Source organism: Sphaerotilus sulfidivorans, assembly GCF_013426975.1.
Classification (GTDB): domain Bacteria; phylum Pseudomonadota; class Gammaproteobacteria; order Burkholderiales; family Burkholderiaceae_C; genus Sphaerotilus; species Sphaerotilus sulfidivorans.
In genome coordinates, this window is record NZ_JACCPY010000031.1 from 1 (window position 1) to 45167 (window position 45167).

Genomic DNA, 45167 nt, shown 5'->3' on the forward strand with positions numbered 1-45167 from the left:
AACGAGGGTGGTGACCGAACCCTTGTCCGGATCCGCCGCAATCGCCTCGAAGCCGCCGCCGGTGATCTCGCCGACCGAGATGGTGATGCTTTCCGAGCCCTCGGCCAGTGCGTCGTCGATCGTGCTCTGGTCGAAGTCGACCGAACTCTGCCCGGCCGGAATGGTGACCGAGGTGACGGCGGTGTAGTCCGAACCGTCCGTGGCGGTGCCGGAGTAGGTGAGCTTGATGGTGACGTCAGTCGCGGCCGGCTGGCTCAGCGAGACGGTGAACTTGGCCGTCTCACCCTCGGTGACCGAGCCGGAAGCCGGGCCGGTGATCGAGACCAGACAGGTGTCCTCGGCGCCCGGCGTGCCGCCGCCCGGGCCGCCGACATCATCGGTAACGAGGGTGGTGACCGAACCCTTGTCCGGATCCGCCGCAATCGCCTCGAAGCCGCCGCCGGTGATCTCGCCGACCGAGATGGTGATGCTTTCCGAGCCCTCGGCCAGTGCGTCGTCGATCGTGCTCAGGTCGAAGTCGACCGAACTCTGTCCGGCCGGAATGGTGACCGAGGTGACGGCGGTGTAGTCCGAGCCGTCGGTGGCGGTGCCGGAGTAGGTGAGCTTGATGGTGACGTCGGTGGCTGCCGGCTGGCTCAGCGAGACGGTGAACTTGGCTGTCTCGCCCTCAGTGACCGAGCCGGAAGCCGGGCCGGTGATCGAGACCAGACAGGTGTCCTCAGCTCCAGGCGTGCCGCCGTCCTTGCCTCCGACATCATCGGTAACGAGGGTGATGACCGAACCCTTGGCCGGATCCGCCGCAATCGCCTCGAAGCCACCGCCGGTGATCTCGCCGACCGAGATGGTGATGCTTTCCGAGCCTTCGGCCAGCGCGTCGTCGATCGTGCTCAGATCAAATTCGACCGAACTCTGCCCGGCCGGAATGGTGACCGAGGTGACGGCGGTGTAGTCCGAGCCGTCGGTGGCGGTGCCGGAGTAGGTGAGCTTGACGGTGACGTCGGTGGCGGCAGGCTGGCTCAGCGAGACGGTGAACTTTGCGGTCTCGCCCTCGGTGATCGCGCCGGAAGCCGGGCCCACCAAGCCGACGAAAACCGTGCTGCTGGCCACGGGGTCATCTGCCGGCGTGTCCGTTTCAAGATCAGGCTCGTCCGAGGCGCTGGCGATGCTGATCTCTGTGTTCTCGATCTCGCCGAGGGTGCCGGCTTGCTCGTAGGCGAACTGGTATTCCTGCGGCGTGACCACCTCGATGATGCGGTCGACCACCACGCCGGGTTGCAGGCTGCCCTCGCTGCCGCCCAGGCCGGCGCCGGGGGCGATGTCGATCTCGCCGTTGTCCAGGCTGGCGATCAGCTGGTCGAGTCCGTCGCCCTTCCCGGGACGGGCATTGGTGGCCACGGCCGTGCCGCCGAGACTGATCTCGACGACGCCGTTCTGTGCCGTCAGCAGCACGTCGCCTTTCGTGACCACGTCGCCGAGCTGCAGCGTGCGGGCGCCGCCGTCGTCCTGGCGCATGACCGCATCGCCCCACAGCCCGACGACGATGCCGGCCGGCAGCCGGCTCGGCACGTAATGGATGTTCAGCTGCGGCATGTCGCGGACGGCGCTCGACGGGGCGGCAGAGCTGGACGGGGGCTGGGAGGCGGGCATGGGGAGCCTTTCGACGGTCGCGACATCACGGAGGCGCACGTGGAGTGCGCCTCGCCGATATCGGAGGCGTCAGACAGGCTCTTGAGTCGTCGTGCCGGCGCGCGAAAAGCCGGCCGGCAGGCGAGGCGGGCCGCGCTTCAGTCGGCTGGCACGAAGCGGTCGACCTCGTCGCTGATCAGGCCGTCGATGCCCAGCTCGATCAGCTCGCCGGCGCGGCCGGGGTCGTTGACGGTGTAGGCCAGCACGCGCAGGCCGTCGCGGTGCAGGCGTCCGATCAGCTCCGGCGTGATCGCCGATTGTTCGAGCACCATCGCGCTGCAGCCCAGGCGCTCGGCGATGTCGATGCAGTCGGGCCACAGCGTCTCGACCAGCAGTGCGCGCGGCAGCTCCGGCGCGGCCTCGCGCGCTGCGGCCAGCGCCTCGGGTCGGAAGGAACTCAGCAGCGGCCACACGGCCTGCTCGTCATGGACCGCCTCGCCCCACAGGCGTCGCACCGCCTGCGCGACCAGCCGGCCGGTGCGCTCCTCGTCACCCGGCGCGGGCTTGAGCTCGATGTTCAGCGCATGGCCGTTGCGCAGGATGAAGGCGGCGATGCCGTCGAGGCTCGGCAGCGGCTCGCCGGCGAAGATGCGTCCGTGCCAGCCGCCGGCATCCAGCAGCGACAGCTCGGCCCAGTCCAGCTCGAGGGCGGCGCCGGCCGCGTCGGTGGTGCGCTCGAGCGTGTCGTCGTGCAGCAGGAAGGGCAGGCCGTCGGCGCTGAGGCGCACGTCGCACTCGAAGGCACGCCAGCCCAGGCTGGCGCCCAGGCGCATCGCGGCCAGCGTGTTCTCCGGGGCGTGCCGGCCCGCACCCCGGTGCGCGAACCACAGCGGATAGGGCCAGGGTCGGGCCGGCGTGGCGGGCTCGGCTTCGTCGTCGGGCGTCAGGTCGTGATGCAGGCTGCTCATCGTGCTCCCCTCGTGCGTGCCTACCTGTGGACGGGCGGATGCCCCCTCCAAGATTGCGCCGCGGCGATGTCGGGGTCAAGACAGCTTTTCGTGGCAGGCCGGCCACGGGGCCTGCGGACGGGAAAGGACGTGCCGCGGCGGGCAAAACAGCTGCTGCGGTAGGATTGCCGGTCCTGCGCGCGCCTCGCGCTGCTGCCTTCGCGGCCCCATGAACGCACCGCTCCCTCCCAATCCGCTGCTCCAGTCCGTCGGCCAGGACCTCGATCCTGCCCATGCCGAACCTCGCCTGCGCGAGATTCCGTACAACTACACCTCCTTCTCGGACCGGGAAATCATCATCCGCCTGCTGGGCCCGCGCGCCTGGGAGCTGGCCGACCAGCTGCGTGGCGAGCGTCGCACCGGCCGCTCCGCGCGCATGCTCTACGAGGTGCTGGGCGACATCTGGGTGGTGCAGCGCAACCCCTATCTCGAAGACGATCTGATCGACAACCCGAAGCGGCGCGAGAACCTCATCGAGGCCTTGCACCACCGCCTCGCCGAGGTCGAGAAGCGCCGCACGCCGGGCGTCGACCCAGGCCGCGACGCGCTGGTCGGCGAGCTGATGGCGATGGCGCGCGGCGCGGTCGAGCGTTTCGCCGAGCGTTTCCGCCAGGTGTACGACCTGCGCCAGCGCACGAAGAAGGTGCTGGGCCGCCACACCCGCGCCGACAACCTGAAGTTCGACGGCCTGAGCCGCGTGGCCCATGTCACCGACGCCACCGACTGGCGCGTCGAGTACCCCTTCGTCGTGCTGACGCCCGACACCGAGGCCGAGATGGCCGCGCTGGTGGCCGGCTGCGTCGAGCTGGGCCTGACCATCATCCCGCGCGGAGGCGGCACCGGCTACACCGGCGGCGCCGTGCCGCTGACCTGGAAGAGCGCGGTGATCAACACCGAGAAGCTCGAGCAGATGACCGAGGTCGAGTTCGTCGACCTGCCGGGCCTGTCGCACAAGGTGCCGACGATCTGGACCGGCGCCGGCGTGGTCACGCAGCGCGTGGCCGATGCGGCCGAGCGCGGCGGCCATGTCTTCGCGGTCGATCCGACCTCGGCCGAGGCCTCGTGCATCGGCGGTAACATCGCGATGAACGCCGGCGGCAAGAAGGCGGTGCTGTGGGGCACGGCGCTGGACAACCTGGCCAGCTGGCGCATGGTCACGCCCGAGGCCAAGTGGCTGGAGGTCACCCGCCTGAACCACAACCTCGGCAAGATCCACGATGTCGAGGTGGCCAGCTTCGAGCTGAAGTACTTCGATGCCTCGGGCCGCACGCTCGAGCGCACCGAGCGGCTCGACATCCCGGGCCGCATCTTCCGCAAGGAAGGCCTGGGCAAGGATGTCACCGACAAGTTCCTCGCCGGCCTGCCCGGCATCCAGAAGGAAGGCTGCGACGGCCTGATCACCTCGGCGCGCTGGGTGGTGCACCGCATGCCGGCGCACACCCGCACCGTCTGCCTGGAGTTCTTCGGCAACCCGAAGGACTGCGTGCCCTCGATCGTCGAGATCAAGGACTTCATGTTCGGCGAGATGAAGAAGCCGGGCGGCGCGATCCTGGCCGGCCTTGAGCATCTCGACGACCGCTACCTGAAGGCGGTCGGCTACGCGACCAAGAGCAAGCGCGGCGGCACGCCGAAGATGGTGCTGATCGGCGACATCGTCGGCGACGACGAGGACGCGGTCGCGCGCGCCACCAGCGAGGTGGTGCGCCTGGCCAACGGCCGCTCGGGCGAGGGCTTCATCGCCATCTCGGCCGATGCGCGCAAGAAGTTCTGGCTCGACCGCAAGCGCACCGCCGCCATCTCGAAGCACACCAACGCGTTCAAGGTCAACGAGGACGTGGTGATTCCGCTCGAGCGCATGGGCGAGTACACGCTGGGCATCGAGCGCATCAACATCGAGCTGTCGCTGCGCAACAAGATCGCGCTGCTCGACCGGCTGGAGCAGTTCTTCCTGGCCGGCAACCTGCCGCTGGGCAAGACCGACGATGCCAGCGAGATCCCCAGCGCCGAGCTGCTGGGCGACCGGGTGCAGCGCGCACTGGCGCTGCTGCGCGAGCTGCGCGCGCAGTGGCAGCAGTGGCGGGACGGCCTCGATGTGGTGCAGCCCGATACCGGCCGCAGCTTCTTCGAGCAGATCCAGGACAACACGCTGCGCGCGTCGTGGAAGACGCAGATCCTGAAGGTCTTCCAGCAGCAGCTCTTCGCCGGCGCGGCCTTCGCGCCGCTGATTGAGGCCTGCAGGAAGATCCACAAGGAGGTGCTGCGCGGGCGCGTCTGGGTGGCGCTGCACATGCACGCCGGCGACGGCAATGTGCACACCAACATCCCGGTCAACTCCGACAACTACGAGATGCTGCAGACGGCGCACGAGGCGGTCGCACGCATCATGGTGCTGGCGCGCAGCCTCGACGGCGTGATCTCCGGCGAGCACGGCATCGGCATCACCAAGCTGGAGTTCCTGACCGACGCCGAGCTGGCCAACTTCGCCGCCTACAAGGCGAAGGTCGATCCGGAGGGCCGCTTCAACAAGGGCAAGCTGCTGCGCTCGCAGGACCGGGTCACCGACCTGGGCGCCGACACCCGCGCCGCCGACCTCAGCGAGGCCTACACGCCCAGCTTCGGCCTGATGACGCATGAGTCGCTGATCATGCAGCAGAGCGACATCGGCGACATCGCCGCGTCGGTCAAGGACTGCCTGCGCTGCGGCAAGTGCAAGCCGGTGTGCGCCACGCATGTGCCGCGCGCCAACCTGCTCTACAGCCCGCGCAACAAGATCCTGGGCACCTCGCTGCTGATCGAGGCCTTCCTGTACGAGGAGCAGACCCGCCGCGGCGTCAGCCTCAAGCACTGGGAGGAATTCGAGGACGTCGCCGACCACTGCACCGTCTGCCACAAGTGCTTCACGCCGTGCCCGGTCAAGATCGACTTCGGCGACGTGACGATGAACATGCGCAACCTGCTGCGCAAGATGGGCAAGAAGAGCTTCCGGCCGGGCAACGCCGCCGCGATGCTGATGCTCAACGCCACGAACCCGGAAACCATCAAGATCGCCCGCTCGGCGATGGTGGGCGTCGGCATGAAGGCGCAGCGCCTGGCGCATGACGTGCTCAAGCTGGCCTCGAAGAAGCAGACCAGCGCGCCGCCGGCGACGGTGGGTGCCGCTCCGATCAAGGAGCAGATCATCCACTTCGTCAACAAGAAGATGCCCGGCGGCCTGCCGAAGAAGACCGCACGCGCGCTGCTCGACATCGAGGATCGCGACTACGTGCCGATCATCCGCGACCCGAAGGCGACCACTGCCGAGACCGAGGCGGTGTTCTATTTCCCGGGATGCGGCTCGGAGCGGCTGTTCAGCCAGGTCGGCCTGGCCACGCAGGCGATGCTCTGGCATGCCGGCGTGCAGACGGTGCTGCCGCCGGGCTATCTGTGCTGCGGCTACCCGCAGCGCGGCTCCGGCCAGTTCGACAAGGCCGAGCAGATGATCACCGACAACCGGGTGCTGTTCCACCGGGTGGCCAACACGCTGAACTACCTCGACATCAAGACGGTGGTGGTCTCGTGCGGCACCTGCTACGACCAGTTGCAGGGCTACCAGTTCGACAAGATCTTCCCCGGCTGCCGCATCATCGACATCCACGAGTACCTGTTGGAAAAAGGCATCACGCTGCAGGGTAAAGGTAACTTCATGTACCACGATCCCTGCCACACGCCGATGAAGCTGCAGGATCCGATGAAGACGGTCAAGGCGCTGGTGGGCGACGGCGTGGTCAAGTCCGAGCGCTGCTGCGGCGAGTCGGGCACGCTGGGCGTGACCCGGCCCGACATCTCGACGCAGATCCGCTTCCGCAAGGAAGAAGAGATCCGCAAGGCGGAGTCGACGCTGCGTGCCCAGGGCACCCAGGGCGATCTGAAGATCCTGACCTCCTGCCCGAGCTGCCTGCAGGGCCTGTCGCGCTATGGCGACGATCTGCAGAACGGTCTGCTCGAGGCCGACTACATCGTCGTCGAGATGGCGCGCCAGATCCTGGGCGAGAACTGGATGCCGGACTATGTGGCGCGGGCCAACGCCGGCGGCATCGAGCGGGTGCTTGTCTGAGGCCTCGCTGATCCTTGTCATGGGACAAGGTGAGCGGCGTGGCTGCGCTGGCACGCCAGTGGGCCGGACAGGCCCGTCGTCGCGGATAATCGCCCGGATCCGCCGCCTTCTCCGCGGCTTCTTCCGGACGAATCCCCGATGACCCACCCGACCGCCGCCCCCCAGCCCACCGCCCTGACGCTGCACCAGCAGTCGCGCGTGCTGGAGATCGGCTTCGATGACGGCCAGCTCTTCCGTCTGCCCTTCGAGCTGCTGCGCGTCTATTCGCCCTCTGCCGAGGTGCGTGGCCATGGCCCCGGCCAGGAGGTGCTGCAGACCGGCAAGCGCGAGGTCGGCATCGTCGACCTGCAGCTGGTCGGCCACTACGCCATCCAGCCGGTCTTCAGCGACGGCCATGACAGCGGTCTCTACACCTGGGAGATGCTGCACGATCTGGGCATGCGCCAGCAGGCGCTGTGGCAGGACTATCTCGATCGCCTGGATGCGGCCGGCGTCGACCGCGATGCACCGATGCAGAGCGCCGCGCCCGCGGGTGGTGCCTGCGCCTCCCATGGCCACTGAGTTTCCGGTGCGTTCGGCCGGGCACGCAAGCTGCTCCATTTCCGCCCCGACATTTTCCTGCCCATGAGCGATACCCACTTCGGCTTCAAGACCGTCGACGAGCAGAACAAGGCACGCATGGTGCGCGGCGTGTTCGACTCGGTCGCGGCCCGCTACGACCTGATGAACGACCTGATGTCGGGCGGCATGCACCGGCTCTGGAAGGCCTACACCCTGGCGGTGTCGGGCGTCCGCGAAGGCCACCAGGTGCTCGACATCGCCGGAGGCACCGGTGACCTGAGCCGCGCCTTTGCGCGCAAGGTCGGCCGCAGCGGCTGCGTGGTGCACACCGACATCAACGAGGCGATGCTGAGCCGTGGCCGCGACCGCCTGGTCGACGAGGGCCTGTCCCTGCCGACGGTGCTGTGCGATGCCGAGAAGCTGCCCTTTCCCGAGGCGCGCTTCGACATCGTCTCGGTCGCCTTCGGCCTGCGCAACATGACGCACAAGGATGCGGCGCTGGCCGAGATGTGCCGGGTGCTCAAGCCGGGCGGCAAGCTGATGGTGCTGGAGTTCTCCAAGGTGGCCGCGCCGCTCGAGAAGGTCTATGACTGGTACTCCTTCAGCGTGCTGCCTAGGCTGGGCCGGATGGTGGCCGGCGACGCCGAGAGCTACCGCTATCTGGCCGAGTCGATCCGCATGCATCCCGGCCAGGCCGAGCTGAAGGCGATGATGAAGACCGCCGGCTTCGGCCATGTCGATGTGCACAACCTGACCGGCGGGGTGGTGGCCCTGCATGTCGGGCTGAAGTGCTGACCTCCGGCCGAGGGGGTGCCTGAAGTGCGCAAATCACATCTTTGCGTGACGGTATGTATCGGGCGCGGCTTGCGGAATTACTTCTTTTGCCATATCGGGGCATTCCTGCAAACTGAAGACACATGCTGATTTGTACGCATCTGTTGACGCAGTTGGTACAAGTCTTCACTCTCACGTCAATACGTCACACAATCGTGCTCCAGTCTCCCCTGCATGGGGGAATGAGGGCGCCTGTGCATCAGGTGTCAGGGAGCCAGGGTCGAAAATCAGGGGGTCAGCAATGATGGCTCCAGTCCTGCGCAAGTGACGCGAGACGCATTGCCAGTGTTTTGCCAAGGGGGCTGTCAGAATGTTTCGAGTTTTCCAGCACCGATCGTCGGGAACGCACTTCGTCGAGCTGTTCGCTGACGGTCTGCTGTGCTTCATCGCTGCGCTGCTGTCGGCGGCCACGCTGGCCAGTCCGCTGCCCGGCGTCAGTCCGCTGACCCAGATCATCACGCCGACCATCCTGCTGGTCGCCTTTTCCTTTGCGCTGGTGATGGCGCTGCTCTATTCCTTCGTCGGACTCTATCGGCACCGCAATCTCGGTCTGGTTCCGATGGTCCTGCGCATCGGTTTTGCGTTTCTCGTCGGGGGTTACATCACTTACCTGACGCTGAAATACATCAGCTATGACGGTTACGCCGGCAGCCTGGTCGGATATTCGCTGGTGTATCTGCTGGTCGGCCTGATGCTCTACCGGGGCGTGGCGTGGGTGGTCCGCCAGGCCGTGGGCACCCGCCGCGTGCTGATCGTCGGCACCGGCCCGGATGCCCGTCAGGTGTGCACCGACCTGCGCGCCGGCGGCCAGTGGGCCGGCTACGACGTGGTCGGCTTTTACCCGACCACCGAACAGACCGACCGCGCCGCGCTGCGTGGTGCCGCCCATGTGTTCGACGCCCGCCAGAAGCTGGTCGATCTGGTGCGCGAGCACCGCATCAACGAGATCATCGTGGCGGTGCGCGAGCAGCGCGGCGGCGGCGTGCCGATGAACGATCTGCTCGAGTGCCGCATCGGCGGCGTGCCGATCATGGATCTGGCCTACTTCTACGAGCGCACCAAGGCCGAGGTGCCGGTCGACAGCCTGAAGGCCAGCTGGCTGGTCTATGGCGACGGCTTCGTCCAGGGCCATGCCCGCGAGCTGACCAAGCGCCTGTTCGACATCGTCAGCTCCTCGGTGCTGCTGATCCTGGGCGCGCCGGTCATGCTGATGACCGCGCTGATGATCAAGCTCGACAGTCCTGGCCCGATCCTCTACATGCAGGAGCGTGTCGGCCTGGGCGGCAAGGGCTTCATGTGCATCAAGTTCCGCAGCATGCGCACCGACGCCGAGAAGGATGGCGTCGCTCGCTGGGCCTCCAAGAACGATTCGCGCATCACCCGCGTCGGCGCCTTCATCCGCAAGACCCGCATCGACGAGCTGCCTCAGCTCTTCAGCGTGCTGCGCGGCGAGATGAGCATGGTGGGCCCGCGTCCGGAGCGCCCGTCCTTCGTCGCCCAGCTGCGCGAGCAGATTCCCTACTACGACCTGCGCCACACGGTGAAGCCGGGCCTGACCGGCTGGGCCCAGGTCCGCTATGCCTACGGCGCCTCGCTCGAGGACGCCCGCAAGAAGCATCAGTTCGACCTGTACTACGTCAAGAACAACTCGCTGCTGCTGGATCTGCAGGTGCTGATCGAGACGGTGAGCGTGGTGCTGTTCCGCGAGGGGGCGCACTGAGCACATCGAACATGTCGTGCACGCCACAGTCGCCGGGCCTGGCCTGAGGGCCTGCGGGACGACAGAAGCTCCAGACCAGAGGACAGCGCACGGAATGCTTTCGTGCGCTGTTCGTGCTTCAAGGCGTGTTCATTTTTATCATTTTCATGATCTGCCCGATGCGCGTGAATGCGCGGGTCATGAATGCTGTTCATGATGATGAACTTGTAAGGAATTCTTGCGCTGCAGCGGTACGATCGGGTTGCGTGCCGCGCGGAGACCGCAGGGTGCTGGAATGATCAAGAGAGGATTTCGCATGAGGATCGAAACGAGCCGTCTGTCGCGTGCGGCCGCCTTGCTGCTGGCGTCGGTGATGGCGGTCGGCACCCTGTCGGGCTGCGGCAGCATCGGTCGCCATCCGCCGGCGCCGAAGTCGGCGGAGACGCCGGATCACCGCTACAAGATCGGTCCGCTGGACACGCTCAACATCGTCGTCTGGCGCAACCCCGAGCTGTCGGCGACCGTCACGGTGCGCCCGGATGGCCGCATCTCGACGCCGCTGGTCGAGGATCTGCAGGCCTCGGGCAAGAACCCGTACGACCTGTCGCGCGAGATCGAGAAGGAGCTGAGCAAGGTCATCCGCGACCCGGTGGTCACGGTGGTGGTCGGCTCCTTCCAGGGCGTCTACAGCGAGCAGATCCGCATCGTCGGCGAGGCCGCGCGTCCGCAGAGCGTCGCCTTCCGCCAGAACATGAGCCTGCTCGACGTGATGATCCAGTCCGGCGGACTGACCGACTTCGCCGACGGCAATGCCGCGGTGCTGGTGCGTGGCGCCGAGGGGGGCAAGCAGTACAGCATCCGCCTGAAGGATCTGCTCAAGCGCGGCGACATCTCGGCCAACGTCGATGTGAAGCCCGGCGACATCATCATCGTGCCGCAGAGCTGGTTCTGAGCACGCCTGCCAAGCACGTGGCCGTGTCCGTCGCGCCGCCCGCCTGCTGCGGGGGCCCGGACCGGTCAGAACTGACGATTACAGGTAGACAGCCGGTATGAACGATTTCACCCGACAGGCTGCGATCCTGGCCGCGAGCGTCTGGCGACACCGCTGGACCGCCGTGGCCGTGGCATGGCTGGTGGCCATCCTGGGCGCGCTGGTGGTCATGGTGGTGCCCGAGCGCCGCGAGGCCCGCGCCAGCATCTATGTCGACACCCAGACGGTGCTGCGGCCGATGATGGTCGGTCTGGCCTTCCAGCCCGACATCGACCAGCAGGTCCGCATGCTGGGCCGCACGCTGATCTCGCGCCCGAACGTCGAGCGTCTGGTCAACAACCCCACGATCGGTCTCGAGAAGGTCGATCCCTCGCAGGTCGACTCGCAGATCGAGACCCTGATGAAGACCATCAAGGTGGTCCAGACCGGGGGCAACAACCTCTACGCGATCAGCTACCGCGATGTCGATGGCGAGCGTGCCCGGCGTCTGGTCGAGGGGCTGGTGGCGCTGTTCATGGAGAGTGGCGTCGACTCCAAGCGCAAGGACTCCGCCGAGGCCAGCCGCTTCATCGACGAGCAGATCACCGCCTACGAATCCAAGCTGACCGAGGCCGAGAACCGGCTGAAGGAATTCAAGCTGAAGAACATGAACGTCGCCTCGACGCAGACGCAGGACTTCTTCGGCCGCATCCAGTCGATGACCGACGAGGTCAACCGCCTGAAGGTGCAGCTCAGCGCCGCCGAGCGCTCTCGCGACGCGATCCGGCGCGATCTTGAGTCCGAGGAGCCGCAGCTGCCGATGGGCGCCGCCTCGGCGGTCTCGCTGACGCCGGATCTCGACGAGCGCATTCGCACCCTGAAGCGCCAGCTCGACGACATGGAGCGTCGCTTCACCGACAACCATCCGGATGTGCGAACCACCCGCCGCATGATCGGCGAGCTCGAGCAGAGCCGCCGCGACGAGCTGGCCCGCCTGCAGGCCGAGAATCCGAAGCGCCGTGCCGCCGCGACCAACCCGGTCTACCAGCGCCTGCGCAACAACCTGTCGGATGCCGAGGCCAGCGTGGCGTCGCTGCGCGGCCAGCTCGAGGCCCAGGTCGCCCGCCTCGAGGAGATCCGCTCGCAGGCCAACCAGGTGCCGCAGGCCGAGGCCGAGCTGGCCCAGCTCAACCGCGACTACGAGATCATGCGTCGCAACTACGATCAGCTGGTGCAGCGCCGCGAGGCCGCCTCGCTGGGCGTGAAGATCGACCAGACCTCGTCGATGGCCGACTTCCGCCTGATCGAGCCGCCGCGCATCCTGCCCTCGCCGGTCTTCCCCGGCAAGCTGCAGATGGCCGCCGGCGTGATGCTGCTGGCCCTGCTGGCCGGCGGGGCGGTGGCCTATGCGATGACGCTGCTCAATCCGACCTTCTCGAGCGAGCGCGAGCTGCGCGAGTTCACCAAGCGTCCGGTGCTCGGCAGCCTGACCAAGATCGAGGATCCGCGCGATCGTGACCTGCAGCGCCAGGACCGCATGAAGCTGGCCGGCGTGATGGGCCTGTTCCTGCTGGCCAATGTCGGCTGGATGGCCTGGATCTCGACACGCACCGCGAGCTGAGGAGTCCCCAGATGAACACGATCGAGCAGGCCGCCAAGCGGCTCGCTGAACTCAAGCGTGCCGGCTACGACGTGCCGGTGCCCGATGTCCCGGGCACGGCGGCGGCGCAGCCGGCGCCTGCCGCGGCTGCGGTGCCGCCGGCAGCTCCGGTCGCACCGGCTGTGGTGGCTCCGGTCCCCGCGCCTGCCTCTGCACCTGCACCGGTGTCGGCCGCCACGCTGCCGACGGTGCGCAGTGCCCAGGTCGAGATGCTGCCCACCGCCGGCCGGCGCTCCCGCGAGGTCCGCCTGGATCTGGAGCGGCTCGAGCGCGAAGGCTACCTGGTGCCCTCGCAGGCCCGCTCGCAGCTGGCCGAGCAGATGCGCATCATCAAGCGCCCGCTGCTGGCCAACGCCCGCGGCGAGTCGGCGCAGCAGATCTCGCGCGCCAACCTGATCCAGGTGGTCAGCGCGATGCCGGGCGAAGGCAAGACCTTCTTCGCGGTCAACCTCGCGATGAGCATCGCGATGGAGGTCGACCTGTCGGTGCTGCTGGTCGATGCCGACGTGCTGCGCCCTTCGGTGCTGGCGCGCTGCGGCGTCGAGCCTTCGCGCGGCCTGATGGACGTGCTGAAGACGCCCTCGCTCGATCTGGCCGACGTGATGCTGCGCACCAATGTGCCCAAGCTGACCCTGCTGCCGGCCGGCACCGCCAACTCCCAGTCGACCGAGCTGCTGGCCAGCACGGCGATGGAGCGGCTGCTCGACGAGCTGGCCTCGCGCTTCCCGGATCGCATCATCGTCTTCGATGCGCCGCCGCTGATCCCGACCACCGAGTCGCGCGTGCTGGCCTCGCGGGTCGGCCAGGTGGTGATGGTGGTCGAGGCCGGCAAGACCACCCATGCGCAGGTGACCCAGGCCTATGCCGCGGTCGAGCAATGCCCGGTGGTGCTTTCGGTGCTGAACCGCGCCAGCGGCAACTCGGGCGAGGCTTATGGCTATTACTACGCCTCGTGAGCGGCTGAAGCTCCTTCGACCGGCGCCGGTCGCGCTGCTGGCGACCGCGCTGCTGGGCGTGGCCCTGCCGCTGCAGGCCCAGCCGGTCGATGCGGCGGCAGCCGCTGCCGCCGGGGGCGCTGGGGCGGTTCCTGCCTCGCGGGCCACCCAGATCACCACACCCGATCCGCTGCAGGGCCTGGCCGGGCCGGGCGCGGCGCCGATGCCGGCGGCCGCCTCCGCACCGGCGCGCGGCTGGCGCGTCGCGCCGGCGGTCAAGGCGGTGGTCAACGCGACCAACAATGTCGGGCTGCAGTCGAGCGACCGCGCCTACGGCATCGTCACGACGGTCACGCCGCAGCTGCAGCTGCTGGGCACCGGTCCGGACTACCGCCTGAACGGCAACCTCGCGGCCGATCTGGTCACCTATCTCGGCCGGATCGGCACCGACCGCATCTTTCCCCGCGGTCAGATCACGCTCAACACCCGGCTGGTCGACCGGCTGTTCTTCGTCGATGCCGAGCTGGGGGCCGACACCACCTCGTCGACCCCCTTCGACCTGATCGGCGATGGCACGACCGTCTACACCGGCAGCAATACCGTCACCCGCCAGCGCCTGAGTCCCTACATCGACCGGGAGCTGTCGCCGACCTCGCGGCTGGTCGCGCGCAGCGACAACACCTGGTCGCAGGGCAACGGCACCGGCACGGCGGCCGCGCAAGGGGCGGACGCCGATGCGCATGTGCGCACCGACACGGTCCGCTTCGACGAGCGCCCGCTTCCGGCGGGCATGCGGGCCGAATACAACCGCCAGGCCACCCGCTACCGCGACGGCGGCAGCGGTCTGGTGCTGGCGACCGGCCGGCTGTCGCTGCTGTATGCACCCGATCCGGTGCTGACGCTCGGCCTGACCGGCGGCACGGATTCGGCCAACTACGGCACCAACCAGGTCAGCGAGACGCTGCGTGGCGTGGCGCTGCGCTGGGCACCCTCGGAGCGCACCGTGTTCGACTCGCTGGTCGAGAAGCGCTTCTTCGGCACCGGCTGGAATGCCGCGCTGACCCACCGTTCGCCCTTCATGGCGCTGTCGGTGGCGGCGACGCGCCAGGCCTCGACCTTCGCGTCGCGGCTGGGCACGCTGCAGGCCGGCGGCGATGTCGCCTCGATGATCGATGCGATGCTGCAGACCCGCATTCTCGACGAGGCCACCCGCCAGGCGGCGGTGCAGGACCTGATCGCCAAGCGCGGCCTGAGCAGCTCGCTGGGCGGACCGGTCGACCTGTACTCGCGCACGGTGCAGATCCAGCAGGGCCTGAACGTGACGCTCGCGCTGGTGGGCGTGCGCCACACCGTGACGATGCGGATCTACCAGACGAAGCTCGAGGACTACCGCGGCGCCACCGAGGATGCCAACAGCGTGCTCGGCCTGGCCAGCGACTCCATCCAGCGCGGCATGACGATCAGCCTGGGGCGGCGTCTCGATCCGGACACCACCGCCACGGTCACGCTGACCCGTGCACGCGCCGAGGGCATCGGCGCGAACGCCTCGCTGGGCACCCGCAGCGGAACCATCCTCCGGCTCGGTCTCTCTCATGCCCTGTCACCCCGCACGACGGTCACCGGCGCACTGAGACACCAGAACGGCTCGACCTCCCTCGTCGGCAACGACGCCAGCGAGACCGGCCTGTCGGCCGGCGTGCTGCACCGCTTCTGACGGCCGGACGACGGCCAGCTCCACGATGTACGAATCCCACTTCGGTTTCAGCGGCCCGCCCTTCCAGCTCAACCCGGATCCGGCGTTCTACTTCAACAGCCGCGGCCACGGCCGCGCGCTGGCCTACCTGCAGTACGGCGTCGCGCAGGCCGAGGGCTTCGTCGTCATCACCGGCGAGATCGGCGCGGGCAAGACCACGCTGGTGCGCATGCTGCTCGACGGGCTGGACCGCCAGAAGGTGCTGCCGGCGCAGATCGTCAGCACCCAGCTGGAGTCGGGCGAGCTGCTGCAGTCGATCATCACCGCCTTCGGCATTCCGTCGCAGGCCAGCAGCTCCAAGGCGCACCTGATCGCGACGCTGGAGGCCTTCCTGACCGCGCTGGCGGCGCAGGGGCGCCATGCGCTGCTGATCGTCGACGAGGCGCAGAACCTCGACCCGCGCGCGGTCGAGGAACTGCGCATGCTGTCGAACTTCCAGCTCGGCAACCATGCGCTGCTGCAGAGCTTCCTGGTCGGCCAGCCGGAGCTGCGCCGCCTGCTCGAGTCGCCGACGATGGAGCAGCTGCGCCAGCGCGTGACCGCGTCCTGCCACCTCGGGCCGCTGACGCTCGCGGAGGCGCGCGACTATGTCGAGCACCGGCTGCGCCATGTCGGCTGGGACGGCCGCCGTCCGGCCTTCGCCGACTCCGCCTTCGACAGCCTGTTCCGCTGGTCCGGCGGCGTGCCGCGGCGCCTGAACCGCCTGGCCAACCGCTCGCTGCTGGCGGCCTTCCTCGACGGCGTCGACACCCTCGATGCCGATCTGGTCGAGCGCACCGCCGCCGAGCTGCGCAGCGAGATCGGCGAGGGCGACCTGACGCCGGTCGAACCGCTGGCGGCTCCGTCGGCGGGGGCCGTGCCTGCGCCGGCCCCCATTCCGGTCGCCGAACCGGTGGCGCCCCCGTCGGCACCGGTGCTGCAGTTCATCGCGCCGCCGGCTCCGGTTCCAGTGCCGAGCCCGACGCCGATGCCCGAGCCTGCACCGACAGCTGAGGCGCCCGCATCCGCCGCGATCGAGCTGGACGCGCGTGCACGTGACTCGCTCGAGCGCGAGCCGCTGCCCCGCATGGCGCTGCCGGCGGCCCGTCTGCAGGCGCTCACCTCCGCGATCCGCGCCGCACGCAGCCATGCCGACGGCCTGCTGGCGCGCCGCGCCAGCCGCGACGTCATGCTCTGCCTGGCCGACAGCACCAGCGCCGCGCTGAAGTTCGCCGCGCTGGCCGAGGCGATGGCCGAGATCGGACGTGCGCCGCGCATGGTGCTGGTCAGCCTGGGGCCGCTGCCGCTGGTCTGGCCGTGGCATGGCATGGGCCGGGTGCTGCCCGCGCTCGAGGTCGGCCTGGATCTCGAATGGGTGCCGGGCGACATCGAGCAGAGCCTGTCGCGCATGGTCGAGGGCCTGGGCCAGTTCATCGAGGAATTCGAGCCGATGGCGGTTCTGAGCCTGGGCTCGAGCGACGCGATGACCGCCTGCTGCCTGGCCGCGCACCAGCGTGGCCTGCCGCTGCTGCGGCTGGAGGCGGGCATTCGCGCCACCGGCCCGCAGGCCTGGAACGCGACGATGATCGAGCAGGCGTCCGACGTGCTGTTCGTGCCGGGCGAGGCCGCCCCGATGGGCCAGCTGCGCCGTCAGGGCCTGCAGCCGGACCGGCTGTTCTGCGTGCCCGACCGACTCGAGGCCGATGCGCTGGCGCGGCTGTGGCCGGAGGTGCCGGCGCCGTCCGGAGCCTGTCTGCGCAACGGCCTGCCGATGTATTTCGGGCCGACCTGGTCGGTCAACGGCGTCGAAGGCGAGTCCTTCATGCTGGTGGTGGTCTCGCTGCTGGGTCATCCGGCCGAGGCGGCGCGCCGTCTGGTCGATGCGCTGCTGGGCGCGGGCGGCTCGATGCGCCAGCTGTGGCTGATCGACGCGCCGACCCGCGAGGCCCTCCAGACGCTGCTGGCGCAGGACGCCACGCTCGACGGTCCGGTGCTGCTGATGCCCTCCAGCGGACCGCGCCCGGCCGGCCTGCGCGAGCGCATCGATGCGGCGCGGCTGCTGTGCTGCGAGATCGGCTCGCTGACCGAGCAGCTCGGCCTGCTGTGCGGTGCCAGTGCCACGCTGGTCGAGGAGGGCCATGTGCTGGCCGATGCGGCCGCGCAGCTGGGCATCTCGCTGGCCGGGGTCGATCTGTCGCGCGGCGTGCTGCTGGGGGCGATGCCGGACGGCCCCGCATCCGAGTCGCCGCTGGAGGCCGCCGCCTTGTCGGCCCTGCTGGGGCTGGATGGCCGCATCATGCAGCCGGCCGGACCGGTCGAGCCGGTGAGCGCCTCGGGTGCCTCGGTCGAGATCGCCAGCCATCTGCAGGCCTGGATCGACCGGCTGATGTCGGACCGCGACGGACCGCTGCAGCCGGCCGCCTGAGGCGGCCGGGCCTGCCGGCTCAGCTCAGCAGCGCCTGCGCGAACTCGCGGGCGCTGAAGGTCTGCAGATCCTCCAGCTTCTCTCCGACGCCGATGAAGTAGACCGGCACCGCCGGCTTGCCCTGCGCGACGCGCTCGCGCACCCACAGCGCGATGGCCGCCAGCACGCCGCCCTTGGCGGTGCCGTCGAGCTTGGTGACGATCAGGCCGGTCAGGCCGATCGCCTCGTCGAAGGCCTTGACCTGGGTGAAGGCGTTCTGGCCGGTGTTGCCGTCGACCACCAGCAGCACCTCGTGCGGCGCGCCCTCCATCGCGCGGCCCAGCGTGCGGCGGATCTTGCGCAGCTCGTCCATCAGGTGCAGCTGCGTGGCCAGCCGGCCGGCGGTGTCGGCGATGACCACGTCGCAGCCGCGCGCCTTGCCGGCCGAGACCGCGTCGAAGCAGACGGCGGCCGGATCGCCGCCTTCCTGGCTGACGATCTCGACGCGGTTGCGGTCCGCCCAGACCGCCAGCTGCTCGCGCGCGGCGGCGCGGAAGGTGTCGGCCGCCGCCAGCAGCACCTTGCCGTCCTGCTCGGCCAGATGGCGGGTGAGCTTGCCGATGCTGGTGGTCTTGCCCGCGCCGTTGACGCCGGCGACCATCATCACGGTAGGCTGGGTCGCGCCGATCTGCAGTGAGCCTTCCAGCGGCGCGAGCAGCTCGGCCAGCACCTCGGCCAGCAGCGCCTTCACGCCGGCCGGATCGGTGCAGCGTGTGTCCTTGACGCGCTTCTTCAGCTCCTCGAGCAGGTATTCGGTGGCGCCCACGCCGGCGTCGGCCATCAGCAGCGCGGCCTCGAGTTCCTCGTAGAGCGCGTCGTCGATCTTCGTGCCGGTGAAGACCTGGGCGATGCTGGAGCCGGTGCGCTGCAGCCCGGCCTTGAGCTTCTGCAGCCAGGAGCTGCGTGCGGCCGGGGCCGGTGCGGGCTCGGGCGCGGCGACAGGTGCCGGCAGGCTGGCCGATGCCGGTGCAGGTGAGGGCAGGGCAGCGGGCGACTCGGCGGTCGGGCTGTCCTGCGCAAGCTCCGGTGCGGGTTCCGGAGCCGGAGACGACGAGAAGAGCTTGCGACGGAGGAAACTGAACATGCGGGCGGAGGCCGGTTGAGGGGCCGGCAGGGAGTCGGGCGGGGCCGGTGCCGGCGCCGCGCGAGGCGGGCAGCAGACGGCCGCAGGATGATGGTCCGATTGTAGGCAGCCCGCCTGACTAGAATGCCGCCCGTGTCCAGAAATCATCCCGACCGCCGTGCGCCGGCCTCGCCGCACGCCCCCCGCGCTTCCCGTGCCGACAGTGGCGCGCCTGGCGAGATCCGTCTGATCGGCGGCCGCTGGAAGCGCACCCGGCTGCCGGTGCTGGCCGAGCCCGGTCTGCGCCCGACGCCCGACCGGGTGCGCGAGACGCTGTTCAACTGGCTCGGCCAGGATCTCTCGGGCTGGCGGGTGCTCGATGCCTTCGCCGGCACCGGCGCGCTCGGCTTCGAGGCGGCCTCGCGCGGCGCGGTCGAGGTGGTGCTGCTGGAGCAGGCGCCGCGTGCGGCCGCGCAGCTGCAGCAGGCCGCCGTGCGGCTCGGCGCGACGATGGTCGAGGTGCGGCGCACCGACGCGCTGGCCTGGATGGCGGGGGCGTCCGCCGGGCATTTCGATCTGGTGCTGCTCGATCCGCCCTTCGGCGCCGACCTGTTCGATCGCGCGCTGCAGGCCGCGCTGCGGCTGCTGGGCGAGGGCGGCTGGATCTATCTGGAGGCCGATCGGCCCTTCGACGAGTCCGCCTGCGCGGCCCTGGGGCTGACGCTGCACCGTCATGGCCGCGCCGGCATGGTGCATTATCATCTTCTGAAACTGCACCCCTGAAGCGTCCGCTCCGGAGCCCGTCTTGACCCCCGCGATCCAGCAACTCACCGCGATCTATCCCGGCACCTTCGACCCGATGACCCTGGGTCACCAGGACCTGATGCGTCGCGCCAGCCGGCTGTTCAGCCGGCTGATCGTGGCGGTCGCCGCCGGCCACCACAAGCGCACGATGTTCACGCTCGAGGAGCGCCTGGAGATCGCCCAGGAGCTGGCCCAGCCCTACGGCAATGTCGAGGTGGTCGCCTTCCGCGGCCTGCTGCGCAACTTCGTCGTCGAGAACGGCGGCAAGGTGGTGGTGCGCGGCCTGCGCGCGGTCAGCGACTTCGAGTACGAGTTCCAGATGGCGGGCATGAACCGCCAGCTCATGCCCGAGGTCGAGACGCTGTTCCTGACGCCGAGCGACCAGTACCAGTTCGTCAGCGGCACCTTCGTGCGCGAGATCGCGATGCTCGGCGGCGATGTGTCGAAGTTCGTCGCGCCGTCGGTGCTGGCGCGCCTGCAGCAGCGGGTCGCGGCCGGCCCGCGCGACTGAACCGACGGCAGGAGAGGCGACCATGGCGCTGACCATCACCAGCGAGTGCATCAACTGCGACGTCTGCGAGCCCGAGTGCCCCAACCAGGCCATCTCGATGGGCGAGGAGTTCTACGTCATCGACCCGGCACGCTGCACCGAGTGCGTCGGCCACTTCGGCGAGCCGCAATGCGTGCAGGTCTGCCCGGTCGAGTGCATTCCGGTCGATCCGGATCACACCGAGACGCGTGAACAGCTGCAGGCCAAGTACGAGCGCCTGCAGCTGCAGGCGCTGCCCCGCACCCCGATCAGCTGAAGTCCGCCGAAGTCGGCGGAATCCGCTGAGCACTTTGCAGTGCAGGGCGGTTCAGCCGCCTTCGGCCGGCGCCGCTGGCGGCCTGGGCGGGCGCGGTGGCTTCGGGCGCTGCGGCCCGGCATGCAGCAGCGCGGTGGCCTTGGGCATGTCGCCGGCAAGCAACAGGTCGAGCGCCTCCATCGAGCGGTCGATGCAGCCCTCGATCAGCTCGCGCTCCGACGCCGGCGGCTTGCGCAGCACATAGCCCGCGACCTCGGCGCGGTCGCCCGGATGTCCGATCCCGAGGCGCAGCCGCCAGAAGGCCGGCGAGCCGAGCTGGGCCTGGATGTCCTTCAGGCCGTTGTGGCCGGCGGCGCTGCCGCCCTGCTTGAGCTTCATCTGGCCGGGCAGCACGTCGAGCTCGTCGTGCACCACCAGGATTTCCTCCGGCGCGATGCGGAAGAAGCGCGCGAGCGGTGCCACCGACTTGCCCGACAGGTTCATGTAGGTCTGCGGCTCGATCAGCCAGATCGGGCCGGTCGGACGGTTCACCCGCGCGACCAGACCGTGATAGGCCTTGTCGGCGCTCAGATGCGCGCCCAGGCGCCGTGCCACGGTGTCGATCCACCAGAAGCCCGCGTTGTGGCGGGTCGCCTCGTATTCGGGGCCCGGATTGCCCAGGCCGACCAGCAGTCGGATCATGATGTTCTTCTTCCCACGCAAAAAAGCCCCGCAGGGCGGGGCTTCGTGTCGGAGCAACAGCAGGTTGCCGGGCAGGAATTACTTCTTGCCCTTGCCCTTCTTGCCCTTGTCGGCGGCCGGAGCGGCAGCGACGACGATGACTTCCTCGACGATCTCCACCGGGGTGGCGATGACCGGGTTCTTGCGGCCGTGCGTGCGGACCTTGATGCTCGGGTCGAGCACCAGATCGTCGACATGCAGCGACTTGCCCTTGGTCATGCCCTTCAGGTCGACCGTCAGGAATTCCGGCAGCTGCTCGGCCAGGCACTCGATGTCCAGCTCGGCCACGACGTGGTTGATCGTGCACTTCTCGAGCTTGACGGCCGGCGACTCGGCCTCGTTGATGAAGTGCAGCGGCACGCGCTTGTGGATGCGAGTGGTCGAGTCGACGCGCTGGAAGTCGACATGCAGCACCAGCGGCTTGTACGGGTGCATCTGCAGGTCACGCAGCACGACCTTGGTGGTCTCGCCGCCCAGTTCCATCTCGAGGACGGACGAGTGGAAGGCTTCCTTCTTCAGCGCGTGGTACAGCGCGTTGTGGTCCAGCTCGATCTGGGCCGGCTCCTTGACGCCGTAGACGATGCCCGGAACCTTGCCGGCATTACGCAGGCGGCGGCTCGCTCCGGTCCCCTGCACTTCGCGCGAGAATGCGACGAATTTCATGTGATTTCTCCAGAAAAAGGAAGGGTGCCCGCGACCAGGTCACCCGGGTGAGACGGATCAGAAGTTGTTGTTCTGTTCCGCGAAAAGATCGGTCACCGAGGCGCCGTCCGAGATGCGGCGGATCGTCTCGGCAAACAGGAAGGCCACCGACAGCTGGCGGATCTTCTTGCACTCGCGTGCCGGACCCTGCAGCGGAATGGTGTTGGTGATCACCACTTCATCCAGCTTGGAGCCGGCGATGCGCTCGACCGCCGGACCCGACAGGATCGGGTGCGTGCAGTAGGCGTAGACGCTGCGGGCGCCGCGGTCCTTCAGGACCTCGGCCGCCTTCACCAGCGTGCCGGCGGTGTCGATCATGTCGTCCATGATCACGCAGTTGCGCTTGTCGATGTCGCCGATGACATGCATCACTTCGGAGACATTCGCCTTCGGGCGGCGCTTGTCGATGATGGCCAGATCGCAGCCGAGCTGCTTGGCCAGGGCCCGCGCGCGCACCACGCCACCGACGTCGGGCGAGACGACCACGAGGTTCTCGTAGTCCTTGCCCTTCAGGTCGCTCAGCAGCATCGGCGAGGCGTAGATGTTGTCGACCGGGATGTCGAAGAAGCCCTGGATCTGGTCGGCGTGCAGATCCATCGTCAGCACGCGGTTGACGCCGGCGGCTTCCAGCATGTTGGCGACAACCTTGGCGCTGATCGGCACGCGGGTCGAGCGCGGACGGCGATCCTGGCGGGCATAGCCGTAGTAGGGAATGACCGCGGTGATGCGACGGGCCGAAGCGCGCTTGAGCGCATCGACCATCAGCAGCAGCTCCATCAGATGCTCGTTGGTCGGCGCGCAGGTCGGCTGGACGATGAAGACGTCGCGGGCGCGGACGTTCTGCTGGATCTCGACGGTGACTTCGCCGTCGGAGAAGTGGCCGACGGCGGCCTTGCCGAGTTCGAGGCCCAGATCGGCGGCGATCTCGCGGGCCAGGGCCGGGTTGGCGTTGCCAGTGAAGAGAAGGGTGTCGGAGAGCATGTGCGTGCTGCCCGCAGGGCGCGGACTTTTCAGGCCATCAAGAAACAAGCGCCTCGCCGTGTGACCGGCAGGCGCTTGATGTGGATGGTTTGGCAGGGGAGGAAGGACTCGAACCCTCGCATGTCGGAATCAAAATCCGATGCCTTGACCAACTTGGCGACTCCCCTACACTGGACTCGTCTGTCGACGCGCCCGAAAACTCTGTGCTTTTCAGTCTTTCACCCAATGCTGCATCGGATGCATTTCCAGACTTCTGCACGTTCTTGCTATCCAGGATTCATTCGGTGTCGCCAAACTCCGAAGAATCTTTTCTGTCAGCTCGCCGTGCTTCGCACTGCATTCTCTCAGGACTTCCGGATACTGCGCAAACACTGCGCTTCCTGATCCGCTCATCCTGCTGAGCCCTAAATTATGCTTCAGAATTTCTAGTCCGTCAACTACTTGCTTGCTGTACGCTTCGGCGCCGGCTTGCAGATCGTTTTTCCCGAACTCGGGCTCTGCGAGAAAGACTGCCATTGTGGCGGGTTTCGTGTCCCTGCGCAAGAGGGGGCTCGAAAAAATCACGGCGGTGGGAATCGCCACCGGGGGTTTGAGGACCAGATAGCTGGCTGGCGGCAGCTCGATCGGCGTCAGGATCTCGCCGATGCCCTCGACCCAGGCGTCGCGCCCGCCGATGAAGAAGGGCACGTCGGCCCCCAGTTTCACGCCCAGCTCCAGCAGCGCGCGGCGGTCCAGTCCCAGATTCCACAGCCGGTTCAGGCCGAGCAGCACGGTGGCCGCATCGGAGCTGCCGCCGCCCAGGCCGGCTCCCCAGGGCACCTGCTTGTCGATCGCGATGTGCACGCCCTCGCGGGTGCCGGTGGCCTGCTGCAGCAGGCGCGCCGCTCGTGTGCACAGATCGTCCTCGGGCAGGGCCGGGCCGAGATCCTCGCGGCTGACGACGCCATCCGAGCGCCGCTCCAGATGCAGGGTGTCGCACCAGTCGATCAGTCGGAACACCGACTGCAGCAGGTGATAGCCGTCGGCGCGTCGACCGATGACATGCAGGAAGAGATTGAGCTTGGCCGGGGCCGGCAGGTCGTACAGGGCGGACAGGGACATGCGCGCGAGGAGGCAGGAGAGAAGGTGCAGGCAGAGAGGAGCGGTGATGCCCGGTCAGGACGGCGTGTCGAGGCGGATCCGCACGGTCAGCGCGGGCTCGGGCAGGCGTCGCTCGGCCACCAGCAGGCCGTCGGCCAGCCGGCCGGTGCTCACCTTCCAGCCGAGCTGTCGAAAGCCCGGGCCATCCACCTCGGCCAGCGGCCGGCTGGCTTCGTCCGGCCAGGGGCGGCCTTCGAGCCAGTCGAACAGCGCGGCCAGCGGCAGGGCTTCACCGACCAGCGCCTCCATCATCGTGTCGAGATGGTCGAAGCGCTGGGTCTGTGCGCCGCTGTCGAGCTGCACCTCGCCCGGGCGCCACTGAGCCCGGCCCAGCGGCAGGCCGATCGGGCTGAACAGCGTCAGCTGGCCCTGCGCGGCCGAGCCCTCGAGCTCGAAGCCGGCGCTGAACGAGCGCGCGCTGTCGCCAGCCACCTGGACGGCGAGCCGGCCGACCCGTGCTCGACCGGCCTCGTCGGGCAGGGGCGCGGGCGGCTGCGTGGTCGCGCAGCCGCCGAGCAGTCCGGCGCCGGCCAGCATCAGCAGCGCGGCGGCATGACGACGCTTCACGGCCGCACCTTCAGCCGGCGCAGCGTTTCCTGCAGCACCTCGTTGTCGGCGTCGCGGGCCAGCGATTCGCGCCAGATGCGGCGAGCTTCCTCCTGGTGCCCCAGCGCCCAGAGCACTTCGCCCAGATGGGCGCCGATCTCGGTGTCGGGGCGGCGCTGGTAGGCCTCGCGCAGCAGGCGTTCGGCTTCCTCCCGGCGACCCAGGCGGAATTCGACCCAGCCGAGGCTGTCGGTGATGTAGGGATCGCCCGGCGCCATCTCCAGGGCCCGGCCGATCAGCTCGCGGGCCTCTGCCAGGCGCAGGTTGCGCTCGGCCAGGCTGTAGCCCAGTGCGTTGAAGGCATGCTGCTGGTCCGGCTTGAGCACCATGACCCGGCGCAGCAGCTGCTCCATCTCCTCATGACGACCGAGCTTCTCGGCCAGCATGGCCTGCTCGTAGAGCAGTTCGGTGTCCTCGGGAAAGCGCTGGCTGGCCTCGGCCAGCAGCTGGTGGGCGGCCGGCCACTGGCGCGCGTCGCGCAGCAGCTGCGCCTCGGTCAGCACCCGGGTGCGCTGCTCCTCGGCGCTGCCCTGCGGCAGGCGCTGCAGCAGCGCGCGGGCCTCGGCGATGCGGCCCTGGCGCATCAGCAGCGAGGCGCGTCGCGTCAGCACGGTGACCGAGTCCTGATCGGCCAGGCGCTCCAGCCAGGCCTGGGCGCCGGCATAGTCGCGCAGCTGCTCGCTGGCCTGGGCGAGCATCAGATGGGCCTGGGCACGCTCCTGGACGCGGTTGCGCCGGGCCGCCTGGGCGATCGGGTCGGGCAGATCCTCGTCGCTGTCTTCGGCCGCATCGGCCTGGCTGGCCGCATTGCCCGGAGCCGCGGCTTCGGTGAGCTGCAGATGGCGCAGCAGCGCGTCGCGCGCGGCACGCGGCTCGCCGCTCTCGAGCTCGAGCGCGCCCTGCAGCAGCCAGGCGCCGGCGTCGTCGGGCGTCTCGCGGGTCAGTCGGCGGGATTCGCTCAGGGCCTCGCCGTAGCGCTGGTCGGTCGACAGGCGCCGCACATAGGCGGCGCGCACGCCGGCGGCGGGTGCGGCCGAGGCCAGATGCGCGCGCACCAGCGCCTCGGCCTGAGGCTGGTCCTTCATCAGCTCGACGGCCAGCAGCGCGGCGCCCGGATCGGCCGGATCACGCTGCACCGCCTTCGTGACGAACTCGAGACTGCGGCTGCGGTCGCCGGCGGTCAGCCAGCCGGCGGCGGTGGCATTCAGCGCGCTGGCCGCGGTGGCGGCGCGCTGGCGCCACGGTGCCAGCGTCTCCTCGAGCATGCGGGCGGTGGCCTGCGGCTGCTCGCCGCCGAGCACCAGCCGGGGCAGGCTGCTGATCGCCGCCGGCCGCGCCGGCTCGGGCGTCAGCTCGATGAAGGCCTCGAGCGCGCGGCGCGCCTCGGTCTGGCGACCCAGCGCGACCAGCATCTGCGTCTCGATCTCTGCCGCCTGGCGCGACTGCGGCAGGGTCTGGCGCCATTGCTTGAGCGCAGCGGCTGCCTGTTCGCCGGCGCGTGCGCCCAGCGCGATGTCGACCGCGCGGCGGAACAGCGCCTCGTCGCGGCTGCGCCGGGCCGCCTCCATCATGACCTGGTAGGCCAGCGGGGCGTTGCCGTCGCGCAGTTCCAGCTCGCTGACCAGCAGCTGGTAGAAGAGCACGCCGTCCATCGCGGATCGCACCGGGGCCGGTGCGGCGGGGGCTGCCGCTGCGGGTGCCGCAGCGTCCTGAGCGAGGGCCGGCAAGCTCAGTCCGGTCAGGCCGAGCGTGCCCAGCAGCAGTGCCGCCGCCGACGCACGCAGGCGATGGCCCGCGCGGCTGGCGGGCGCCGGAGTCGGCGGAAGGACGAGGGGCGGCGCAGGCAGCAGGGGCATCGAGGCGGACTCCATGTTCAGGGCCATTCTAGGCCGCGGCGTTTGCCGGCCCGGCGACGCTTCGATAATTCCGCGCATGCCTGAACTGCCTGAAGTCGAAGTCACCCGTCTCGGTCTGGTCGATCGCCTCGAGGGCGCGTGGGTGCGCGAGGTCCGTCTGGGCAAGCCCCTGCGCTGGCCGCTGGGCATCGATCCGCTGGCGCTGGCGGGCGCGACGGTCGGCACGATGCAGCGGCGCGGCAAGTACCTGTGGCTGCCGCTGGGCGCCTGTGGCGGACTGCTGCTGCATCTGGGCATGTCGGGCTCGCTGCGCTTCGGTGCCGCGTCCGCGCTGCCGCCGGCCGGGCCGCATGATCATTTCGAGATGGAGACCGACCGCGGCCTGCTGCGCCTGACCGATCCGCGCCGCTTCGGCGCGGTGGTGTGGTCGAGTGCGCTCGACGCGGCGCCGGCGGCCACGCTGCTGGCGCGGCTCGGCGTCGAGCCGCTGCTGCCCGCCTTCAGCGCCAGCGTGCTGCAGCAGGGCCTGCGCGGGCGGCGCGTGCCGATCAAGCAGGCGCTGCTGGCCGGCGACATCGTCGTCGGCGTGGGCAACATCTACTGCTCGGAGGCGCTGTTCGCCGCCGGCATCGATCCGCGCCAGAGCGCCGGCACGCTCGACCGTGCGGCCTGCGAGCGGCTGGTCGGCACCATCCGCGAGGTGCTGCAGCGCGCGCTGGCCGCCGGCGGCTCGACGCTGCGCGACTTCCGCGACGTGCACGGCATGGGCGGCGCCTTCCAGCTGCAGGCGCAGGTCTACGGCCGCGAGGGCCAGCCCTGCCGGGTCTGCGCCACGCCGGTGCAGCGCATCGTGCAGGGCCAGCGCGCGACCTATCTGTGTCCGCACTGCCAGCGCCTGACGCCGTGAGGCCGTGACGCCCTTGGCGTTCCGGGCGCCGGATCCGCGAATTCCCTGAGCTACCATGACTGACTGTCCGCGCCCCGCGCGGTACCCCTTGTTCCAGTCCGTCCAGGCGCACCGCAATGAGCGAACATGACCGCGGCATGACCGCCTCCCCTTTGTCCGACGAACCGGTGCACGAAGCGGTGCATGAAGCGGTGCACGAGCCCTTCGTGCGCAGCCTCGATGCGCTGGGCCAGTGGCGCGCGACGCTGGAGGAGCGGGTGCGCGATCTGGCGCGCTTCCTGGGCGAGCAGGGCCTGCTCGACGAGAACGCCGGGGCGCTGCTGGACTCGCTGCGCCAGCGCCTGGCCGGCGAGAAGCTGGTGGTGGCCTTCGTCGCCGAGTTCTCGCGCGGCAAGTCCGAGCTGATCAACGCGATCTTCTTCGCCGATGCCGGCCGGCGCATCATGCCGGCCTCGCCGGGGCGCACCACGATGTGCCCGGTCGAGCTGGGCTGGGATCCGGAGGATGCGCCGGGGCTGGCGCTGCTGCCGATCGAGACCCGGCTGGAAGGCGCCTCGCTGACCGAGCTGCGGGCGCAGCCGCAGCTCTGGCGCCGCGTGCCGATCGATGCCGGTGATCCGGCCGCGCTGGCGCAGGCGCTCGACGCGGTGCGCGGCGTGCGTGCGGCCAGCCTCGACGAGGCCCGCCAGCTCGGCTTCTGGGACGACGAGCAGCCGGCCGACAACCCGCCGCTGCGGCCCGATGGCCAGGTCGAGATCCCGCTGTGGCGCCATGCGCTGATCAATGTGCCGCATCCGCTGCTCAAGCGCGGTCTGGTGGTGCTCGACACGCCGGGTCTGAACGCGATCGGCGCCGAGCCCGAGCTCACCGTCGGGCTGCTGCCCAATGCGCATGTGGTGGTCTTCGTGCTGGGGGCGGACACCGGCGTGACCCGCTCCGACCTCGAGATCTGGCGCGACCATCTGGCCTCGCAGGCGCTGACCCGCTATGTGGTGCTGAACAAGATCGATGCGCTGATCGATCCGCTGTCGCCGCCCGAGCACAGCCAGGCGCAGATCGCCCTGCAGTGCGAGCAGGTGGCGCGCACGCTGGAGATCGCGCCGGAGCGGGTCTTTCCGCTGTCGGCGCGCCAGGCGCTGGCCGGCCGGGTCTCGGGCGATGCGCAGGCGCTGGCCGACAGCCGGCTGCCGGCGCTGGAGCAGGCGCTGGCGCAGCAGCTGCTGCCCGAGCGCCGCACGGTGCTCGAGCGCATGACGCTCGAGGCGCTCGACGCGATCCGCGAGCAGATCCTGCGCGGTCTGCTCGACCTGCGCCGCCAGCTCGCCGAGCAGATCCAGGAGCTCGACGGCCTGCGGGGCAAGAACAGCGGCAAGGTCCGGCTGATGCTGCAGCGGGTGACGGCCGAGACGAACGAGTTCGAGCAGTGCACCGCCCAGATCCAGGCGCTGCGGCTGGTGCATGCCCGCGCGCTCAAGGCCGCGATGGCGCCGCTGGCCGGCGACGCGCTGCGCCGCCAGGTCGACGCGATGATCGGCTCGATCCGCGACTCCTTCCTGAAGCTGGGCGCGCGGCGCTCCTACACCCAGCTGTTCGCCGCGCTGCGCGGGGTGCTCGATTCGGCGCAGCAGCAGGGCAGCGATCTGCGCGATCTGCTGTCGGCCTCCTGCAACCGGCTCAACACCGAGTTCGGCTTCAGCCTGATGCTGCCGCCGGCGCCGGAGCTGGCGCGCTTCCGCGACGATCTGGCGCTGATCGAGCGCAACTACATCCAGTACCTTGGCCTGACGCAGGCGGTGCGGCTGGCGCAGCCGCGTTTCCTCGAGCAGTTCCGCCGCATGCTGATGTCGCGCCTGCGTGCGGTCTTCGAGGGGGCGGCCGGCGAGATCGAGCTGTGGAGCCGCACGGTGTCGGGCCAGATCGACGCGCAGCTGCGCGAGCGGCGCAAGTCCTTCAAGCGCCGACGCGAGTCGCTCGAGCGCATCCGCCTGGCGGCCGACCAGCTCGACACCCGGCTGGCCGAGCTGTCGGCGCAGGACCAGCGCCTGGCCACCACCGAGGTGCGGCTGCAGGCGCTCGACGACCGGGTGCGCCGCGCCGCCACCCGCCACGAGCTGGCGCTGCCCAGCGACTTCTCCCCGCTGTCGCGGCCGATGCCGCTGGCCCCGGCTGCGGCGCCCGTGCCTGCCGTGGTGACCGGCGATGCCTGAGCGGCTGTCCTCCCTGCTGGTGGACTGGCAGCGCAGCCACGGCCGCCATGCGCTGCCGTGGCAGAACACCCGCGATCCCTACCGCGTCTGGCTGTCGGAAATCATGCTGCAGCAGACCCAGGTCAGCACGGTGCTGGGCTACTACGAGCGTTTTCTGGCGCGGTTTCCCGATGTGCGCGCGCTGGCCGCGGCGCCGCAGGACGATGTGCTGGCGCTGTGGAGCGGGCTGGGCTACTACAGCCGCGCGCGCAACCTGCACCGCTGCGCGCAGCAGGTGGTCGAGCGCCACGGCGGCGACTTCCCGCGCAGCGCCGCCGCGCTGGCCGAGCTGCCGGGCATCGGCCGCTCGACCGCGGCGGCGGTCGCGTCCTTCTGCTTCGGCGAGCGGGTGGCGATTCTCGACGGCAATGTGCGCCGGGTGCTGTCGCGCGTGCTGGCCTTCGAGGGCGATCTGGCGCAGGCGGCGCAGGAGCGCGCGCTGTGGGACCGCGCCACCGCGCTGCTGCCCGAGGATGCGGCCGACATGCCCGCCTACACCCAGGGCCTGATGGATCTGGGCGCGACGCTGTGCATGCCGCGCCGCGCCGACTGCCTGCTGTGCCCGTGGCAGGCCCCGTGCCGGGCGCGCGCGCAGGGCCGGGAGCTGGACTTCCCGGTGCGCACCCGCAAGCTCAAGCGCGGCCGGCGCGAGAGCTGGTGCCTGTGGCTGCGCACGCCGCAGGCGGTGTGGCTGCAGCAGCGGCCCGACAGCGGCATCTGGGCCGGACTGTGGACGCCGCCGATGTTCGACGACGCGGCCGCGCTCGAGGCGGCGGTCGGTCGGCTCGGCGCGGGGCCGGCGCAGGCGCTGCCGTCCTTCGTGCATGTGCTGACGCATCTGGACTGGACGCTGCATCCGTGCCGGGTCGAGCTGGGCGCTGCGCTGCAGGCCTGCGAGCCGGGGCAGGAGCTGCCGCCGGCACCGCTGCCGGAGCTGGCGCCCGGACGCTGGTGGCGCCATGACGAGCTGGCGACGATCGGACTGCCCGCGCCGCTGCGCCGGCTGATTCAGCCACCGACTCAGCCGCCGACGATGCCGTGACGGCGCAGGAAGCCGTCGACCAGGCGCAGCCGCGCCAGCGGGTCGGGCAGCATCATCAGCTTGTGGCGGGTCGCCAGCGGGATCGGCAGGATCTCGCTCCAGCGGTTGGCCAGCCAGCCGGCGTCGTCGAGCCGGTGCGGCATGAAGAAGGGATGCTGGCCGCGCTGCGCCAGCGTCGCGATCGCGCGGCCGAGCGCGGTGGCGCAGGGCTGCAGCTCAGGGGGCAGTGGCGCCGGCGCGTCCTCGTCCTGCAGCACCGCATCGGCGCGCCACAGGCCGTCGCTGCCCTGGTGGGCCTGGCCGGCCAGCATGAAGCGGCGCGTGCCACGGCAGCGCACCTGCAGGATGCCGGTCTGCTCGCTGTCGCAGTCGACCACCTCGGCCAGGCAGCCCTCGGGCTCGAAGCGCACCGTCTCGCCGTCGCGGCGCACCTCGCCGCCCTGGATCAGCGCGACCACGCCGAAGGGCTCGCCGCTGCGCAGGCAGGCGGAGATCAGGTCGAGGTAGCGCACCTCGAACACCCGCAGCGGCAGCAGTCCGCCCGGAAACAGCACGGTGTCGAGCGGAAACAGCGGCAGCTGCGGCTGCAGGTCCGCGAACAGGCCCGGCGCTGACGGCGCCGGATCGGTGTCCTCCGACAGGAGGGGGTGTCCGGGGCGGGCGCCGCTGCTCATGATGGGCCTTTCTTGCTGCGTCAGTGCTGGGCGGCTTCTTTCGCCTCGAGCTCGCGATGTCGCACCAGCGTCGGGATGCGGTCGCGAAAGCGTGCCGCGAGCTGCTCGACCGAATAGACCGAGCGGTGCTGTCCGCCGGTGCAGCCGATCGCCACCGTCAGGTAGCTGCGCTGGTCCTGCTCGTAGGCCGGCAGCCAGCGGGCCAGGAAGCCCTCGATCTGCGCCAGCATCTCGGCCACCTCGGGCTGGGCCTGCAGGAACTCGATGACGCCGGCATCGCGGCCGTTGAGCGCCCGCAGCTCGCGCACGTAGTGGGGATTGGGCAGCACGCGCAGGTCGAACACCAGGTCGGCATCGCGCGGCACGCCGTGCTTGAACGCGAAGGACTCGAACACCAGCGTCAGCGACGAGTGCGCCGCGCCGACGAGCTGGCGGATCCACGAGCGCAGCTGCGTCGGGCGCAGGTCGCTGGTGTCGATCACGGTGCTGGCCTCGCGCAGGGGGCTGAGCATCTCGCGCTCGCGCTCGATCGCCTCGCCCAGCGCCGAGCGGGACTGGCCGCCCTGGCCGTCGTCCTCGCTGGAGAGCGGATGGCGCCGGCGCGTCTCGGAGAAGCGCCGCACCAGCGTCTCGGTGCGCGAGTCCAGGAAGATCATCAGCACCGGCGTGCCTTCGCGGCGCAGCGTGTCGATCATCGGCAGCAGCTTGGGCAGCGAGCTGGCGGTGCGCACGTCGGCGGCAATCGCCAGGCGGCGATGCGGGTTGCGGCCCTCCAGCCGGATCAGCTCGGGCAGCAGCTCCGGGGGCAGGTTGTCGACGCAGAAGTAGCCGGCGTCCTCCAGCGCATTGATCGCCACCGACTTGCCCGAGCCCGAGATGCCCGAGATGAGCACCACCGGTTGCGGTGTCGTGCCGGTGGTGGCGGCGGGCGCGGCGGGCGTGCCGTGCGGATCGGGATCGGGATCGAGTGCGGCTGCGGTCATGTCTCTGGCCTGTGGCTCTGGGCTGGGGTTGTCAGGGAACAGTGTCTTTTGCGGCCGGCAGCAAGGCCGCGGCCAGCATGTCCTGGGCGTGCGCCAGTCCGGCGCCGGAGCCGGACTGGCCGCCGATCATCCGGGCGATCTCGCCGACGCGCTGCGCGCCGGCCACCGGATGGATCTCGCTGCGGGTGCGGCCGTCCGCGCCGACCGCCTTGCTGACCACCAGATGGGTGTCGGCGCAGGCGGCGACCTGGGCCAGATGGGTCACCGCCAGCACCTGGCAGTCCTGTCCGAGCTGGCGCATCAGCCGCCCGACGGTGTCGCCGACCGCGCCGCCGACGCCGGAGTCGATCTCGTCGAAGATCAGCGTGCCTGCGCCCAGGCCGCGTGCCTGCCGGCTGCGGCCGGTGGTGACGGCGATGGCCAGCGCCAGCCGCGAGAGTTCGCCGCCGGAGGCGACCTTGGCCAGCGGCCGCGGCGTGCTGCCGGCGTGGCCGGCGACCAGGAACTCGATCGACTCCAGGCCATGCGCCTGCGGCTCGGCCAGCGTCTCCAGCGCGATCGCGAAGCGTCCGCCGGCCATGCCGAGCTGCTGCATCGCGGCGGTCACCGCCTCGGCCAGGCCGGGCGCGGCCGCCTGCCGGCGCGCCGAGACCTGGCGCGCCTGCGCGATGAAGGCCGCCCGCGCGGCCTCGGCCTGGCGCTGCAGCGTCTCGAGATCGGTGGCGGCATCCAGCTCGGCCAGCTCGGCCTGCCACTGCGCCAGCTGCGCGGCCAGATCCGGCGGCGGGCAGCGGAAGCGCCGCGCCAGCCCGATCCAGGCCGACAGGCGCGCATCCAGCTCGGCCAGGCGCTCGGGCTCGAGTTCGGTGCGGCGCAGCAGCGCCTGCAGGCTGCGCGCGGCATCGGCCAGCTGCGCCTGCGCGCCGGCCAGCACCTCGATGACCTCGGCCAGCGCCGGCTCGTAGCCGGCCACCGTCTCCAGCGCCTCGAGCGCGCGTGCGGCCTGGCTGCTGGCCGCCGCTTCGCCCTCATGGACTGCGTCGACCGACAGCTGCACCGCGTCCAGGATGGCCTGCGCATGGGCCAGGCGCTGGTGCTCTGCGTTGAGTTCGGGCCATTCGTCCGCGCCCGGCGCCAGACGCTCGACCTCGCCGATCTGCCAGACCAGGCGCTCGCGCTCGCGTTCGCGCTCGGCGCCCAGGCGCTCGGCGGCCTCCAGCCGTGCGAGCTGCTCGCGCCAGCGCTGCCAGGCCAGCAGCATCGGGCCGGTGTCGACCTCGGCATGGTCGTCGAGCCACTGGCGCACCGCCGCCGGCCGGGTCAGGCTCTGCCAGGCGTGCTGGCCGTGGATGTCGACCAGATGCTCGGCCGTCTCGCGCAGCTGCGCGACGGTGGCGGCGCTGCCGTTGATCCACGCGCGGCTCTTGCCCTGCGCGTCGATCGTGCGGCGCAGCAGCAGCGTCGCCGCACCGGCCTCGTCGGCCGCGGCCAGTCCGGCCTCGTCGAGCCAGGCGGCCAGCGCCGGCGGCACCGGCTCGAACTCGGCGGCGATCTCGGCGCGGCTCTCGCCCTCGCGGACCACGCCGGCGTCGCCCCGGCCGCCCAGCACGATCTGCAGCGCGTCGATCAGGATGGACTTGCCTGCGCCCGTCTCTCCGGTCAGCACCGCGAAGCCGGGGCCGAAGTCGACGTCGAGACGGCTGACGATGACGAAGTTGCTCAGGGACAGCCGGCGCAGCATCACTGGCCTCCGTCGCCGGGCAGTGCGCCCTCGTTCCAGTGCAGCTTGCGACGCAGCGTCGCGTAGTAGTTCCATCCGCGCGGATGAAGGAAGCGCACGCGGTGGTCGGAGCGCCGCACGGTGATGCGGTCGCCGATGAGCAGGCTGGCCAGCGATTGCATGTCGAAATTGACGGAAGGCTCGCGTGCCGAGACGATCTCGACGCTGATGCGCCCGTTGTCGGGCACGACGATGGGGCGGTTGGAGAGCATGTGCGGCGCGATCGGCACGATCAGCCAGCCGGCCACGCCCGGGTGCAGGATCGGGCCGCCGGCCGACAGCGCATAGGCGGTCGATCCGGTCGGCGAGGAGATGATCAGGCCGTCGGCGCGGAAGTTGGCGACGAACTGGTCGTCGACCTCCACGCGCAGCTCGACCATCGAGGTGGTGCCGCTGCGCAGCACCACGTCGTTCATCGCCACCGCCTCGTAGATCGACTCGCCGTCGCGCAGCACGCCGCCTTCGAGCATCGCGCGGTGCTCTTCCTCGTAGTCGCCGGCGACGATGGCCTTGAGCGCGTGCAGCACCTGCGCCACCGGAATGTCGGTGATGAAGCCCAGCCGGCCCTGGTTGACGCCGACCATCGGCACGCCGTAGCGCGCCAGCGTGCGCGCGATGCCCAGCATGGTGCCGTCGCCGCCGACGACGATGGCGATGTCGCAGGTCTGGCCGAGTTCGTCGGGCGTCAGCGCCGGATAGCCGGCCAGGCCGGTGTTGTGCGCGGTCTCGATCTCGACCGAGACCTCCAGGCCGCGCCGGGTCAGCAGGTGGGCGATCTCCTCGAGCAGCGGCCGCATGCCCCGGGCCTGGTACTTGCCGATGAGCGCGGCATGACGGAATCGGCTGATCATGGGCACAAATTACACCACAGCACTTTGACAGTCCGCGCCGCGCCCCCATCGTCATGAACGTCGGCGTTCCCTGCGCGCCTCCACCCTACAATCGGTTTCACCATGATGGATGACCGTTCGAAGCTGCTGCTGAAGACGCTGGTCGAGCGCTACATCGCCGACGGCCAGCCGGTGGGGTCGCGCACGCTGTCGAAGACCTCCGGGCTGGAGCTGTCGCCGGCGACGATCCGCAATGTCATGGCCGACCTGGAGGAGCTGGGCCTGATCGCCAGCCCGCACACCTCGGCCGGGCGCATCCCGACCGCGCGCGGCTACCGCGTCTTCGTCGACACCATGCTGACGGTGCGACCGGCGCAGCTCTCCTTCGAGGATTCCGCGATCGCGCCGCTGCAGCCCGACCAGCCCCAGCGCGTCATCGCCAGCGCGGCGCATCTGCTGTCCAACCTGTCGCACTTCGTCGGCGTGGTGACCGCGCCGCGCAAGGCCGGCGTGTTCCGCCACATCGAGTTCCTGCGTCTGGCCGAGCGCCGGGTGCTGCTGATCCTGGTCGCCGCCGACGGCGACGTGCAGAACCGGGTGCTGTTCACCGCGCAGGACTACAGCCCGTCGCAGCTGCTCGAGGCCTCCAACTACCTCAACGCGCACTACGCCGGCCTGACGATCGACGAGGTGCGTGAGCGGCTGCAGGGCGAGGTCGACCGCCTGCGCGTGGAGATCGCCACGCTGATGCAGGCCGCGGTGCAGGCCGGCAGCGAGGCCGCCAGCGACGAGGCCGCGCAGGTGGTGGTCTCCGGCGAGCGCAACCTGCTCGAGGTCAGCGACTTCGGCAACGATCTGGGCTCGCTGCGCAAGATGTTCGACCTGTTCGAGCAAAAGACGCAGCTCATGCGCCTGCTCGACGGCTCCAGCCGCGCCGAGGGCGTGCGCATCTACATCGGCGGCGAGAGCGGCGTGGTCCCGATCGAGGACCTGTCGGTGGTCTCGGCGCCCTACGAGGTCGACGGCCAGGTGGTGGGCACGCTGGGCGTCATCGGCCCGACCCGCATGGCCTACGACCGCATGATCCAGATCGTCGACATCACCGCGCGCATGGTCGGGCAGGCGCTGAGCCAGAAGTAATGCACACCGCCTGAAACCGCAAAGCGCTGCCGCAACCACTACAATCGCGCTCCCACGGGCCTCTAGCTCATGCCTGGTTAGAGCAGCGGACTCATAATCCGTTGGTGCCGAGTTCGACTCTCGGGGGGCCTACCAATCAAATCAAGGGGTTAGCGCGGTGTCGTGCTGACCCCTTGGTGTTTTTGGAGGATCTGCAGGCGTCCTGCCGGCACGAAGGAGCCAGCGCGCCGGCGCGCTGATTCACCAGTGACCGAATGAACCAAGACCTCAAGAAAACCCTCTGGGCGGCGGCCGACAAGCTGCGCTCGTCGATGGATGCGGCCGAGTACAAGCACATCGTGCTCGGCCTGATCTTCCTGAAGTACATCAGCGACGCCTTCGACGAGCGCCGCGACGAGCTGGCGCTTGCGTTCGCCGACGAATCCCACGACCTCTATCTGCCGGACGCCGATGACCGGGCGTATGCCGCCGAGGAGCGCGACTACTACACGATGGTCAACTGCTTCTGGGTGCCGGGGCCGGCACGCTGGGAGACGATCCGCGCCAACGCCAAGCAGTTCGACATTGGCACCCGCATCGACATGGCGCTGGATGCCATCGAGGCCGACAACCCGCGCCTGAAGGGCATCCTGGACAAGCGCTTCGGCCGCGCCCAGCTGGAGCCCGGCAAGCTGGGCGAGCTGATCGATCTGATCTCGACCATCGGCTTTGGCGCCGGGCAGCATGCCCGCGATGTGCTGGGCGAGGTCTACGAGTACTTCCTGGGCAAGTTCGCCCTGGCGGAAGGCAAGGGGGCCGGGCAGTACTACACGCCGGCCTCGATCGTGAAGGTGCTGGTCGAGGTGCTGGCGCCGCACAAGGGCAAGGTCTACGACCCGTGCTGCGGCTCGGGCGGCATGTTCGTGCAGAGCGAGAAGTTCATCGAGAGCCACGGCGGCCAGTTCGGCGACCTCTCCATCTACGGGCAGGAGGCCAACCCGACCACCTGGCGGCTGGTGGCGATGAACCTGGCCATCCGCGGCATGGACTGCAACCTGGGCAAGGAGCCGGCCGACACCTTCCACCGCGACCAGCACCCGGACCTGAAGGCCGACTACGTGCTGGCCAACCCGCCCTTCAACATCAGCGACTGGGGCGGCGAGCGGCTGCTTGACGACAAGCGCTGGGTGCACGGCACGCCGCCGGCGGGCAACGCCAACTACGGCTGGCTGCAGCACATCCTGCACCACCTGGGCCCGCGCGGTCAGGCCGGCGTGGTGCTGGCCAACGGCAGCATGTCGTCCAACCAGAACAGCGAGGGCGAGATCCGCCGCGCGATGGTCGAGGCCGACGTGGTCGAAGTGATGGTGGCGCTGCCGCCGCAGCTCTTCTTCAACACGCAGATTCCGGCCTGCCTGTGGTTCCTGGCCAAGGACAAGCGCCAGGGCGGTCGCGACCGGCGCGGCGAGGTGCTGTTCATCGACGCCCGCAAGCTCGGCCGCATGGATACGCGCGTGAACCGCGTGTTCGACGACGAGGACGTGCAGCGCATCGCCGCCACCGTGCACCGCTGGCGGGAAATCCCCCCCAACCCCCCTTTTGCAAAGGGGGGGGCCACGCCCGACGCTATTCCCCCCTTTGAAAAAGGGGGGTCAGGGGGGATTTCTGCCTACGCAGACATCCCCGGCTTCTGCCGCGCCGTGACGCTGGCCGAGATTGCCGAGCACGGCCATGTGCTGACCCCGGGCCGCTTTGTGGGCGCCGAGGCCACGGACGACGACGACGATGCGTTCAACGACAAGATGGAGCGGCTGACGGCGCAACTGGCCGAGCAGATGGCCAAGGGGGCGGAGCTGGATGCGGTGATTCTGGAGAAGCTCGGAGGGCTGGGATATGCAGTCTGAATGGGCAAAGCCTGAGGCTATCTCGGAGTTGTTAGCGCGGCATGGCGGGTCAATCAAGACCGGCCCATTCGGAACAACGCTAAAGGCCAGCGAGTACGCAAGCGTCGGCGTACCTCTCATTTCCGTACGGGAGATTGGACATGGCTCCTTTCACGTCGATGCCAAGACACCTCGGGTAGATGCCGCGACCTTGGCTCGGCTTCCCGAGTACATCCTTGAAGAGGGTGATATCGTTTTCGCCCGCAAAGGCGGTATCGAGCGATGTGCTTTGGTACGGAAGCAGCAGGCTGGGTGGTTTCTTGGCTCCGATGGGATTCGACTGCGGCCACCGAAAGTCTGTGATGCACGCTTCCTCGCCTACTCATTGCAGACGCAGGCAGTGAAGGACTGGCTGGTCCAGCATTCGACAGGTTCCACGATGGCCTCGTTGAATCAATCTACGATTGGGCGTCTTCCAGTTGCATTTCCGTCCGTTTCGACGCAGCGGGCGGTTGCTGACACGCTGGAATTTTTCGACGACCGCATCGACCTCCTGCGCCAAACCAACGCCACCCTCGAATCCATCGCTCAAGCCCTGTTCAAGAGCTGGTTCATCGACTTCGACCCGGTGCGCGCCAAGGCCGAAGGCCGCGAGCCCTTGGGGCTGGATGCGGCCACGGCGGCGCTGTTTCCGGCGGAGTTCGAGGAGTCGGCGCTGGGAGTGATTCCGAAGGGGTGGACGGTTCAGCCCATCGGCGACTTGGTCGAGACGGTTGGGGGCTCAACACCAGACACAAAGAACGAGGCCTTCTGGGAGCCTGCGGCCCACCACTGGACTTCACCCAAGGATCTATCGGGAGCTACCGCACCCGTATTGCTCGGTACGGAGCGGAAGGTCAGTGCTGCGGGTCTTGCCAAGATTTCATCGGGCTTGCTTCCTGTGGGAACGCTGCTCATGTCGTCGCGCGCGCCGATTGGTTATCTCAGCTTGACTCAGGTGCCGGTGGCCATCAACCAAGGCTACATCGCGATGCCTCCGGGTGGACGCCTGCCGCCGGAGTACATGTACTTCTGGTGCCAGCACAACATGGATGCCATCAAGGGCCGTGCCAATGGCTCGACGTTCATGGAAATCAGCAAGAAGGCCTTCAGACCAATTCCGTCGTTGCTGCCTGCACTCGAGGTGATCGCGCGGTTCACTGATTTCGCTGCAATGACGTTCGAACGTATCACCATGAATGAGCGCCAAGCATTGGCGCTGGTCGAGCTTCGCAACACGCTCTTGCCCCGCCTCATCTCCGGCAAGCTGCGCCTGCCGGAGGCGCAGGAACAACTGGCGGACGTCCTCGCATGAAAGCCGCGCTCGGCAAGCTGGAGCGCATCCCGCTGCGCAAGGCATGGGCGCAACTTCAAGTCGCTGTTCAAGGCGTTGTGTTGATGGTTTGAAATGATTAATCAGGGGGCGACATTGAATTTCGATATAGAACAATATCTCTTGCCTAGGCCGAATCATCACGGCTGGGATCCGAGCGGGCTCATTGAGCTGCTTCCGCTTTTCAGGCGAGCGTATCCTGGATGCATCGCGGATGATCTGATGTCGTTTCAATTGTCCCGCGATTCCTGGCCTGGGAGTGTTGATTACGGTATCAGGGCTGTCCGACCTGATGGTGATCAGGTGGGCTCCGCATTGGCAGAGTTTGATCGTGGCATCTACGGTCACTTTGAATTCTCGCCGAATCATTACCCGATCGACTTGATATATCGCCTTCTTGAGCCTGAGTATATTCATCATCTTCAAGAAGCTGTTGGTCTGTTCTCTCCGGCGGCATATGAGATGCTTTGCCGCTTTGTTCGTGAGCAAAGCACATGGCAACAAACTGAATCTGCGGCCAAAGGAAATCAGGAGCGTGCCGACTTCTTCCGTGAAGTCGCCATTGAACTGGCGGAGCATCTGGCCAGTCCGGTCGACTTGGTGGAGCCCACGATCCGGGAGATCAAGTCTCAGGAATCCTTCGGCTTGAGAGCAGAGCAGGGGACATCGCGGTGGCGTGAGCTCGGAGCGGAGGCTTTCGAGCCCTCCCTGTTGCACGAGATTGCCAAGAGCGATGTGGAGTCGGAGATCTGGCAGCAGTTCTATGAGCTTCCGGAACCTGTGCAGCTGGCCGTATGGTTTTCGACGGTGGTGGAGAAAGAGCTGCCGGGCGGAGACTGTTTGACGCAGTGGGATGCACCCTCGGAACCGCGCAAAGAGTGGAAGTTCTGGGGGCTGGATGACTTGTTCGACAACGTCTGCCGGCAAGTGATGGGGCAGGCCAGCGAGGATTATTTCTCCGCCAGAGAACGCGCCGCCACGATCGACCAAGACGAGGACGACTGAAATGGGTGCATTTCTTGAAGAGCACGGCGAACAGGCCACGCTCGAATGGCTGGCGGCTCAGGTCATGGCGGTTGGGGTGGCAGCATGACGGCGCAGCAACCGCCCCGGCTGGTGGTGGTCGGCGGCCCCAACGGGGCAGGCAAGACCACGCTTGCATGCGCCTATGCTGACGCGCACGGCCTGCGTTATCTCGGCGCTGATGACATCGCGGCGCAGTTGTCGCCGCAGGATCCGGCGGCAGCTCGCGTGGCGGCGGCACGGGGATTTTCGCGAGCGCTGCGGCAGGCCGTCGCGGCAGGCGAGTCGCTGGTGGTCGAGTCCACACTCAGCGGCGGCAGTCTGGGTGCGCACCTGGCGGCAGCGCGCCAGGCGGGCTATGCGCTGACCCTGGTGATGGTCTACCTCGATTCGGTGGAACTGTGCCTGCGCCGCGTCGCCCAGCGCGTGGCCGCCGGCGGGCATGACGTGCCCGAGGCCGATGTGCGCCGCCGCTATGGCCGCAGCCTGCAACAATTCCTGGCGCGCTACCGCCTGCTGGCCGACGACTGGCTGGTGGTGTTCAACGGCGAGGCCGGCTACGTGACGGTGGCCGAGGGCTCAGGCGGACAGATGGCGTCGGTGCTGGATGAAGCCCGCTGGGCGCAACTGATCGAACAGTCCGTCGCCGGAGTGGCGCCGGACACGGAGGAAAAGCATGACTGAAGCGACTCCTGTGCCGTCCCCCTCGGCGGCCGACACGCCAATCCCGCAGGACGTGCAGGCCCGCCGCGCCGACATCCTGCGCATCGGCAATCGCGCCGCGGCTGCGGTGCAGGAAGCCAACCGCCAGCGCGGCATCGCCAACTGGTACTCGCTGCGCGGACGCATGGTCAACGACGCTGTGTCCGCCGCATCAGGGAAGTGATGACAGCATCGACACGTCCTGGGCATGTGTCGATTTTTGAGCAAGAAATAAACATGTCCCGTCTTCATGTCGAAGGCGTGAACATGAGGGGAGTCTCTGGACATGACGGAAGCCGACGTTGAACACGCCACGCTCGAATGGCTGGCGGCGCTGGGCTGGGAGGTCGGGCATGGGTCTGACGGGTCGCCGCCGGATACCAGGACGCCCGGCACCGAGCGCGACACCTACCGCGAGACGGCGCTGAAGCACCGCTTGCGCGACGCCATCCGGAGCCTGAACCCGCACATCCCCGCCAGCGCGCAGGACGAGGCGTGCCGGCAGGTGCTCAACCCCAACCTGCCCGGCCTGGTGCAGGCCAACCGCCAGATGCACCGCTGGATGGTGGAGGGCGTGCCGGTCGAGTACCAGAAGGACGGCGAGACCCGCGGCGACCGGGTGCGGCTGGTGGACTGGTCCGACGTGGCGCGCAACGACTGGCTGGCGCTCAACCAGTTCAGCATCCAGGGGCCGAAGCGGACCCGCCGCCCGGACGTGGTGCTCTTCCTCAACGGCCTGCCGGTGGTGGTGGTCGAGCTCAAGAACCCCGGCGACGAAAACGCCGACCTGTGGTCCGCCTTCAACCAGCTGCAGACCTACAAGGACGACATTCCCGACCTGTTCCTGAGCAATGCGCTGCTGGTCATCAGCGATGGCCTCGAGGCCCGCGTCGGCTCGCTGACGGCCGACCGGGAGCGCTTCATGGCCTGGCGCACCATCGACGGCGAGACGGTCGATCCGCTGGGCGCCATGCGCGAGCTGGAGACGCTGGTGCATGGCCTGTTCCAGCGCGAGCTGCTGCTGGACTACCTGCGGCACTTCATCCTGTTCGAGGACGAGGGCCGGCTGGTCAAGAAGGTGGCCGGCTATCACCAGTTCCACGCGGTGCGCGCGGTGGTCGAGAGCGTGCTGGTGGCCTCCAGCCCCCAGGCCGAGGCCGCCCAGCGCGGCAAGGGCGGCGTGGTGTGGCACACGCAGGGCGCCGGCAAGAGCATCGAGATGACCTGCCTGGGGGGAAAGCTGATGCAGCACCCGGCCATGGGCAACCCGACCCTGGTGGTGGTGACCGACCGCAACGACCTGGACAACCAGCTGTTCGGCGTGTTCGCGGGCGCGGCCGAGCTGCTGCGCGAGACGCCGGTGCAGGCCGACACCCGGCCCCGCCTGCGCGAGCTGCTGAGCAACCGGCCCTCGGGCGGCATCATCTTCACGACCATCCAGAAGTTCACGCCGGGCGAGGACGAAGACAGCTTCCCGGTACTCTCCGAGCGGCACAACATCGTCGTCATCTGCGACGAGGCCCACCGCAGCCAGTACGGCTTCAAGGCCAGCCTGCCCAAGCTGCAGAAGCAGATGAAGGCAGCGCGCAAGACCTCGGCGGCGAACGAGCCGATGGTGCTGCAGGCCGCCGAGCCGGTCGCGGACTACGGCCGGCTGCGCGACGTGCGCTACGGCTACGCCCAGCACCTGCGCGACGGTCTGCCGGGCGCCACCTTCGTCGCGTTCACTGGCACGCCGGTGTCCCTGGAGGACCGCGACACCCGGGCCGTGTTCGGCGACTACGTGCACATCTACGACGTGGAGCAGGCGGTGAAGGATGGCGCCACGGTGCCCATCTACTACGAGAGCCGGCTGGCCCGCCTGGAGCTGAAGGAGGCCGAGACCACGCTGCTCGACGACGAGGTGGACGAACTCGCCGAGGACGAGGAAGACGACACCGCCAAGGCGGCGCAGCTGCGCCGCTGGGCTGCGCTGGAGAAGCTGGTGGGGGCGCCGCCGCGCCTGCAGAAGGTGGCCGCCGACCTGGTGGAGCACTTCGAGAACCGCCTGGCCAGCCTGGACGGCAAGGCCATGGTGGTGGCGATGAGCCGCGAGATCTGCGTGCACCTGTACGACGCCATCGTCGCGCTGCGCCCGGGCTGGCACGACCCGGACCCCGAGAAGGGCGTGGTCAAGATCATCATGACCGGCTCGGCCTCGGACAAGGCGCTGCTCAAGCCGCACATCCACGGCCGGGACATCAAGAAGCGCCTGGAGCGCCGCTACAAGGATCCGGCCGACCCCTTCAAGCTGGTCATCGTGCGCGACATGTGGCTGACCGGCTTCGATGCGCCGTGCATGCACACGATGTACGTCGACAAGCCGATGAAGGGCCACAACCTGATGCAGGCCATCGCCCGGGTGAACCGGGTGTTCAAGGACAAGCCCGGCGGTCTGGTGGTCGACTACATCGGCATCGCCAACGAGCTGAAGGCCGCGCTGAAGGACTACACCCAGGCCAAGGGCAAGGGCCGACCGACCATCGCCGCCGAGGATGCCCTGGCGGTGCTGCTGGAGAAGATGGACGTGCTGCACGGCATGCTGCACGGCTTCGACTACACCGCCTTCCGCACCCGGGCCTGGCAGCTGCTGCCCGGCGTGGCGAATCACGTCCTCGGCCTGGAGGATGGCAAGAAGCGCTTCGCCGATACCGTGCTGGCCGCCAGCAAGGCCTTCGCGCTGTGCTGCACCCTGGACGAGGCGCTGGCGCACCGGGATGAGCTGGCCTTCCTGCAGGCGGTGAAGGCCGCGCTGACCAAGTTCGGCAGCTCGGGCAGGAAGCTCAGCGACGAGCAGAAGGAGCACGCCCTCCGGCAGATCATGAGCAAGGCGGTGGTGAGCGCCGAGGTCATCGACATCTTCAAGGCGGTCGGCCTGAACCGGCCGGACATCGGCGTCCTGTCCGAGGAGTTTCTCGAAGACGTGCGCCACATGAAGGAGCGCAACCTGGCCGTCGAACTGCTGGACCGGCTGCTGAGGGACGACATCAAGGCGCGCTTCAAGACCAATGTGGTGCAGCAGGCCAGGTTCTCGGAGCTGCTGCAGCTCAGCCTGCAGCGCTACCGCAACCGTGCCATCGAGACCGCCCAGGTCATCGAGGAACTCATCGAGATGGCGAAGAAGTTCCACGAGGCTGCGCTGCAGGGCGACCGCCTGGGACTGACGCCCGACGAGCTGGCCTTCTACCATGCGCTGGCCACCAACGAGGCCGCGGTGCGGGAACTGGGCGACGCCACGCTCAAGAAGATCGCCGTGGAGCTGACGCTGAAGCTGAGGGCTTCGGTCACCGTGGACTGGTCGGTGCGCGAGACGGTGCGGGCCAGGCTCCGGGTGATGGTGAAGACCTTGCTCCGGCGCTACAAGTACCCGCCTGACAAGCAGGACGAGGCCACGGAGACGGTGCTCAAGCAGGCGGAGGCGCTGGCGGAGTCGCTGGTGTGAGCTCAGTTTCGGCTGCGACAACCTGTTGACTGCATCGCGGGCAATCACTGCTGTGCATCCGTGATGCACTGTTGATCATCCGTGAATCACGGTTATTTTTCACCCTAAGTGATTGATTTGATTGGGGTGGGTGAGGCCCTGTCGATGTGTTCGACCCTTCCCTGGACCTTACTGGGCGCCAGTGGACGACGGACTACCGCACGGCCGGCGAAGAGTGTCGGTCGGTGATTCGGAGCTGGCTGCTCAGTGCTTCGATTGAGTTGATCGTGTCGCTTGAGCGTGTTCAGTGTGTGCGCATGTGCTGATCATGTGTGCATGGAAAGATAAGTGGAGTGCGTTGGGTGTGCGATGGTGTGCTGTGTGAGCTCACCATCGTGCTGGCGCTGTGTCAGTGCAGTCTGCCGGCCACCGTGCGGCACATGTCCAGCCCGACCGCTTCGTACGTATTCACCACCCCCTCCTTGACCCCCCCAGCCTCACGCATCCCGGCAAGTTCACTTGCCAGGACACCACGCACAGAAGGTCAGGAAGGTGAGCGCCGCCGCCGCGCTCAGCCGCTCGGCAGCAGCGACGGCACCGGGCCGGAGCCCAGCCAGGCGCGCAGCGCCTGCTCCATCCAATCGCGCAGGTCGCGGCCCTGGCGGCGGCAGCTCTCCATCGCGGAGAGGCCCCGGGCGACGAACTGCTGGCCGCGCGTCGAGCGCGTCGGGCCGCTGATCTTGCGCTTGAGCACCACCGCGCGCAGCGCCTGCTCGGCGGCGTTGTTGGTGGGCTCGACGCCGGGGTGGCGCACGAAGGTCCACAGCGAGACCTCCTGCGCGAGCAGGTTGGCGCAGGTCTGCGCGGTGCGCCGGCAGCCTGAGCGC

36 protein-coding genes and 2 tRNA genes are annotated in these 45167 nt (G+C 68.9%); 23 read left to right on the plus strand and 15 right to left on the minus strand.

Translation table 11 applies throughout. The features are described from left to right. Window positions 1-1590, minus strand: a 1590-nt coding sequence (locus HZU84_RS15725; protein ID WP_310734048.1) for an immunoglobulin-like domain-containing protein, incomplete at its 3' end; no start/stop codon positions are given. Between the two features lie 194 nt (window positions 1591-1784). Beyond that, entirely contained in the window at window positions 1785-2594 is an 810-nt protein-coding gene (gene ugpQ / locus HZU84_RS15730; RefSeq protein ID WP_149502494.1) for a glycerophosphodiester phosphodiesterase, read from the minus strand. Window positions 2595-2802: 208 nt separating this feature from the next. Here ugpQ and HZU84_RS15735 point away from each other — a divergent pair, with 208 nt between their 5' ends. From HZU84_RS15735 to HZU84_RS15775, 9 genes are all read left to right on the plus strand, one after another. Beyond that, window positions 2803-6726 (plus strand): DUF3683 domain-containing protein, encoded by a 3924-nt coding sequence (locus HZU84_RS15735; protein ID WP_149502495.1) that lies wholly within the window; start codon window positions 2803-2805, stop codon window positions 6724-6726. A gap of 138 nt (window positions 6727-6864) precedes the next feature. Then, the gene (locus HZU84_RS15740; RefSeq protein WP_149502496.1) at window positions 6865-7287 is read left to right on the plus strand and encodes a gamma-butyrobetaine hydroxylase family protein; all 423 of its coding nucleotides are present in this window, start codon (window positions 6865-6867) and stop codon (window positions 7285-7287) included. Between the two features lie 63 nt (window positions 7288-7350). After that, window positions 7351-8082, plus strand: a complete 732-nt coding sequence (gene ubiE, locus HZU84_RS15745) for a bifunctional demethylmenaquinone methyltransferase/2-methoxy-6-polyprenyl-1,4-benzoquinol methylase UbiE (RefSeq protein WP_149502497.1) — start codon at window positions 7351-7353, stop codon at window positions 8080-8082. 349 nt (window positions 8083-8431) lie between these two features. Beyond that, window positions 8432-9841: a TIGR03013 family XrtA/PEP-CTERM system glycosyltransferase gene (locus HZU84_RS15750; RefSeq protein ID WP_149502498.1), complete on the plus strand. Its 1410-nt coding sequence runs from the start codon at window positions 8432-8434 to the stop codon at window positions 9839-9841. Window positions 9842-10136: 295 nt separating this feature from the next. After that, on the plus strand, window positions 10137-10772 hold the full coding sequence (locus HZU84_RS15755; protein WP_149502499.1) for an XrtA/PEP-CTERM system exopolysaccharide export protein: 636 nt from the start codon (window positions 10137-10139) through the stop codon (window positions 10770-10772). Between the two features lie 97 nt (window positions 10773-10869). Beyond that, window positions 10870-12411: an XrtA system polysaccharide chain length determinant gene (locus HZU84_RS15760; protein WP_149502500.1), complete on the plus strand. Its 1542-nt coding sequence runs from the start codon at window positions 10870-10872 to the stop codon at window positions 12409-12411. Between the two features lie 11 nt (window positions 12412-12422). Then, window positions 12423-13406: an XrtA-associated tyrosine autokinase gene (locus tag HZU84_RS15765; RefSeq protein WP_149502501.1), complete on the plus strand. Its 984-nt coding sequence runs from the start codon at window positions 12423-12425 to the stop codon at window positions 13404-13406. Then, the gene (locus tag HZU84_RS15770; RefSeq protein WP_149502502.1) at window positions 13384-15099 is read left to right on the plus strand and encodes a TIGR03016 family PEP-CTERM system-associated outer membrane protein; all 1716 of its coding nucleotides are present in this window, start codon (window positions 13384-13386) and stop codon (window positions 15097-15099) included. The genes HZU84_RS15765 and HZU84_RS15770 overlap by 23 nt, the downstream gene beginning before the upstream one ends. Window positions 15100-15124: 25 nt before the next feature. Further along, a complete protein-coding gene (locus HZU84_RS15775) occupies window positions 15125-17542 on the plus strand; it encodes an XrtA/PEP-CTERM system-associated ATPase (protein ID WP_149502503.1) in 2418 nt (805 codons plus the stop codon). A gap of 19 nt (window positions 17543-17561) precedes the next feature. Here HZU84_RS15775 and ftsY read toward each other — a convergent pair whose 3' ends face one another. Further along, complete coding sequence (ftsY, locus tag HZU84_RS15780) at window positions 17562-18665, minus strand: signal recognition particle-docking protein FtsY (protein WP_149502504.1); 1104 nt, start codon at window positions 18663-18665, stop codon at window positions 17562-17564. Window positions 18666-18788: 123 nt separating this feature from the next. Here ftsY and rsmD point away from each other — a divergent pair, with 123 nt between their 5' ends. From rsmD to HZU84_RS15795, 3 genes are read left to right on the plus strand one after another with little or no spacing between them, the layout of a single operon-like run. After that, a complete protein-coding gene (gene rsmD, locus HZU84_RS15785; protein WP_149502505.1) occupies window positions 18789-19427 on the plus strand; it encodes a 16S rRNA (guanine(966)-N(2))-methyltransferase RsmD in 639 nt (212 codons plus the stop codon). Window positions 19428-19449: 22 nt separating this feature from the next. Further along, entirely contained in the window at window positions 19450-19959 is a 510-nt protein-coding gene (gene coaD / locus HZU84_RS15790) for a pantetheine-phosphate adenylyltransferase (protein WP_076458432.1), read from the plus strand. Window positions 19960-19981: 22 nt separating this feature from the next. Further along, window positions 19982-20254, plus strand: a complete 273-nt coding sequence (locus HZU84_RS15795) for a YfhL family 4Fe-4S dicluster ferredoxin (protein WP_149502506.1) — start codon at window positions 19982-19984, stop codon at window positions 20252-20254. A gap of 51 nt (window positions 20255-20305) precedes the next feature. Here HZU84_RS15795 and pth read toward each other — a convergent pair whose 3' ends face one another. From pth to HZU84_RS15830, 7 genes are all read right to left on the minus strand, one after another. Next, window positions 20306-20935, minus strand: a complete 630-nt coding sequence (gene pth / locus HZU84_RS15800; RefSeq protein WP_149502507.1) for an aminoacyl-tRNA hydrolase — start codon at window positions 20933-20935, stop codon at window positions 20306-20308. A 78-nt stretch (window positions 20936-21013) separates the two neighbouring features. Next, window positions 21014-21637, minus strand: a complete 624-nt coding sequence (locus HZU84_RS15805) for a 50S ribosomal protein L25/general stress protein Ctc (RefSeq protein WP_149502508.1) — start codon at window positions 21635-21637, stop codon at window positions 21014-21016. A 57-nt stretch (window positions 21638-21694) separates the two neighbouring features. Beyond that, window positions 21695-22657 (minus strand): ribose-phosphate pyrophosphokinase, encoded by a 963-nt coding sequence (locus HZU84_RS15810; protein ID WP_037485827.1) that lies wholly within the window; start codon window positions 22655-22657, stop codon window positions 21695-21697. Between the two features lie 90 nt (window positions 22658-22747). After that, window positions 22748-22824, minus strand: a tRNA-Gln gene (locus HZU84_RS15815). A gap of 43 nt (window positions 22825-22867) precedes the next feature. Further along, window positions 22868-23758: a 4-(cytidine 5'-diphospho)-2-C-methyl-D-erythritol kinase gene (gene ispE, locus HZU84_RS15820; protein ID WP_149502509.1), complete on the minus strand. Its 891-nt coding sequence runs from the start codon at window positions 23756-23758 to the stop codon at window positions 22868-22870. Between the two features lie 54 nt (window positions 23759-23812). Then, the gene (locus tag HZU84_RS15825; RefSeq protein ID WP_149502510.1) at window positions 23813-24364 is read right to left on the minus strand and encodes a lipoprotein insertase outer membrane protein LolB; all 552 of its coding nucleotides are present in this window, start codon (window positions 24362-24364) and stop codon (window positions 23813-23815) included. Beyond that, window positions 24361-26259 carry a tetratricopeptide repeat protein gene (locus HZU84_RS15830; protein ID WP_149502511.1) on the minus strand — a complete coding sequence of 633 codons (1899 nt, stop codon included), beginning with the start codon at window positions 26257-26259 and terminating at the stop codon, window positions 24361-24363. The genes HZU84_RS15825 and HZU84_RS15830 overlap by 4 nt, the downstream gene beginning before the upstream one ends. Window positions 26260-26335: 76 nt before the next feature. Here HZU84_RS15830 and mutM point away from each other — a divergent pair, with 76 nt between their 5' ends. The 3 genes from mutM to mutY all read left to right on the plus strand — a co-directional run bounded on the left by mutM (window position 26336) and on the right by mutY (window position 30454). Further along, entirely contained in the window at window positions 26336-27166 is an 831-nt protein-coding gene (mutM, locus tag HZU84_RS15835) for a bifunctional DNA-formamidopyrimidine glycosylase/DNA-(apurinic or apyrimidinic site) lyase (RefSeq protein ID WP_149502512.1), read from the plus strand. Between the two features lie 116 nt (window positions 27167-27282). Then, complete coding sequence (locus HZU84_RS15840) at window positions 27283-29373, plus strand: dynamin family protein (RefSeq protein WP_244954406.1); 2091 nt, start codon at window positions 27283-27285, stop codon at window positions 29371-29373. Continuing rightward, entirely contained in the window at window positions 29366-30454 is a 1089-nt protein-coding gene (gene mutY, locus HZU84_RS15845) for an A/G-specific adenine glycosylase (protein ID WP_149502513.1), read from the plus strand. The genes HZU84_RS15840 and mutY overlap by 8 nt, the downstream gene beginning before the upstream one ends. On the opposite strand, the gene HZU84_RS15850 is transcribed toward mutY, so the two are convergent. The 4 genes from HZU84_RS15850 to HZU84_RS15865 are packed head-to-tail and all read right to left on the minus strand — an operon-like array spanning window position 30433 to window position 34742. Continuing rightward, a complete protein-coding gene (locus HZU84_RS15850; RefSeq protein WP_149502514.1) occupies window positions 30433-31128 on the minus strand; it encodes an LON peptidase substrate-binding domain-containing protein in 696 nt (231 codons plus the stop codon). The two genes, mutY and HZU84_RS15850, sit on opposite strands and share 22 nt — an antisense overlap. Before the next feature lie 20 nt (window positions 31129-31148). Beyond that, window positions 31149-32111, minus strand: coding sequence for an RNase adapter RapZ (gene rapZ / locus HZU84_RS15855; RefSeq protein WP_149502515.1), 963 nt, complete (start codon window positions 32109-32111; stop codon window positions 31149-31151). Between the two features lie 31 nt (window positions 32112-32142). Next, complete coding sequence (recN, locus tag HZU84_RS15860) at window positions 32143-33852, minus strand: DNA repair protein RecN (protein WP_180693001.1); 1710 nt, start codon at window positions 33850-33852, stop codon at window positions 32143-32145. After that, the gene (locus HZU84_RS15865) at window positions 33852-34742 is read right to left on the minus strand and encodes an NAD kinase (RefSeq protein WP_149502517.1); all 891 of its coding nucleotides are present in this window, start codon (window positions 34740-34742) and stop codon (window positions 33852-33854) included. The genes recN and HZU84_RS15865 overlap by 1 nt, the downstream gene beginning before the upstream one ends. A 102-nt stretch (window positions 34743-34844) precedes the next feature. On the opposite strand from HZU84_RS15865, the gene hrcA reads away from it, so the two are divergent. The 8 genes from hrcA to HZU84_RS15905 all read left to right on the plus strand — a co-directional run bounded on the left by hrcA (window position 34845) and on the right by HZU84_RS15905 (window position 44301). Further along, the gene (gene hrcA / locus HZU84_RS15870; protein WP_149502518.1) at window positions 34845-35861 is read left to right on the plus strand and encodes a heat-inducible transcriptional repressor HrcA; all 1017 of its coding nucleotides are present in this window, start codon (window positions 34845-34847) and stop codon (window positions 35859-35861) included. A 56-nt stretch (window positions 35862-35917) separates the two neighbouring features. After that, a tRNA-Ile gene (locus tag HZU84_RS15875) sits at window positions 35918-35996 on the plus strand. A gap of 119 nt (window positions 35997-36115) precedes the next feature. Further along, window positions 36116-37744 carry a type I restriction-modification system subunit M gene (locus tag HZU84_RS15880; RefSeq protein WP_180693002.1) on the plus strand — a complete coding sequence of 543 codons (1629 nt, stop codon included), beginning with the start codon at window positions 36116-36118 and terminating at the stop codon, window positions 37742-37744. After that, window positions 37734-39077 carry a restriction endonuclease subunit S gene (locus HZU84_RS15885; RefSeq protein ID WP_149502519.1) on the plus strand — a complete coding sequence of 448 codons (1344 nt, stop codon included), beginning with the start codon at window positions 37734-37736 and terminating at the stop codon, window positions 39075-39077. The genes HZU84_RS15880 and HZU84_RS15885 overlap by 11 nt, the downstream gene beginning before the upstream one ends. Window positions 39078-39317: 240 nt before the next feature. After that, a complete protein-coding gene (locus tag HZU84_RS15890; protein ID WP_149502520.1) occupies window positions 39318-40100 on the plus strand; it encodes a hypothetical protein in 783 nt (260 codons plus the stop codon). Window positions 40101-40184: 84 nt separating this feature from the next. Then, window positions 40185-40802, plus strand: coding sequence for an ATPase (locus tag HZU84_RS15895; RefSeq protein WP_180693003.1), 618 nt, complete (start codon window positions 40185-40187; stop codon window positions 40800-40802). Then, window positions 40795-41004, plus strand: a complete 210-nt coding sequence (locus HZU84_RS15900) for a hypothetical protein (RefSeq protein ID WP_149502522.1) — start codon at window positions 40795-40797, stop codon at window positions 41002-41004. Before HZU84_RS15895 ends, HZU84_RS15900 begins: the two co-directional genes overlap by 8 nt. A gap of 102 nt (window positions 41005-41106) precedes the next feature. Beyond that, a complete protein-coding gene (locus HZU84_RS15905; RefSeq protein WP_149502523.1) occupies window positions 41107-44301 on the plus strand; it encodes a type I restriction endonuclease subunit R in 3195 nt (1064 codons plus the stop codon). Between the two features lie 550 nt (window positions 44302-44851). Here the strand turns inward: HZU84_RS15905 and HZU84_RS15910 are convergent. Continuing rightward, a partial coding sequence (locus HZU84_RS15910; RefSeq protein WP_180693004.1) for an IS66 family transposase occupies window positions 44852-45167 on the minus strand: 316 nt, incomplete at its 5' end.

Excerpts from the sequence above, each read along its gene's own strand:
- ugpQ (WP_149502494.1), bottom strand. The coding sequence starts at position 2,594 with ATGAGCAGCCTGCATCACGACCTGACGCCCGACGACGAAGCCGAGCCC.
- ispE (WP_149502509.1), bottom strand. The coding sequence starts at position 23,758 with ATGTCCCTGTCCGCCCTGTACGACCTGCCGGCCCCGGCCAAGCTCAAT.
- HZU84_RS15765 (WP_149502501.1), top strand. The coding sequence starts at position 12,423 with ATGAACACGATCGAGCAGGCCGCCAAGCGGCTCGCTGAACTCAAGCGT.
- mutM (WP_149502512.1), top strand. The coding sequence starts at position 26,336 with ATGCCTGAACTGCCTGAAGTCGAAGTCACCCGTCTCGGTCTGGTCGAT.
- HZU84_RS15750 (WP_149502498.1), top strand. The coding sequence starts at position 8,432 with ATGTTTCGAGTTTTCCAGCACCGATCGTCGGGAACGCACTTCGTCGAG.
- recN (WP_180693001.1), bottom strand. The coding sequence starts at position 33,852 with ATGCTGCGCCGGCTGTCCCTGAGCAACTTCGTCATCGTCAGCCGTCTC.
- HZU84_RS15755 (WP_149502499.1), top strand. The coding sequence starts at position 10,137 with ATGAGGATCGAAACGAGCCGTCTGTCGCGTGCGGCCGCCTTGCTGCTG.
- HZU84_RS15770 (WP_149502502.1), top strand. The coding sequence starts at position 13,384 with ATGGCTATTACTACGCCTCGTGAGCGGCTGAAGCTCCTTCGACCGGCG.
- HZU84_RS15850 (WP_149502514.1), bottom strand. The coding sequence starts at position 31,128 with ATGAGCAGCGGCGCCCGCCCCGGACACCCCCTCCTGTCGGAGGACACC.
- ftsY (WP_149502504.1), bottom strand. The coding sequence starts at position 18,665 with ATGTTCAGTTTCCTCCGTCGCAAGCTCTTCTCGTCGTCTCCGGCTCCG.
- HZU84_RS15830 (WP_149502511.1), bottom strand. The coding sequence starts at position 26,259 with ATGCCCCTGCTGCCTGCGCCGCCCCTCGTCCTTCCGCCGACTCCGGCG.
- HZU84_RS15805 (WP_149502508.1), bottom strand. The coding sequence starts at position 21,637 with ATGAAATTCGTCGCATTCTCGCGCGAAGTGCAGGGGACCGGAGCGAGC.
- rapZ (WP_149502515.1), bottom strand. The coding sequence starts at position 32,111 with ATGACCGCAGCCGCACTCGATCCCGATCCCGATCCGCACGGCACGCCC.
- HZU84_RS15880 (WP_180693002.1), top strand. The coding sequence starts at position 36,116 with ATGAACCAAGACCTCAAGAAAACCCTCTGGGCGGCGGCCGACAAGCTG.
- mutY (WP_149502513.1), top strand. The coding sequence starts at position 29,366 with ATGCCTGAGCGGCTGTCCTCCCTGCTGGTGGACTGGCAGCGCAGCCAC.
- HZU84_RS15885 (WP_149502519.1), top strand. The coding sequence starts at position 37,734 with ATGCAGTCTGAATGGGCAAAGCCTGAGGCTATCTCGGAGTTGTTAGCG.
- HZU84_RS15905 (WP_149502523.1), top strand. The coding sequence starts at position 41,107 with ATGACGGAAGCCGACGTTGAACACGCCACGCTCGAATGGCTGGCGGCG.
- HZU84_RS15735 (WP_149502495.1), top strand. The coding sequence starts at position 2,803 with ATGAACGCACCGCTCCCTCCCAATCCGCTGCTCCAGTCCGTCGGCCAG.
- HZU84_RS15890 (WP_149502520.1), top strand. The coding sequence starts at position 39,318 with ATGTCGTTTCAATTGTCCCGCGATTCCTGGCCTGGGAGTGTTGATTAC.
- HZU84_RS15840 (WP_244954406.1), top strand. The coding sequence starts at position 27,283 with ATGAGCGAACATGACCGCGGCATGACCGCCTCCCCTTTGTCCGACGAA.
- HZU84_RS15795 (WP_149502506.1), top strand. The coding sequence starts at position 19,982 with ATGGCGCTGACCATCACCAGCGAGTGCATCAACTGCGACGTCTGCGAG.
- HZU84_RS15810 (WP_037485827.1), bottom strand. The coding sequence starts at position 22,657 with ATGCTCTCCGACACCCTTCTCTTCACTGGCAACGCCAACCCGGCCCTG.
- pth (WP_149502507.1), bottom strand. The coding sequence starts at position 20,935 with ATGATCCGACTGCTGGTCGGCCTGGGCAATCCGGGCCCCGAATACGAG.
- HZU84_RS15865 (WP_149502517.1), bottom strand. The coding sequence starts at position 34,742 with ATGATCAGCCGATTCCGTCATGCCGCGCTCATCGGCAAGTACCAGGCC.
- HZU84_RS15895 (WP_180693003.1), top strand. The coding sequence starts at position 40,185 with ATGACGGCGCAGCAACCGCCCCGGCTGGTGGTGGTCGGCGGCCCCAAC.
- HZU84_RS15740 (WP_149502496.1), top strand. The coding sequence starts at position 6,865 with ATGACCCACCCGACCGCCGCCCCCCAGCCCACCGCCCTGACGCTGCAC.
- HZU84_RS15900 (WP_149502522.1), top strand. The coding sequence starts at position 40,795 with ATGACTGAAGCGACTCCTGTGCCGTCCCCCTCGGCGGCCGACACGCCA.
- HZU84_RS15775 (WP_149502503.1), top strand. The coding sequence starts at position 15,125 with ATGTACGAATCCCACTTCGGTTTCAGCGGCCCGCCCTTCCAGCTCAAC.
- hrcA (WP_149502518.1), top strand. The coding sequence starts at position 34,845 with ATGATGGATGACCGTTCGAAGCTGCTGCTGAAGACGCTGGTCGAGCGC.
- ubiE (WP_149502497.1), top strand. The coding sequence starts at position 7,351 with ATGAGCGATACCCACTTCGGCTTCAAGACCGTCGACGAGCAGAACAAG.
- rsmD (WP_149502505.1), top strand. The coding sequence starts at position 18,789 with ATGCCGCCCGTGTCCAGAAATCATCCCGACCGCCGTGCGCCGGCCTCG.
- HZU84_RS15760 (WP_149502500.1), top strand. The coding sequence starts at position 10,870 with ATGAACGATTTCACCCGACAGGCTGCGATCCTGGCCGCGAGCGTCTGG.